The sequence below is a fragment of the Thiogranum longum genome, assembly GCF_004339085.1.
GTDB lineage: Bacteria > Pseudomonadota > Gammaproteobacteria > DSM-19610 > DSM-19610 > Thiogranum > Thiogranum longum.
This window is the reverse complement of sequence record NZ_SMFX01000001.1, coordinates 1,365,856-1,423,526: the sequence shown is the minus strand read 5'-3', so window position 1 is coordinate 1,423,526 and position 57,671 is coordinate 1,365,856. Positions and strand designations below refer to the sequence as shown.

Genomic DNA, 57,671 nt, shown 5'->3' with positions numbered 1-57,671 from the left:
GTATTCTATCATGTCGTTTACCAGCAAATATACAGTGCATTACTGTAAATTAACCCGACAGACTGCTGATTCCGAACTGAACCCGCATAGTCCCTTAACAGTCCTTTGACATTATAGTGTAGTTGCTTGAGACGAATCTGGTAGTAGCAGCGGCTTCTGCGCTTACCGGAATATAACGGGATAGAGAAAAGGAAGGTATGACGGATTAATCAGAGGTGCCTAGTAGCCATAATTCGAAAATTCGTTTTTTACCGAAGAACGATTCAATACAGCACCAACCACGTTCTTGTTTTCTAATAAACTAACCGTTTTGTTCAAATCATCTGTCGTCGTTTTCCCTTCCTGGGTCACGAGTAGTGTCGCATCAACAAGACCTGAAAACGCGAGCACATCATCCCCTACCAGCACCGGGGGCAAATCAAATATTATGATTCTTGATTGGTACCGGTTTTTTAGTTCGTCGACCATCCTCTCCATTCCCGTCGACGATAAAATTTCTGAGCTATTGTTCCGTGCTTCTTTCTCAGGCAGGAGCAACAACCGGTTAATGCCTGGATTGACAAACACCTCTTCAAGCTTGACCTTTCCCGCAAGATAATCACCGAGGCCATATTTCGCCTGAAAACCAAACCGCTCGGAAATGCTTGGCTTTCTGAAATCCAGGTCAACCAGCAACACAGTGTAATCCAGCTTCATGGCCATACTGATAGCAAGATTGATTGCGGTCAGGGTCTTCCCTTCATCCGGACCCGGACTGGTAATCCCCAGGGTTACCCATCCATTCTGCTGCATCAGCTGCAATATACGGGTTCGCAATAACTTATAGGCATTAACGACGACCTTATCGCTCTCCGGGGTAAGAATGTGGTTTTTTTGCAGGTGCTTGTTATCCAGTTTGACAACCTGGCTCTGTGTATAGGCAATTTCACCTGTCATCTCCGGCTTTGAGTCAACCAGTCCGTACGACGGGTGAGCACGATCCAGCATAGCAACGGCGTCTTTTATGTAATCCATACTCATCTTAACCTGCTATTTCCGGAATAATAGCGATGGGAGGCGCATTGAAGACCGCCGCAAGGTCTTTGGGTCCATAAATACGGTGGTCCAAATACTCTGCCAACCCGGCTACACCTACCCCAACGCCGATTGCAAAGGTGAAACCCAGCAATATTATGGCTGGTATATTTGGCTTACTGGGACTGGTAGGGTAACTGGCTGCTGCAACGAGCGTAAAGCGGCCCGCCTTCTGCGACCGCTCAAGTTCCTCGGCAAGCTGCGCACTCGCCAGTTTTTCCATGATTTCACGGTAGCTGCTTATATCATGGGTCAGGTTACGATTCAGTGCCAGGTATTCTCGCTCCACCTCCGGAGACCTGGCGAGACGTGACTGGTACTCTGCGATTTTTTGATTCAGATCGGCACGCTGCGAGCGAATTGCACTGATCTCGCCACCGACTTGCTGCAGTTCCGACTGCAGCGCAAGGTATGCCGGATCACTGCTCGCATAACCATAGTCGGAAGAACTGCCTCCCTGATTGACTTCGGCTTCCAGCGCTTCTACTGCTTGCTTCAAACGTATGACTTCGGGATATATCTCAGAATATTTTTCACGCGCTGCAGCCAGCTCATCACGTGCTTTCACAAGTTCTGCGGACGCCCCAAAACCGGTCAAGCGGGCTTTCAGGAATGCGTAACGAGACTCCAGTGGAGCCATTTTGGCGTCAAGCTGCTCAAGTTGCTGCTGCGCAGTTTGCAGAAATCTTGAAGTGGCTTCGAAAGACTCTGGCAAGGAACCCGCATTCTTCGCCTTGAAAGCTGCCGTCCTGGCCTCGAGATCTGAAATCTGATCCTGTAAACGTTGCGCCTCATCTTTTAAAAACGATGAGGCTTGCTGCGCACTCTGCGTTCGGCTGCTGCGATCCTCCGTGATATAGCGTTGAGCAAGTTCTGACGCAACCGCCTGGGCAAGTTCGGGGGATTCGTTACCGAAAGAAACGGTAAATGCAATCGTTGGGGTAATGGCTCTACCATTTTTTGGATCAACAGCCTCGGAAGTCACCATGTCCAGGCCGATATTCTCACGCATCTTTTTAATGACAGCCTGCTGGTTTTCGATCGTTCTCTCGCCAGGATATAAATCTATCTTTTCAGCAATCGCCCACAAGTTATCATTTGTCATAACCCGGTTGCGAATCATCTGGATACGCTCGGAGGCAAATCCGGTCACGGTTGAAGCCACCAGATTTTCGGGTATCTCCGGCTCCTCGATCAATATCGTCGCGGTGGAGACAAAAACGGGGGTCAGGCTGTATGCGAGAGCAATACTTGATAACAGAATAATTGCCGCAGGTATCCCAAAGTGCAATTTACGTCTGCGTAAAATCGCCCACAGGTCTTCAAATATCAATGGGTTTCCCGACATTCTTATATCACTCCAGGATAAACATTAAATACATATCTGATCTGCAAAACATAGTCTGGAACCGCTTCAAATCAGGATGCCTTAAAATAGTCTAAAGACACTACCCCATAACTTCAAGCTATATCACCCCACAGGAGCTATTATTGTAAATATCTACGACAGAGGCAAGAAGCCAGCGAGTTTTGACGTGATATTTTAAATCAGATGTCAGGATAATTGGTGTAAATTAATCCGACTATTTTGGCTTTATGCACCCGCCCTACCTACTTCGGGTTTTCAGGCCACATCTTCCTGTAAATATTTACGTAGAATCTTGCCGAGCGGGCTGCGCGGGATTTCTGCACGGAATTCAATGACGCGCGGAACCTTGAAGTCGGCAAGCTTACCGTTACACCATTCCCTGATCTGTTCAGCCGTGCACTCCTGGCCTTCGTTCCTGACAATGGCTGCCTTGATGATTTCCTGGCCATACTGACCCTGGAGGCCTACTACCACGACTTCATTGACAGCGGGATGCCGGGCGATCACCTCTTCCACCTGGCCGGGATCAACTTTATTGCCACCAGCGTTGATAAACAGCTTTTTGCGTCCTGTGATGTAAATATTGCCATTCTCATCCTTGTGGCCGACATCACCCGACCAGAAACAGCCATCCCGAAACGTTTCCTGGTTAACTTCGTCAAGATTGGCGTAGCCATGGGTCAACGCCTGGCTGCAAATAACCAGTTCACCACTTTCACCTGCACTAACCGGCTCGCCGTTCTCGCCAACAATCCTGACTTCGACATTGCGCATGGGGGTTCCAATCGAGGACCAGCATTCGCCATCAGTGGAGCCAGTATTTATCGCCACCGAGCCCGACTCGGTTGAACCGTAAAGCTGGCGAACAGGTACGGAGAATTTTCCCCTGAAGTTGTCAAAGGTCTCCCTGGCCAGTGGAGCACCGGCGGAGAAGGCCAACCGCAGCCTGGGCAAGGGCATTCCCTGGATGGAAGGTGAATCAGCCAGGATACTGAACATGAAAGGAACGCCCGGAAAAACAGTGATGCCTTTATCTGCAAGCGTGTTCAGGGCGGACTTTCGCTTGAACGCAGGCAATACCACCATGGTCGCGCCGGTACGTGCAGCGGCCAACAGACAGTTACCAAAACCATGCGCATGGAACAGGGGCACGACAGTGAGAATACGGTCCGATGAACTGATATTAACGGTAGCGGTGAAATTGTTGGCTTCGTGTACGAGCTGCTCCTGGGAACGGATCACGCGTTTTGGCGTACCCGTGGAACCGGACGAGTACTGGTATAAAACCGGACCCTTCAAAGGTTGACGTTGTTCGCCTGCAGTGGGTTCAGCGCTTACCGGGATCTCAGTGATGACCTGACAGTCACGGCTTTCATCGATCAGGTCATTGTGTGAATCCAGAATGTCAGTCGTCGTCACCAGGGTGCGGGCCCGACTGTCCTGCAGGTAAAATTGAAGCTCTTTATCCTGGAACGCCGTATTCAGCGGGACAGCAATCGCACCCAGTTTGGCGATAGCAAATACCCCTGTCGCAAACTCCGGGCCGTTCGGCAAAAGCAGAATGACGGCATCTCCGGACCTGACCCCCGATTCAGCAAGTGTTGCAGAAAACCTGTCAACAGCGTGCCGGAAATCCTGGAAGGAGAGCGTATTCTCGCCCCACTCCATAAACGTGTTGGAGGGCAAGCGTTGCACTGTGTCTGCGAGCATTTGGTAGAGCATGATTTCGTTCAGTCAGTTTGTTGAAAAGCGGCTTCGGGAAACTTTTCGGTTATCAGCATAATCGGTTGGCGATTTGCAAATACGCGGTAGGTTCGGGAAACCAGCATCGCATCATCCGGTATATCGAAATACTCACTGAGCTCGCGGGCTTCTTCAAGTTTGCAGGTAAGTATTTCCCTGAATGATTCCATACGATTTTGCATAATCAGCTGCCCGATCGGTTTCTGCGTTTCCATCAAACTCTCGCGTATGTTGTCGGGCAGACGTTCCGGCACCAGGATCGATTCTGCATAAATATAGTTCTTATGACTGTATTTACCCCGTAACAAAACCTTGCGCACCATGATCCGGGTGCCTGGACCAATATCCAGAAAAGGAATGGCGGTCTCCGCATCGGTTATATCCTGGAAAAGCTTGACGATATGGATGGCCTCCCAGAGCTGGGCCTCCAGTATCTCGGTGACAGTGCCATCGGTGGTTAGCAGGATACGCTGGAATGAGGAGAGTTTGCGTGGATCTACGGAACTTTGGCGTAGCGAATCCTGCAGGTCGATGCGCAGCATGCCAAGTTCGGTTTTTTCGGTAGGCTTGTTTTCGTCCATGTCCATTTTTTCGATACTTTAATAATTCAGGATTTTAGCTGTTTTAACGCAAATTTCGAGATGCTTGCAACACTTTTGAAGTGTTCCGGAGTATCCAGTTCTTCCTCATCGACAGCAACACCAAATTCTTTTTCCAACCCAACAATCAGCTCAAGTAAAGCCATTGAATCAAGGCGAAGATCGTCCTCGTAGTTTTCAGGATTTACAGAAATCTGAAGCTGTTGCTCCATGATATTCTTGACCCGTTCCTGGGCTTCTTCCAGGCTTGTCATGTTACCTCCAGATATTTGAGCCGGAAAAACTCAATGATTGTGCAGCACTCGGCTGCGTATAGATAGTAAGCATAAACGTCCCTTTTCATAAAAACCAGAGCTGGTTTCGGGTGGCCCGCAGTCGCCCTTTAAGGTAGGGTACGCCAGGATGAGCTCGAAAAAACAGGCTGGTCGACAGCGCCCCGCATTTTTGGTGAGACTTCTACGCGCATTAACAAGACGAACCCGGGCCGACAGGCTCTGGCAACGCATTGTCTCACGGGTACCCTATGGCGCAGGCTCACGCACCTTGGCCTGGTTCTGGAAGCTGCGTCCGATCCAGAAGCTTTTTTTCCAACAGCAACTGAAGGCGCTCGAACAGATCCTGCCACTGTCGGAAAAACCGGTCGATCCGCGCTCAACCGGCGCACGTTATCTCGCCTGCAGCTATGGCATTTACTGGCGACTCTTTGCACTGTCCAGATGTTCCGATCCGGAGTTCCACCGATGGGTCAGGTTCAGCGGAATGGAACAACTGCAGCCTTTGTGCGAGGCCGGCAAGGGACTGATTATTATCAGCAGTCATATCGGGCTGTCACGGAGTATTCCCTTACTGCTGCTTCGGCAGGGCTATGACCTGCACTCGGTCGAGGCCGCAAATGTTCTGGAAAAAATCGGCGCCAAAGGCGCTGACCGACTCAAGGTAATCGAAGTGGGCGGCGGCGCATCGTTTCTGCTGCGCCAGACATACCAGGCCAGACGGGTATTGATGGGCGGTGGAATATTGCACATGGTACCGGACGGCTTAAAAGGCAGCAGCGGCATAGAGGTGCCCTTCCATGGGCGGATACGGAATCTTGCTACCGGTTTCGCCGAACTTGCCGTCAGCACAGGTGCCGCTGTCGTACCGGTTATCGCCAATATGGATGTTAATGGACGAATACATGTCGCGTTTTCAGCGCCCCTCGATACAGGCTCCGAAGCGCTTGAACGCCAGGAACGGATTGAGGGACTTATCAGCCAATATGCGAGTTATCTCGAGGCGCGCTGGTCCGATGATCCGGGCAGCGTGAGAATGCATCATGTTGAGCACTATCTCGGGTTGCCGGTAGCCACCTCACAACCTTTAACTGACAGTGCCGACATATCTAACGCAGACGAAAGTTCAATAGAGCCTGCCAAAAATTAGCGGCTACCCGCACTCGTAAAGCGTGTAACTAGACTGCGTGCGAACAGTCGGAATGTGAACGGTAGATTATTAAAAAGATAGCGCTTCACGAGTCGTTCGGGTTCCTGCAGCATTCGGTGCACCCACTCCAGCCCCAGTCGCTGCACCCACCTGGGCGCCCGGGAGACATGCCCGGCTACAAAGCTCAAGCTAACCCCTACACCGATCCACCAGGTAGCTGGCAGGCTCGATCGCAACGCAGCAATCAAGCGCTCCTGCTTGGGTGAACCAATTGCAACATAAACAATATCGGGACTGGCGGCCTGGAGTGTTTTACGTATTGCTTCCACTTCATCCTCGGTCGGCTGCTCTGATACGGTCGGACTGCAAGTTGCTGCGATAACCAGATTCGGGAAACGTTCCAATAGCTGTTTCGCAGCACCTTCAGCTGCACCTGGCGCACCACCAAGCAAGCAGATACTACGTCCCTTTTCTGCTGCATGCTCAGCCAGCGTCCACACCAGATCGGAACCTGCAATGCGTTCTGGCAGGGGATCTCCTAACAGTCGGCTCGCCCAAACCAAAGGGGTACCATCTGCCACAATAACTTCTGCATGGCTGTAGAGATCAACAATATCCGGAGTCGATACGTAGCGCTGCAGATGGTCGATGTTGGCCGTTATGATCCAGCCTCCCTGGCCGCGACTTAAGCTTTCAAATACGTGATCAACCAGCTGAGTGGCTGAAATACAAGCCAGCGGTAACCCTTGCAGCGTAACTGTTTTAATTATACCCACTGGCGATAAGGTAGAATGCTCTGTACTCATGCAGGTTTACGCCCGAGCAACAGCGCTTTAAGACGGGCATGCTGCCAACGATGCAGTTCACGGCGAAAACGCATGTCTTCATAACGGCGTTCACCACGTAACGCAGCCATTAAATAACCGGCAATAATCAGCAGTCCGCCAAGGATGTATGGCTTCTCCCTCATCCGGAATACCCCGCTGGCTACCGTGTAGGACAGGCAAGAACCCATGAACCACTGACCGCTTCCCCAGCGCAAGCGCCCATGGTAGACACTACGGTGTGACGAGCCCATGAGGCGCAGGTGCATAATCTTCAGGTCTGGATCGTGGATACTGGCGGTATGGTAACCCTCCATACGGGCACGGTGAAAGTCGATTCCGTCCCACATCACATCACGGACAAAACCGTTAATACGTTCAAATGCCTCACGACGATAGAATTTAAACTGCCCGGCCACCATCTCATCGATCATGTATTCTTCCACCAGCTTCCCATTCTCGGGGCGGAACACCTTGCCACTGGCTGCAGCGAGATCAGGATCACGGTCAAAATACTCAAGTAACCGTTCAATGTAACGTGGGGGAAATTCTAGGTCCACGTCCATTTTTGCAACGAAGTCATAATCGATGTCTACCGCCGCCAGGCCATCGTAAAATGCATCGATAACACCACCACCCACTTTACGAGTACCGCGATCCTCTCGCCGAACAACCCGCAGCCAGGGAAGTCGTTGCGCGGCTTCCTGTAGAATCCCCGGCGTACGATCGCTCGAGCCATCGTCAACAACAACCCACAAATCCGGCAAACGAGTTTGTGCAGACAGGCTGGCAATGGTACGTTCCAGCGTCGTCTCCTCGTCACGGCAGGGGGAAATGATAACTATACGTTTATTATTCATGCGGGATCAGCATTCATACTGCATCTTTAGGTCCTAGACTCAGCTTTCTTGCGCCAGTGAGACAGGCAGTATTATGCTGATTTGGCTAGCGCCAAACAAGGAAAGCGAGTCATAGTGACATATTACGGGACAGGGGTATTGTCCAGACCGACCGGATTTCCATGCTTTGACCCGGTTAGCACAGCATATTCTTTGCAATCAAACTGGCATTAAAAACTGTTGCAAGGTCTAGTGCCAGACACTCCCGAGCTGACTACCGGAAGATTCTGCAGGGCGCGTTGTTGTAGTCCAGACTGTGGACAGATTCGGAGATATCATGTATGCGTTAGAGCCGAGGAATTTACCAGCCCACTTCACGAATACTCTCTTAGCACCAGACGGCATTGTACGATATCGTCCCGGTGTATCCCGGCCATATGGCAGATAGTGAGGGTAGAACCCGTCAAATTCATCTATAGACGAAAATGTCTGGTATGAAGCATTGGAGTGAAATTTTCTCCTCAGTGGCCCGAGATGCCAGGGTGCCAGAAAATAATTACCCTGCTCTTTATCCAGCCGCCCAAATGCTTTTGCATAGTGTTGGAGAAGACGGCTTGGAAGCCAGTGGGCAAAAGGCAGTCGCGTATCATGTGCAATCACCGGAAACAGCTTGTTAGGTGTGGTCAATAACACCATTTGACGTGCCACACGGGCTATATTTTCTATGCACGCGCAAACATTATGCCCTCCCACATGCTCCAGAGTCTCTATGCTGCAAAAAACATCAACACTGTTATCCAGCAGCCTGACATTCTCCAGTAGTGCGTTTTCGAAACAACAGCGGTCATAGAGCCCGAGAATTCCGGCAATTTCCTTTGCAGCAATGATACGTTGCCTGTCAGGTTCAATCAGAATTGCCTGTTTTCCTCCGTACAGAAGATACGCAAAACTGAGCCAACCAAGACCAGCCGCACAATCCGCCATGGTTGCTTCAGAAATATCGATGTTTTTTTCATGGGCTCGACATAGCGATAACGCATATAATCCAGTGTCCCGGCCAGATTCAGGTCAGCAAACCCTCCATCCCGTAGATATGGAATTCTGGCAATAGCTTCTGCCTGCTTTTCAGTCATATTCACAGCCGCCCTCCTTTCTTGTAATGATATACAGAGGCAGCCCTGCTCGCTTACAGGGCTGGAAATTACCCGGTGAAAAAACTTTCTGATTTAATGGTGAAATATAGTTACAAATGCAGCTATGGCAAGTCGATAAGCGGAAAGACATGGTAACTCCTTGTCGCGCTTAACCTTACAATGCGGCAAAGGTGCTGCGAGCTGGGTACAACTTACCGGTTGTATGCCGGAGATGACATTTTGGCAGGTTAAAAATAAACGAAATTACTGCTCAACGGCTAAACCCCTTGATGCGCCATGGAGCGCAGCTTGGCCAGTTGCGGGCGAAGGTATTTCCAGTAAGTGCCCTTCAGGTTATTTACCAGTCTAAACTCCAGCTGATTCCACCAGGATACGTTCACTTCGCCCCACTCTTCCGGGAATGCATAACCCCACTTCTTCATATAGGGCCCGAACACCCACTTGGCACGCGCTATGGTCTCGGGCGTATAGTATGACAAATAGTCGTTCGCCTTCCCCCCTGTGCGGTTTCGCTCGGGCAACGGTCGCCTGGGTTCAATGCCAATCAGAGTCAGTGCCTCAGAGAAGTCCTCCTGCAGACGTTCAAAGTGGATCAGGAAGTCGAAACTGGTATGTGATAACTCACTCCATCGACTGTAGGGAAACCGGTAAAACTTCAAAAAGAAATCTGCGAATTCTGCATTACCACGCTCAATGAATCGTACACGTCTTCGGTCACGTATACGCTCCAGCAGGTTACGGCTCTGAACCTTGAGTTTTTCAGGATCCCGATAGAGCTTGCGCGGATCCTGTGCATACTTGGCGTATACACTGACTACGTCGTCGAGTGGGTTTCGGATACCCGAAAATGAAAAATATTCACGCTGTTCAGGCGTCGCATCCCTGAGAAACTCTTCGTAGGTAGCATGCTTGTAAAGTATAGGGATCCCGTCATATTGCTCACGCAACTCGTTGGCAATTGCCGTGGAGCCGGTACGCGGTAGTTCGATAAATACGTATTTATGCTTATCGCTTATAATCATTTTGCTTCCTGAGACACATTATAATATGCCTGTAGCAATGATATCAGTTAGCCAGCCAGCCCGACAAATCCCTGTTGAGCAAGTCACCCAGTTGAGTGATATCTTCACGGTAGAAATCCTCAAGGCGGGCACGTGCACGGGCATCCATCTCTGGAACCGACTTGTCCGAGTACATGAGCGACTTCAGCTGTTGTTTTAATGCACCAGGGACAATTCGCTTTACAGCACTGATGGCGCCGGACTGCGTCAATATGTAATTGAGATATTTCAACCGTGGCACACCAGCGGCATTGTGTTTACGGGAAAGATCCATGGAAACCTGCTCATCGATGCCGAGGAACCGGCACAATGCAGACATCGTTTCACCGGGGTTAGCCCGGTAATCGTCATAGACAATTATGTGTACATGCTCGGCGGGGAAATGCTCCTGGTATCGCTTCACCTGCTCACTGTATAGCCCAAGGTCCAGATATAGCCGGCTTACGCCCCAACCCTTGTTTACCAGCTGGTAATCTGCCTCAACCTCGCGAATAAAATCAGTATCGAGCGTCTTACCCAGACGCAGATTCATAAGATAGTGTGAAAAGGCCCGCTCAACAGGATTGCGCAGAATCGCTACAACACGCGCTTCCGGGAACGCCTCTGATATTCGCGCGGCCGCTGAAGGGCAATACAGATAGGAAGTACTTGCCTCACCTATTGCCTTCTCGTCACGAACACCGTGGAATAGCCGGATATAGTCTTCCCGGTGCTCGACATTGGCAATATGTACATGCTTTTCCATAGTGCCCGAGAGATAGCGAGGCAGGTTTAGCCTGGTATCCTGTCGATACTCGTGGTTAAAGAGCTCGGGACGCATATCAGCCTGGGAGAAATAGTTGGTTTCCTTGATAGGTGACATGTACACCTGGGGGTGCTGTGAAATATATGCGTGTAGCGAGGTCGTACCCCCTTTTGCAGCGCCGACTATAAAAAAATTTGGGTGTGGATTCTCCGAATACATTTGCTGCTCATTATTAATTGTTAACCAGCTGTTGCCAGGTAATGAATGATCATTCCTGTATGGCTCCAGGCTCATATGGCGGGCGCACACCAGCCACAAGCTGTATATAGTATTGTTATCAGGCGCTGGCTGCCAGTGTAGCGTGGAAATACAGCAGAAATTGCGAGTTGAGCGCAGACCTGTTGTCAGGAGCCGGCCTTAATCCGGAAAAAGTCCTGGCGGCAGGCCTGCGCGGTGGTATGGGGCGCCTGCTTACATCCAGCTAGGCGGCTGTGGTGGCGCGGAAACAGTCTCTGTACTGCCTGGTGACACGAGATCAAAACCATTAGCAACATCCGAGGTACGAATATTGTCAAATAAAAGCGTGTATTTCACATCACGGGGCTGTGTACCCCAATATATGCCATTCTTGAACTTTATATTACCGCCGTCGCCATGCGCGACGTAATTAATTGCTGTAGATCCGACAAAATTCACAACCTTGACCCTGTTCTTCCAGATACTTAAAACGCCATCGTTTTTCCAGGAACGCTCACGATAAATAACCCAGTCAGTCCAGACACCCCTATCGTTCGGGAATTTGGCATGAGTCATTTCGTTTCTTTTATCGTCTTAATTCGCTGACCAGTCACGGCGTACCGCAAGTTGCTCTCCAGCAGTTATCTGAAATGACAATTTCGGACCATAGGAGCCACCTATCCACTGCGCCACGATATCCGAGTCCGAATTTTGTGCTTTGGTAGGGAAGTCCTTGGGTATGAACATGCTAAAACCGAACCAGTACGGTTTATTCAACTCTGAATAGCTGGTCTTGGCACCCCATTGAATCTCCGTGCGATGTTTCATTTCTCCATTAGGCTCGGCACACGGTTTCGTACCATCATTAAATACCTTCATTGATGTACCATCACGTGCAGGGGAAGCCGCCAGTGTGAATGCGTTAGCATTACAATCCCGCTCGGTTTTGACATCACCAAAACTTCCCAGGTCGAAATTGTTCGTATAAACGAGGCCTGCCGCCCAGGTTACCGAAATGCTCGACGCTACACTCGCGATCAGCGCCTACACACATAACACCTTTTTAATCAGTCCTCTAAACATACCAATCACCTTAACTACACCTAATTTCAGTAGCCGGCCAGCATTACCTGCTACCGCCAGTCAGCGACCTACACAGCCGATGTATATAGTACCGCCCCCCTGACAGAGGGGATATGACGGTTATCACAAGTTAACGCAAAGCCAATGAGATGTAGCATCTTTGCTCGTTAATGATCGCAGGCCACAGCCTGGATATGCCTCTTACACCGGGGATTACATCAAGAAACTGAAATATTCCATTAAAACCAGTGTGGTATGTCCTGTTACCCACAGAACCGATCCTATCGCGAGTATATATAACAGGTAAGCCAACCATAACAACCTCACCCAATCCAGCAACTATAGTGCCAAGCCTGATATATGCTTTTGTAAACCGGTTGTTCACGCCAATTTTCAGCGTATTGTGAAGTCCCGGCAAGCCCTCCACTGGGCAGATAGCATCGTCACTTGACGACAAAGAATACCAGGAGTATGCGTAAGTGATTGAATTATCCGCGTATGGATCTGTTTGATTTCAACGTTCAACGACAAAACCAGCCGCCATCACTGACACAACACGCTAGAGCAACACTATGCAAATTGGACCGTTTTACAAGCATCATATTCGGGATTTCAGCAAAGATTTCCCAGCGTAACGGCTGAATTCCGGTTCTATTAAGCTGGCTCACGACCCTGCCTTGCCTTGCTGAAGCCAGATACCACCAGAGTCACTATGCGCTCTCGCTGAAAGCCCTGATCAGCGGCTCCACAACAACCTCCCATCTGAAACGACGGGTGACGTCGCTGACAGCCTGATTTTCAAAGCGCAATTCTGCTTCTTGCTGAAATACCTGTATTCCCCGGGCAAAGTCTCCCGCGCTCTCCCCCGCAACCAGTACGCCGACGTCCTTATGGACATATTCACGCATTGCTCCGACGTCAAAAGCGACTACTGGCAAACCAAACCGGAATGCCAGGAACAACACGCCACTTTGATCAATGTGCCTGTATGGCATCATGAGTGCATCGGCTGCACGGAAATACGATGCGACTTCGGTGTTCGGGACAAACCCGAATCTGCATATGATACTGGTCCGCCGCGGGTGTGACTGTATCAACTCTTCAATCTTGCGGCGGTATCCCTGGCTGACCGGGGCACCTGCAATCACCAGAACAGAATTACCGTCAAGTTCTGCAAACGCATCCAGCAGGGTCCCCAGGCCTTTGTATGGGGCGATGCGACCGAAAAACAGCAATATGCAAACGTCGGATGGCAAGTCCAGCTGAGCCCTGCACTCGGCACGGGTTTCGTTGTTATCCGGAACAATATCATTCAGACCATGCTGCATAACCACTATACGCTCTGGCTTGATACCGAATGATGTCACCAGCTCGTCCTTCATTCGTTTAGTATGGACGATCAGCAGCTGTGGAATACGGTAGATCCTTCGGAATAACCACTTATTCATGACAGTATGCCTGTCATGAGGCAACAGGTTGTGCACCGTCAGCACATACTTGGCTGCGAATGTGCGAAACAGCAGCCCCTCGATGACGCCTGTTACCAAGGGGGTCCTTAGCAGACCGATAACATGCACCACACTCCCCCGACGTGCTGCGACAAAATTAACCAGTCGGGTATGATAGGCAAGGAAGCGCCATAGTTTCTTTACTGCACCAATCTTGGAATCGGTATTTCGACCAAGATTGAACCAACGAATATCACGGTGCAACAGCGTGCTATCCATATTATCTGCACGGATAAAATCGACAGCCACCCCATTGGTTGCCAGACCATTAACGAAGCCCAGAGCATAGTGCTCCTGAAAACCGTGCGGGATAACAACCACGTGCATCGACGAATTACCCATAAGCTATAACGACATTCTGCCCATATGATTCGTTGCACCATGTATCAGTCCGCGCGCGAGTGCCCACGCAGCTACGGGATCATGGTGCTTTAGGAGCAACGACAGGATGAAACGCATCGATATCATCCACCAGCGCAACCTGACCTGCGCCGGCCGGCCGAACTTGGCCAGGTAATACAGCATATTTCTGTGTTTGTAGTACAGTTTGACAGGGGAACGTATCCCTGATGAGCGGGAAACCTTGTGCCAGATAACGGCATCCGGAACATAGCCAATACGAAAACCACTCGCCTTGATGCGCATGGACAGGTCGACATCCTCGACATAACAGAAATAGTTCTCATCGAACCCGCCCAGATGCTGCAACAGGCTGGTACGAGCCAGGAATGAACATCCGGTGAAGAATTCTGTATCTGCCGGCAGTGGCCGTGTTTCCGCCACGGGTTTGAAGTAACCGTGATGTGCGGGCAAACCATCCTTGAAATATCCACCGGCAAACCAGTGCAGCTTGCGATCATCGTAGTAATTAATGGGGTGCGCAACAGCTCCAAGTCCGGCATCCTGATCAAGTGACTGCACGAGTTTCTCAAGGCAGTCGGGAGCCACCTCCGTATCGTTATTCAATATCCAGCAGTAATCAACTCCAAGTTCGGCAGCTTTGCTGATACCCGTATTATTTCCACCGCAGAACCCTAGGTTATCCTTGTTCCTGAGCAACACCACATCCGGGTAACGGTCCTCGATCGCGGATGGATCAATACGGGAATTATTATCAACCACGATAGCAACCCAGTCCTTGAATGACTGCTCGGATAAAGATGCGAGACAATCGAGTGTATCCTGAAGCCCGTTCCAGTTGACGAGTATGATGGCTACCCGGTTCATAGTGAAGACGCCTTGAAAACCGACGAACAATCCCGGTCCAGTATTATGTGCAACATCACCGTCATGGATTCCAAGGTGATATTTTCCGTTCTGCAGGTATTTCAGCTTCGGGTTCTGCCAGGGAGGTTTCCTCTGCCTTCGCAGCGCGTACAACGATCGCCATCGTCAGGCATAGCAGGACAATACCTGCAGGATGTGTCAGGTAGTTGATGGTTACCATCGAAATAAGAATGCAGGTAAAGTGATAAGCCGCGAACTGACCAATGTAGGCACGCTCCCCGTGACTACCACATAGCAACGCATACCTGTAGAAAACCAGCACCAGCGCCAACAGGAACACGATCCCCGGATAACCAAAAAACTTCAGCCACGTCCAGTAGCCAAGATCAGCGTTAAAAGCCACAGTCAGAAGATCCCCCCAACCCGCCCATCCGCCCTCCTGCTGGCGAATAACAAGGCCGCCACTGCCTGTCATAAAGTTATCCATAAATACGTTCCAGGAGGACTGTATCTGTTTCATGCGGGTACTCCAGGTTCCCTCACCCTGGGCAACATCCGAGTAAGCGGATTCGAACGTATTCAACAGAATACTCTCGCTGCCAACAAGCATTTGAATCCCGAGCCCGAGTACTAGAAGAACCGCCCCTCCTGCGAGTAACTTGAAACGCCGCTTGGCTATCAGCATTAATACCAGTGTCAATGTAACTGCGATAATACGACCTCGGGTCTGCCGGAATATGATAGCGCCATAGACAATCATAAAAGAGGCAAGATGAATAGAGAAACGGCGGTTATCCCTCAGGTAGGCCCAGAATTCCCACAGCGCGGCCATGACCATAATACTCATTGCCGGTATAAAAGCACGCACTATACCCGAGCGGACACCATGGCCTTCAGCACGCTGATGGTAGAACATAGTGAAACCTGAATAATTAACCAGTGAAATTACGATCAGGACTATAGCCAGCCCCGTAAATGCCTTCATGAAAGTCTCTACTTTCTGAAGATCGTTCAAACCCAGCAAAAAAACAGGGAAGGAAAGGTAATATAACTGGTGACGTGCTGCAATAAATCCGTCCAGGATGGATTGCGAATAATTGAGACTGGCAACAGCTACCTGAACTACAACGAGTAAAAGGTAAAAGAACACATACCATGAAAAAAAATTGGCAAGGGGTTGCGCTGTACTACGCCGAAGTTTCAACGCGTAATATACAAGACCAAGTAAAATTATGACCAGACCGGCATCCAGCGTGCGTGTCCCACCCGCACGCGTATTACCCGGAATAAGGTTAAACATGTTATGTACGAGTGCGATGATAGAAATAAGATACGCGATAACCACAACTCGGCCTTAATCAGTATTCAATGAATTCATCGCCCAGCATACTTGCCAGCCGTGCATTTGACTCTGAATAAGATGCGCAAAGATCCTGCAGGAACTGCCCGTCCTGCCGCGATGCATTCAGGGATGTTCCCCTAGTCAGTTTGACGGCCAGGCTCCGTAGCCGCCTGTAACCTCTATTCAGATTAAATACAGGGAACGGGTACAGCTCCGTTCTTCGAAAGTAGTTGAGTCTGCGCACCATCCCTATACTTGCATCGGGGAGACTCGGATTAACCCGGCTTTTCGCCTGTTGAAAATTAGGCTCCACGTGGTCGACCCCCATAAATGTACAAAGTCTGCCGAGGAAAGAGGCCAGATCTTTCCTCATCAGCTCGTATTGCAACAGGCATACACGGTCTTTTCCAAACAGTTCATGGTATTGCGAAATCAGTCGATCATACTCGAAATAGGCAAGATTGAAAGACGTTGTCTTCCAGCTACGTGAACTCACAAGTTGCTCAAGCGTACCAGGGAATCCTTCTGACACTAATTGCTTATAAACCGAAGAAATCATATCGCGTTGATTACGTACCACACAGATGATCTTCGCATCAACAAACGCGCCAGCAATCCGCCTTGCAATCCTTACGTTGTCGTACCCACCTGAAAATGGATGTCCCGACAGGCGTTCTGCAGAAACCAGCAGTGCCTTACGTTCAGAAGGTGAATCACCGGCCTCACTTACACATTCTACCAACAGTGCTTTTGCTATCCCAGGCTCAAAATCCGTATCCGGCGTAGCGATGAGATACGACAAAAAACTGTCCTCCCACGGCTGCTCGGGATTACCCAGAAGCACAATCCCGGGGTGCTGCCGGAAATAGCATTGCTGCAGCCAGCTTGTTCCCGTCTTGTGATACCCGATGTGAAACACCAGATTCATCTTTCCGGTCCTTGTCCTGCGGGTTGATCGACCACCCATCGGCGCAATTTCCTGGTAATCCTCGGTTTCCCCCAGATACGCCGTTCGATTGAACCGATGAGATCAAGGTCCGCCTTCACCAGTGTCCGAGTGACAAGCGGTGCACTCAGGGTCAGTGCGGTAACGCCGAGAAAGAGTAATAAATGGAGCAACGGGCTTTCAACATGCACATTGTGCAGGAGCCCCCCGGCCAGCGCCGTAACCACGGCTACAAACAACACAGGTTTAAGGAACGCAGCGGTCAGTGCATGAATACGAAACTTCCTGTACAACATGACAGACATCAACACATGCGACACGGACTTGGCTATCGCCGTGCCCAACGCAGCCCCCAACGCACCATACTGCGGAACCAGCAACAGGCATAGCAACACTGCCGACCCCGCAGCCAGCATGGCCAGCACGAACGGTGTACCTGTGTCTCCGAAGGCTACTATTGCCGACGCATTCGGACCCGTAAACGCATTGATTGCAAAACCGATCATCAGGATACGCAGTACGTTGGCTGAATCGTGATACGCAGCGCCAAACAGCAGCGTGACCATAAACTCCGCATCAACCACGAAATACATCAGCAAAGGCATCGTCACAATGAATGCCCACTTGGTGGTACTACGATAGAGTTCCAGAATCTCCTGCCTGGCATCGCGCGCCACGAGCTTGCTGACCACCGGAAGAAAAAGGAAGGTCATACCCGCAAGAGGTACCGGGAGGATAGCGGCAAGCCTGAGTGGTGCACTGAAGCGGCCCAACTCCTCGGCCGGTTGCAGGTAACCAAGTGTAAGTGTCGCCGCCCAGGTAACCACATTGGTCATGATGCTCACACCCAGTAACGGAAACGAAAACCATAGCAGATCCTTGGTCACTGCCCAACTCACTTGTGGATGCAGGACACCTCTCACATTGCGTATGGCATAGACCAGATAGATCGCCAGCGTTATCCAGGCGGTGGATACATACGCCCACAACACTCCCTGGAATCCGAGCCCTGCGATTGCTACAGGGAGCAGCAGGATAAGTCGCATCAGGTTCATCGTCAGATCCTGGAATATCACCTTGGCTCGTACATTTTCCATCCCCTGGAAAATGGCGGAAAATGTTTCGATCAGGACCATTGCGGGCAGCATTAATGCCAGCATCCTGAAGACCGGAGCCACGGCCGGCTTATCGAACATATGCGCAACCAGCGTTGCCTGCCCGTAGAGCATCAGTGCGAACAGGCTGGACAGAACCACTGCGCACATCAGCGCAGTGCCTGCGACCTCGCCGGCGATCACCTTGTTGCCCTGCGCCCGATGCCTGGCAAGGAAGCGAGGTACAGCAGTCCTGAAACCCAGCATGGATATTACTGTGAGAATTGTGACAGCCGTTGTGCCGAGAGAGATCAGACCATAGTCACTGCGTTCCAGCAAACGAATGACAATCAGCCCTGTCACGAACTGAATGGCTGTCGCACCGATCGATCCGCCAGTAAACACTGCGCCGCCCTTGGCGATTTTGCGGAAGTTGCCGTCCGTCTTCATGACTGCCGCCCGGGACTATCCGGCAAGTGGTTCCAGTGATCGAGATCGCGATCAAGAAACGCCGCGAGCCGGGCATTCTCTGATCGATACAACTCTACCAGCCGCTTGCGTGTTTCAGGATTCAGCGCCAGATCGCCGGGGTTCGTCTGGTTGATGCGCAACAGCCACGCGCGCAGCGACTGGCGTAGCGATGAAAATGGTATCAGTAAACGCAACAGTTGCTTCCCGCTACCAGGTTCCTTGATCCAGCGCAGCAGCGAAAGACTGCGCGGAACGGTGGCCCGGTGAAAGCGCTCACCGAGACTGGATGGAACAAAATCACTGGCTACGCCGAGAAAAGTGTATACCTGTTGCAGACACGCTGATGGATCGGCTTCCAGGTCATCTGCCAGCAAAAATAACATCTGTGACCGATCTACATACCCAAGAAACCGCTCCACCTGTCGCAGGTAGTAGCCGCGGGAGACGTAGCTGTAGCGCAAGTTCTCCATGTGGCCTTCGGCAATACGCACCGACTCCGTCTCGATTGCTTCTTCGAAGGTATGTGGTTCCTGCCCCCGACGGTAGCTCATGAGATAATGTGAAAAAGCCCGCTCGACCGGGTTTCGAAAAATAAAGATCAGCTTCAGGGATGCCAGATCGAGATCATGCGCGATGCGTGGCAGCGCCCCTTCATAATACAGGTAGTCCGGATCTACCTCGCCAACTGCAGTTTCGTTGTTGCGTGAGTAAAAATACTCGTTTTCGTAAAAGCCTGTACCCTTGCAATAGTACTTCTCGTGAACAAAGAACTTGGTTTCTTTTTGTGCAGGAAGATAGATATCCGGATGCGCCTGCAGATAATGATGAAGTGACGTCGTTCCTGACTTTTGTGCCCCGACAACAAGAAAATTTGGTAGCATTCAGGAATCTGACTCGTGTTTAAATAGCATTAAAGTAGATACCGAACTTTGCTTATACCCATGAGGATAACTTGAGACCGAGCAAAGTTTCGACAACACCCCGCTGCAACAAGTAAACATTATTTATTTGCTCAATGCCATCGACTATTGGAATTTCACCCAATAACTCACCATCATCTGTCTTAAAAACCTCTATTAGGTTTCGGTCGTTATAATCAGGGCGGTCACGATAACGCTTTCGCTCTGCCGATATTCCTACATAATACAAGCCATGGTGTTTTGAAAAATCAGCACCTCGCCCCCAACCATGAGTAGGCAATCTGTTCTTTAACCGCCAAGTCGCGTCATAAACGTTAAGCATCCTTGACCCACTATCGCATACCCAATAATCACCGTTCACACAGCGCACGCTATGCGGCCCCTTCAATGAAAGCGAGACCGCTTGCCCCGTATCGAGATCAACAACCCCTCCATCACCTTGCGACTTAATCACCTTTCTTGCAATTCTCTTAAGGAGTTGCTTTCCGCTCGTATGATGCACTAAGGCACATAACTTGCCATTGATATCCTGGAAGACCTGATTGCAATGGTAACGATCTACTGCTTGGATATCATTACCAGTAAAAGAGGGTAAAGATGCACGTATTTTGCCTCGAAATTTCCCCAGTACTATCCTTTTGACAACACACTTCTCATCAAGATCAATTGCCACTGCCTCATCATAACCCGTGTTCGCAAGCCAGAGCACGCCGTCGAGCAAAGACATTTCATGTACATCTTTCAGTGCTGGGATTTCAATCCGCCTAACTTGGGCAGATCCATCATTTTCGATAGATAATTCGATCAAATCCGCACCTGTCGTAATATAGGTGACTAGCGGGTCTTTCTGCACAACTACCAGCGCACTAACACCTAACTCACCCAAAGAATCAAAGCATGAGCAGTTTATTACGTCTCCATCCAGAACTATCTGAACCGGATGAATTAGCGACCGGTCATCGTGACCACGGTCATCTTCCATGGCATTGAGTGATCCAGTAACCAGCAACGCTTGGTCGTGTGGTATCAACTGTTTTACCGTAGACATAGCAATAAACCTTATCAAGAATTACCGAATTAATTATCCAAAAATAGCCAAGAGTTGCTATATGCATATTACAACAGATAGGATTATACCGTAAGCCGCCATAAAGAAGACAACTAGACGTGCGCCTCTCATTCACCGATAAAAAACAGAAAGTAAGACCTTAACCATGGAATTCGAATCGAGAGGCGAGCCGACAGGCATCATGTTCCATTCAGATCAAGGATGTTAGTATACGAGTCTGTCCTTCCGGCAGAAGCTGCAGCGTTATCAGATGTCCCAGAGCATGAGACGACGCGGCAATTATTGCGACAACAGCCCGATGGAGCGCTCCTCCTGCGGCCTGAAAACTGAGTGGGCCCCTGAAGGGGGTAAGCCACGTTGGTAGAGGCATAGCACGGCATTGAAGCCTGCAACTGTCGATGCAAGGAACTTAATATTGGGGTAGAACCCATTCCACCGAAGTTTACTTAGTGCAAGCAAGGGCTAAAACTCTAAGCCGAGTGAGGCATCAGGTTAGTATCCTCGGATAATCCTACTGATCTTGCTTGGCAATCTACGAATTTTCTTGCCTTTTTCGATCACACCCTTTATTCCAGGATATTTGTTAAAGGGCACATTAAGTAGCTCAGGCCACTCTTTACGTATAATATCCACTGGAAGGCAGTTACCAGCCTTATACTCTGGCGGCAATGAAAGGATATCTTTAAAAATAGCTCTATGTAGCATTGGGTATATGTGATCAGTAAACTTCACTTGCCCATAGGTTTGCGGCCCACCCCAAGCACCAAGTCTATGCTCGATATATGCAAGATCAAGCAACTGAAACGTATCAAGCAATTCAGACACCTCAGCCAACCAACCTCTAAGCGCACGACGCAAAACTGGGTGCGGTGGAAGATGAAAACGGCGTAAGAGTTCTTCGGGGGTAATCTCCGTAGACCGAGTATCCTTTGCTGACCAATAATAAGCTCGACCTACTTCACCACCAAACCCAGGCATGATGATCCGCTTATGATCTAACTTTCTTAATGTTGGATATATTTCGGAAATTCGTCCGCCGACGCAATGACCAACCTCGTAGTACCATTGGTCACGTTCTTCGAGGGATGCGTAAGCGATTGGTAAATAATCAACATCTAATCCAAAAATAGATTCCAACTTTCTGACTATATATTGATCGACATTCTCTTTGATATCGACAAATATGACGAGTTTGGTTCTATCCAATTCGGCCTTTGCGCACGCGAGAAGCATTCTTGAATCTCTTCCTGCAGTAACTGGAAGATAAGCTTTGCGCGCATTCGTAACAGCTCGAATACTGGCTTTAATATTATCCGCAATTTTACTCGCTGTCCACTCGGCCGATGTAGTCATCTCAATCTTTGATTCTGGCCAATGCCTAACCTGTCGCCAGCTACGCAGATCGAGATAGTGATTTGGCAACAATCTTGAAATCGACTTATGCGGGGTGACGCCACCTGGAAACCATCCATGAAAGGAAACATCCAGTTTCGCTACCAAATCATGGTCCATATCGGAGTAATAGCTTTTCTCATTGAGTATAAGCTCTGGGGTGGAAGCCATAATACCGTGTTGATTGGAATAGACGCATGAAAGCGACCCAGCGGCATCCAGATAAAGCCTCTGAAGATCACCATCAGCAATAATGCACACAAATCGACCGCCAACGCGATCGAGAAACTGGTGAATGGCCATTTCCTTCGCAGCACAGCTATCACTACTCAAAATCGGTATGATAACGGGACCCTTAAATAAAACGCTGACCTGAGTGTCAATTATTAGTCCTAAAATGCAACCCAATGGCTTCCCATCAAGCGTTTGAAGCAATAATAATGGGAGATCTCCGTTCTTATATAGGATCCAACCGCCATGTTTGGTCGCTTCAAACCCAGGTGCTACCTCTCTTTCCGTCGCTGAAATCAGAAACTGATTATAATGATGACCATGCATAATTAAGATACGCTCTCTGTAGCGTGGAAATAACCACTCCCGCTTCAATTAAACGACTGCATACTGCACATGAGCGCAAATACAGGCATTGTCTAGGGAGTTCCTACGAATAAAGTTGACGCCACGTGGTTATACACACGTTAAAAAATTAGCAGGGCAAAAATAGAAATACTAAGATCTACTTGAACGGTTTCGCCCCGTTTATACATCATTGAAAGCATAAATTGTACAGTAGCTGTGTATAGTATCGCGATACCGCAGCGGTAAGGCAGGATACAACCGAAGTAACTGGCTGCCAAACAGTCCCAGTATCTTCATTCGCCGACTGGCCCGGTACAGGCTCAACGGCGTACCCGCCGTGGTCACCATCTTCGCGATACTGTGTGCGCCCGCTGATCCATTGCTGAGCTAATGCGCCGCATTGATCTGTTCCCGAGGCTGCAGCTCCTCTGCAGGTACTTTCCCCTTGGCCGATCCCGCCATGCCCGGTAACTGCTGCGGTGAACGCCAAACAGTTCACACAGGGCTTCCCCGGATAACACCCTTGAGGTCAATGAACTATCGTGAACTGTTCAGCGTGTCCTACATCAAGAGCGCGGTAGCCTTTTTTAGGGTGTCTCTCTCCATCTCAATGCGCGGCACATGCTTCTCCAGCTTCTAGATATAGATACGGCGCTCCTTCCGCAGCTGCTAGACCTTGTTCTCCATCTCCAGCATCGACTTGCTGACGCCCATTGAATCACATGCCACTCGAACCGTGCAGCCCTGATCGACGATCAGTTGTGCACATTCCAACCGAAACTCCGAGCTGAAGGATCTTTGTTATCTGCTTCATTTTGTCACCTGTCTCCTTGTAAGAGTGATTACATTACCCAGAAGCAGGTGGCCAAATTCACTATGCCACTACAAACAGCACCAAAAGTGCTAGTGAAATTGGGCCGATTCATATCAATTGCTAGCCCATACTGGTGCAAGCGGTGCTGCTAGCCCTATTGCTGGGTTCACCAAATCATAACCATCAGCCCCCGATTGGACGCGAACATTATCGAAGTACAAAGTATAGTTATCCGAACGATCCCTCGTACCCCAATAGATCCCTGTTCGCATGTAGGGATCATTCTTGTAGTTAGTTGCATTTTTACCTATAGCATTCACAACAAGCTTTCCATCCATCCACACCTTCAGCACACCGTCATTCTCCCAAGAGCGCTCCGTGTATATCACGAAGTCCGTCCACTTCCCTTTCTGCACAGGAGCCTCGTACTCCTTGACTTCATTCAATCCCGTAGCATCCGACCATCGTCTGAGCAACGTAAATTTCGACCCCCTAATAAAGAACGCAGTTTCTCCAGGCGTATTGCCACTCATCAGCCCATAGATAAGTGAGGCATCATCTCGCCCTGTGGGGAAGTCATTGGGTACAAATATACGCCAACCGATCCAATACGGCGTACGAGGCGCAAAACGTAGCCCAACCCCATGCCTCATCATGGCACGATGTTTGATCTCCCCGTTTGCTTCTTCGCATCCTTCCATCCCTTTCATGATAACTCGTAGAGCGTAGTTACCGCCCCCATCAGGAGAGGCAGAAGTCAATGAGTAAGGGTAGCAGGCTCCCGCCTTAACATAATCAGAACCAAGACCGGCATCGAAGTTATTTGAGTACAGCAATGACGACGCACTCGCATTCATTAAAAAATTGGAGTGGAACTGAGCCACCAAGAATACTACCTGCAGCACATACTGCAACATTGACTTTCTACTCATGTAAACCACCTCTACTAAATATAAAATGACCGGTATGTCGTCGATCAAAACTCTCAGAGTCTAAATTCTATCATCGCGGCCATCACAACTGACTCCGGAAACTACTAACACGGCCATCGGCCTCTGCGGACCAGCATCCCACTACTTGGTCAGGCTACTACAGGTGTGCAAATGGGAATATGACTGCCGTCACAAATACCCGCAGAGCTAAGGCGTAACGCCGTTTTTCCCGATATTCCAGACGGCTACCCAATTGTATTTTAATATTCCTATTGTAATTCACACAACTGCACCATTATCCATTACTGAGTGCTCAATCCGAGAAAAATGATCGTGTGTTACGGGCTGTGCTTGTAAACCAGCACCACAAATGTCTTGGAGCAAAAACCACTACAAGGCCATTTATCTACTCAATATATATCCTTGCTGCAGCACGGCGTAAAAAACGAACATTCTCACCAAAATATAACAAGGCAATTATGATGCCAACATGGTTAAAGTGGCTTTTGAACTGTAATCAATCGGTTTTTAGAACTAGCATGAGCACGATGAATAACCATACCTACTCAAATATGTCGCCATCAAACGACGGTGAGTATTAAGTGCTGACGTAAGAGATTGTATTACATGTCTATATGGCTGTCTGATTTACAAGACAGAATCGGATATTTAAGCTAAAAATTGCCAATAAATGTTACTATGCACTCTGATCGAAATTCATAATGGGTCAATAAAAAATTGAGCGCCATCCAAAGATATTTACCCGCTTTAACAATATGTTATATGAATAATGGCTATTGATAAAACCTTGCGAATTGTCAGTTTAGCCCAGTAATATTATAAAAAATGATAATGCAAGATCAGCTCCGTGGAGGAAATCAAAAATGTCGGTGCACACGACGGATGCCGGAACAAATACAAATATTCTGACATTAGGACTCACCATTCTCGCATTCCTGACAAGGTTTTATGCTCTTCCAGATGGGGGATTTACCGGTGACGAGGTGTATACCGTTGACTTCGCTGCCGAGCGCGTACGGTCAATTATCAACCCGGCTTATTACGCCCTGACACTGCTGTCGTTCAAGCTGTTCGGCGTCTCGGAGCTATCGGCCCGCTTGCCGGCAATGCTTATCGGCGCGCTCAGCGTACCCGTGTTCTTTGTGACCTGGCGCAATCTCGTCGGTCGCAATGCCGCGTTGATCGGCGCCCTGCTGATCATCTTCAGTGCCTGGCACCTGTGGTACTCACAGTTCAGTCGCTTCTACACCGGCGCCTTTCTCTTCGGTTCACTGTCCTATTACCTGTTCTACCAGGCATTACTACGCGATGACCTCGGGCGGCTTACCTGGGCACTGGTGGCCGCTGCAGTCGGTTTCCTGTTCCATGCGACGGTGGTAATGGTTCCCGTGTCTTTCGGGGCATACGCACTACTGGTGGTCCTCGGCCGTGGTTCCGCACAGGCAGGCCTGTCGCAGCGTGTCGCCAGGATCTATCTCGCCCTCTGCGCACTCGGCGCACTGGGGGCCGTGGCGTTCATATGGGATATCTGGCAGGGGCGCCAGGCACGCGGTGTATCATGGGGTGATGGACCCGGCGAGATGCTGCTGCAAATCATACGCAACGTGCAACTTCCCGTCGCTGTTTCGGCATTCTTCGGCCTGCTCGTACTCCTGCGCCGAAATGCCTGGCTGGGTATGTACTTTCTGGTCGGTATCGCACTACCCGCTGCATTTGTCCTTGTAGCTTCCTCATTCCTGAACTCGCGTTCTGTCTATTTGTTCTATGCCTTACCACTGATCATCGTGCTTGCGGGGGTGTTGTGCGAGGAGGCGCGCCGCGCACTCGCCAGTCAGGGCCGCCTGGTATCCTGGTCCCTCACAGCAATTCTGCTCGCCACAATGACGCCGGAATTTCTGTCGCACTACACCGGAAGGCACAGCCTTGATGTACGCGCCGCAGTTGCCTATATCGATGCTGCGCGTCGTCCTGGTGATATTGTGATCTCGTTCCCGGTCGAGTTCGATTACTATGCGCGCGGAAAATATCCCGTGATACACGGCCTTGGAAACCCAAGAGCTGTCAGGCGTGACCGGTCTGAAAAAATAAGCTCTGTCGTCACTGGCTATGAGCGCGCATGGGTTGTAGTGAATACTGGACGCAAACCGCTTGCACGGGACCTGGAGACCTGGTTTGGCGAGCATGGCTCACTTGTGTGGCGACGGTCCGAAAAGCGCCTTGACTACATCGTCAGGGGTTATGAGATCTTTCTCATTGACCTCGCGCCCGGCCCCGACGCCAAATAATCCGGTTATGGCTCAAAATCGCTAGCCAGTAAGTAACCCTCTTACGCCAAGCACCAGACCGGCCACCATCGATGCAGCGCTCAACCAGCTCCACTTCCCGCGATTTTCGGTAATCAGCAGTTCACAGCTATAGAGTATGACAACCATCTGAACCACAAACGCTACGCTACTTACGTCCCACAACCCGGCCCTGGACGTTATCAATACGGCCAGCACGCTAAATGCCACCAGATAATCGGTAGCGGTAAGTTCGAACTCAATTTTACGTCGGCGTGGCGAATACTTGACAGCCACAATAAAGGCGACGGACATTAGCGCAAAAACAATTACTTCTGCCAGCGCTGCATAGTTTGACCAGACAGGTCGCTGATTGATCCAGAGAAACCCCACCTGGGCGGCAATGATGTATATCAGCACCCGCCTCATGATCGTGCGCTGTCCGTAACCGGTAAATAAATCGACAGCAATCAGGAATGCCACCAGTAACGACATTTTGGCAAAATCATCCGGCACATGAACAATGAACAGACTGGCAGATATCAGGAATACAGAGATACCGATGGTAAGGAAACGGCGCGGGAGCACGACGAGAATATTCCAGCCAAACTCGTCAGGTGTAAGCCTGGCTTGATGAGGTTGTTCAGACTTGTGTATTTTCCACCCGGCCCGCTCGGCCACACCGAGAACAGTAAAGACCAACAGGCAATATATCAGATAGGTGGCAGTAATAATGACGTTATCTGCATGACGCATCAAAACGCCGGTCGTGACAAATATCATCTGCAGTGAGTAAATGATAATGACCGATTCTCTATGCAGAAAACCAAGATCGAGTAGCCGGTGATGAATATGATTGCGTGTCGCACGAAAAATATTCTTGCCACGACTGGCGCGCTTGGCAAGTACAACCAGGATATCCGCTATCGGCAGACCCAACAGCAACAGGACCACAGCCGGACTAAGGGAAGTGTCGATTTTTTGCGTAAGAAGAATGGCGAGAAACGCCAGTGTATAGCCGATAAACTGGCTGCCGGAATCGCCCATAAAAACACGCGCCGGGTGCGTGTTGTAACGAAGGAAGCCCAAAATACCACCTATGCTGGCAACGGCGATCGTAAAAGCCTGCATACCGTCTGCCGAAATAAATGACAGCAGGGCGATGGCACCCAGAGTGAATAATGATTCGCCGCCTGCCAGTCCATCCAGACCATCAGAATGGTTCATGGCATTTACCATGCCTACAATCGCAATCAGGGTAAACGGTATACCGAATTCCGGGGAAATTTCACCCCCAGGTAAAAACGGAAACCGGGTGACATAGAGATCGCCATACAAAACTACAACCAATGCTGCGATAACCTGCCCGACAAATTTGGGGTAGTGCCCGATTTCGAATGCGTCATCCCAAAGCCCGAAAACAAAAAGCACCGAAGCACCGAACACATAGGATTGAATGAGATTGTCCGGCACCAGAAGCAACATGACCGGTACCAGGGTTCCGATAACAATACCGACACCACCAACTCGCGGAACAGGGGTGGTGTGTACCTTTCTTTCCGAGGGAAGATCAACCAGGCCAAAACGGGTAGCCACTCGCGACATAAGTGGTATCAGAACCATACTAATAACTATCGCCGCAACGAAAGCCAGAAGATTACTCATGACATTCCATTTTGTTTGTCACCACCCAAACGTCCAAACTAACACCTTCCCTAGTTATTTCGAATTTTTCACGCTTTCATAGCCAACCTGGCACGGACAACCCTCCGCGCCGGTTAACTCTCGCCCTTATACAAAGTATAAACCTTGCGTTATGCAGATTCACGTCTTCTGATTTCCAGATAACGACGCGCTTACCTGGCTGACAAGCACGGTATACGGGAAGATAATGTTAAGTCTGGTCTAGTGAGTACGTCGTGAAACCGGGATCAGCACGATGAGTGCAATCAACGCCAAAAGCACAGAATGCGGCACTTGCCGAAATTCATGCTGCGCTGTAACCACAGTAAAATCGCTCTCAGTATGGCGACTTGTCCCCTGCGATGATTCGTCAATGATTTTGTGTTGTCCAGATTTTAAATCGGATGGTGAGAACCCGGCTGAAATGATTGGATTATTCCAGGAAATCTCATCCTGCATTATCACCGCATCTTCTTCGCCCAGCGGAACAACCACTAGCGGAGACTGGACCGTCTCATCGATCTCTGGCGTTGCACCAGCCGTGTTACCCGCCGACGGGGAGTTTTCAGCAAATGCCGCAGGGGTTATAAAGTTACAAACAATCAAAATGCCAGAAAACAGGGTGTGTCTCAAACCGGTCAAATGCGAGCTGTTATTCATCAGCCTTCCTTTAAAGATCGGGTAAACCATCTATCGGATAATTCCCACATGGATCTTTGAAGCACAGTAGACATGGTAGTCCAGTTTCAGCGGCTTACCAGCCAATATACCGTACAAAAAATCACTGATTTATTTCAGCAGAAATTAAGGCAATATTTGTGCCGTTTACTAACTTACTGGATTTATTACTATTTAAATTTAAGAATAAAATTTATGTAAAGTTTTTCGACAAGCTTATGTACATCAAGCAGTTACCAGAATGGGGCTTTAACCGCATTTTATATATTTTTAATAGATATATCTTAATGTTATATCGCCCGGGGTGGCGCGCACCACCTAAGCCAGCCAAAGATTATTTTTGTAAATATTTCCGAATCCGTATCAACCCTCACTAACCGGAAGATATATTTTACTAATCATTACAGTAGGTTAACGACCTTCGACAGAACTGGAAATGTCGAAGTCATTAATAATGATTTGATGAATTCAGGAAGAAGACAGGAAGAGGAATGGTGCCCGGGGCCGGAATCGAACCGGCACGGTGTTGCCACCGAGGGATTTTAAGTCCCTTGCGTCTACCAGTTTCGCCACCCGGGCAGACTCGCAAGGATTGTACAGAACAGAAGTTGGAAGACCAACGAAAGGATTTGGAGGCTGAGCCCGGAGTCGAACCGAGGTCCACGGCTTTGCAGGCCGCTGCATAACCACTCTGCCACTCAGCCTATGATCATGGGCAAGCCCGCGTTTAAAAAACCCCGATCGAGAGACTGCCGAGGTTCGATTTAACGGACAAACAAAATTTGGAGCGGGAAACGAGATTCGAACTCGCGACCCCAACCTTGGCAAGGTTGTGCTCTACCAGCTGAGCTATTCCCGCGTCGAGTGAGGCGCATATTGTAGGGATGTACCGGCTGGTGTCAACTCCCGGCCAGAATTCAGGATTTTTGCTGCCCGGACAGTGTCGGCCAGGCCGCTTTCAGGTAAATCATCATCGACCAGAGCGTTAATATCGCTGCCAGGTACAGAAGGGTGATGCCCAGTTCCCGCGTGGGCAACGGTCCGAGGGGATCATGAAAAAGCAGTAATAACAAGGCAATCATCTGCACTGTCGTCTTGATCTTGCCGATAACGGAAACGGCCACCTGGGCGCGTTCGCCGATTTCGGCCATCCACTCACGCAATGCGGATACTGCAATTTCACGGCCGATAATAATGGCGGCCGGCACCACGAACCACCAGGCCGGATTGCTTTGCACAAGCAGCACCAGCACCACGGCAACGATCAGCTTGTCGGCCACCGGGTCGAGGAATGCGCCGAACGGTGATACGAGTCCGAGCTTGCGGGCAAAGTAGCCGTCGAACCAGTCAGTAATGGCAGCCAGGCCGAACAGGGCTGTCACGGCCACATTCACCCAGGCAAAAGGCAGGTAATACACCAGCACCAGCACCGGGATCAGCGCAATACGAAAAACGGTCAGTATGTTCGGCAAGGTCCAGAGCATGTATTTATTGTGTCCTATCCGTGAAAAGTATCATAGATTTTTTGTGCGAGATCACGACTGATGCCAGTGACCTTGCCAAGGTCCTCCACGCCGGCGCGGGCCACTTCCTGCATGCCGCCAAAGTGTTTCAGCAATTGCTGCCGACGACGCGGGCCCACACCGGGAATACCCTCCAGTGGTGAAACATTGCGCGCTTTTGCACGCCGTTGCCGGTGCCCGGTAATGGCAAAACGATGAGCCTCGTCGCGAATTTGTTGCACCAGGTGCAGGGCCGGGGAATCCGGCGCCAGGTCCAGTTCGCGCTGCTGGCCAGGTATATGCAGGATCTCCATGCCTGCACGCCGCTCGGGTCCCTTGGAGACACCGACCAGAAGGATCTCGGTGATTTGCAGTTCCTCCATGACCTTCCGGGCAGAACTGACCTGACCCTTGCCGCCGTCGATCAGCAACAGTTCCGGCAGTAGTGCATCCTCTTTTTTCAGCCGTGTGTAGCGACGCAACAGCGCCTGCTCCATCGCGGCATAATCATCACCCGGCGTGATATCGCTGATATTAAAGCGACGGTAATCGGATTTACGCGGACCTTCCTGGTCAAACACTACACAGGAGGCCACAGTGCCCTCCCCCTGACTGTGACTGATATCGAAACACTCGATACGACGCGGCACCTCGTCGAGATCGAGCATCTGCTGTAACAGGTGAAGACGCTGCTGCATGCCCGCCTGACTACCAAGACGGGCGGTAAGCGCCTGCGCTGCATTTTCCTTTCCCATTTTCAGCCAGCGCGCACGCTCACCCCGTATCCGCGAGGAAAGCTCAACCCTGTGTTTTGCATGCTCACTCAAGGCTTCTGTCAGCAGTGCCACATCATCAAGTTCGGCACTGAGCAGGATACGCCCGGGTACCGGGTGCTCAAGGTAGTACTGGGCGACAAATGCCGATAACACTTCCTGCTCACTGCTGTCCTGTGGCGTGCGCGGGAAGAACACCTTGTTACCCAGGTTCACCCCGTGACGTACGAAAAACACCTGCACACAGGCCTGTCCGGCGGATACCGCCGCCGCAACGATGTCCATATCACCGGATTCACCACTGACATACTGACGTTCCTGCACACGACTGAGACTCGCAATCTGGTCGCGGAACACCGCCGCCTGCTCGTAGTCGAGGCGGGACGCTGCCGCCTCCATTTTCTTCGCCAGTTCGGTATTCAACACGGTGCTCTTCCCCTCCAGAAACAGGATGGTGTGACGAACGTCCTCCGCATAATCTTCGGCTGAAACAAGTCCAACGCAGGGTGCCGTACAACGCTTGATCTGGTACTGCAGGCAGGGGCGGCTGCGATTACTGAAAAAACTGTCTTCACACTGCCGGACACGAAACATTTTCTGCAGCAGGTGCAGGCTTTCGCGCACGGCGCCGGAACCGGGGTAAGGACCGAAGTAGCGCCCCTTCCCCTTGCGTGCACCACGGTGAAAGGTGAGCCCTGGATATTCATCATCGGTGCTTATATAGATGTAAGGGTAACTCTTGTCATCCCTGAGCAGAATGTTGTAACGCGGCTTGTGTAATTTGATCAGGTTGTTTTCGAGCAGCAGGGCTTCGGCTTCAGTCGAGGTTACTGTCACCTCTACACGCGCCATCTGCTTCATAAGCGCACGTGTTTTTGGCGCCAGTCCGCTGGAGCGAAAGTAGCTGGAAACGCGCTTTTTGAGATTGCGCGCCTTACCCACATACAGCACCTGACCCTGTGTATCAAACATACGGTAGATACCGGGACGGGACGTCAGTGTTTTGAGAAAATCGCCTGCATCAAAGGCCGTTTCAACATCCGTGTGTTCCATTCAGATGATACCCTGACGTGAGGTTCAGTTTTCCAGCAATGTCTTCACCCGCTGGAAAACCGCACGAAACATGTCATCGGTGAGTCGCCGTGTCTGGGTGTTGTAACGGCTGCAATGGTAGGAGTCCAGTAATACAAAAGGATCAAGGTCGTGTTCGGCCGCATGTGCGAAACGATGCTTTGACAAGGTCAGCCCGAGACTGCGCAGAACAGCATCGTGGGCAATCTTGCCCAGTGCCAGCACAACGCTGCCGGGGGGCATCGCGGTCAATTCCGTATGAAGGAAATCATTGCACTGCCTGATTTCCTGCGTTGTCGGCTTGTTCTGTGGCGGAAGACATTTCACCGCGTTGGTGATGCGACAGTTTTTCAGTTCCAGCGCGTCATCTGCAGAGACTGATTCCGGCTGGTTGCTGAAACCACACTCATACAATGTTCGATACAGGAGTATCCCGGCGTGATCGCCGGTAAATGGCCGACCGGTTCGATTGGCACCGTGCATACCGGGGGCCAGCCCTACGATCAGCAATTGAGCATGGGGATCACCAAACGGTGGCACCGGGCGTGCAAAATAGTCCGGGTACTGCTCCGAGACTTCCTGCAAAAAACCACTCAGCCGATCACAGCGCCGGCAATCCTGGTCAAATGCGGCGTCAGTCACTTTCACGCACATTCACCACCTCGGCCATGCGTGTACTCAGGTCCAGCATGACAATCTGGTGGGCATTGGTATTGGCGATAAACAACTTGTCCCGGAACAGGCTCATGCCACCGGGCTCATCCAGCGGAACACCGAATTTGAACTTGCTGACTTCATTGGTCTGCAGATCGATACGCTTGATTTTGGAATTAAAGGTGTCTGCCACCCATAACGCATTGCGCTCGGGGTCAACGGTTATACCGACAGGGTGCTGCAAACGCGCTTCCCGACCCACGCCATCACGATCACCAAAATCGAACAAGCCCTTCCCGACCAGTGTACTGACTGTACCCTGATCGATATGCAGGACACGTATTGCAGAGGTTTCGGAGTCAGCAATATAAAGTGTGTTCTCCAGTGCGGTTATGCCGGATGGCTGTGCAAAACAGGCTGATTCAACCGGGCCATCGACAATATCCTCTCGACCGGAACCGGCAAAGCGTTCGATCGCCAGGTGATTCAGGTTCATGCGCCAGATCTGGTGCTGCCCGGCCATGGCGATATACAGGGTACTCTCGTAATAAGTCAGGTCCCAGGGAGAATTGAGTTGTGCATCGAGTGGCTCACGGAAACTGTCAGCGACATAGCGCCCCTGCTTGCCGTCCCCGGCCAGCGTCATGACATCACCGGATTTCAGGTGAATGCGCCGAATCGCATGGTTATCGGTATCGGCTATGTAAAGGAAGTCACCCACCAGCGTCATGCCCTGCGGGTTGCTGAACATGGCCGCGGTTTCCTTACCGTCCAGCATGCCGGGCGTTCCGCTACCGAAAATGCGCCGCACCTTGCCGTCATGATAGGTTTCAAGAATACGATTCCGCCCGCTGTCGGCAATATAAAGGTTGTTACGCGTTGCCAGCACCTTGCCCGGGAACTGGAGCATGGTGTCCGGCTCGGGCTGCACCGCGGATGGCATGGGTGAAGTAGCCAGTATGCCCTTCTCTTCTGCCGCATCCAGGTGCTTGCGGATCAACTCATCGAGTTGCTGACGACGTCCCTCACCCCGGAGAATGCCCACCACGTAACCTTCCGGATCGATAAAAATAATCGACGGCCAGGCCTTTATGCCATAGGCACGCCACATCTGGAAACGCGGGTCGTTGGCCACAGGATGTCGTATGTGATGACGGTTGATGGCTTTCTGTACCTGCTCACCAACATGCTCGTTCTCGAACTTCGGTGAATGCATGCCGATGACGGTCAGGCTGTCCGGGTATTTGTTTTCCAGGTAGAGCAGGTCAGGCAGCACGTGCATGCAGTTGATGCAACAGTAGGTCCAGAAATCGAGCAACACCACCTTGCCCCGCTGACTGGCAAGCGTCAGTGGTTCGTCGGTATTGAACCAGTCCAGATTGTCGGGCAATTCCGGTGCACGGATACGTGTCGGCTCGCTCATAGTTTTCCCCGTCCTGAAGATTGTTTAGCTTCATCCATGCAAGGATAGTACCACCGAAAAACGGCAAATCACGGAACTGTTTCAGGTTTTTGGAAATTCTAACCGATTTGAGTGACGCGAATCAGCCCTTCCCGTATCGCCAGGTGCGTCAATGCCACTTCCGTGTCAGCACCCAGTTTTCCCAGCAGACGGTGACGGTAACCATTTACGGTCTTCTGGGTCAGGCAAAGTGCCCGTGCGATGCTGCGTGTATTCTTGCCCTCGACAACCAGTAGCAGAATCTGCATTTCGCGGTGCGTCAGTGAATCAAACGGTGACCCCGACTGATCGGGTAAACGACGTTCCGCCAGCTTTTGCGCAAGCGCATCACTCAGGTATCGCTCACCGGCCAATATAGTATCAATGGCCGAGATCAGCTCTTCCAGTGAACAACTGCTGCTGATACAACCTGCCACTCCGGCCTGTAGCAGGCGCTCCTGGATAATGATATCCGTCTCCTCGGCCAGTACCAGCACACGGATCTCGGGGAACTGGCGGCCCAGCTTGCGCGCGCCATCCAGCACATCAACACTCGCGCCCTGCAGGTTCAGAATAACAATATGTGGTTGGCAGGTACGTGCCAGTCGAATGGCCTCGTCACAACTGGAGGCTTCGCCCGTTACAGCAAGGAAGTCGGAGTCCGACAACAGGCGCTGGATACTCTGTCGCACGAGCCGACGCGAGTCGACCAGCAACACATCCACCGGATTGTCTTCTGCCCTTGTAAAAGGGCGCAACACTGCCATCGCACCACAACCTTTTTATGAACCTGTTGTGGTTTAACGACTGGCAGGGTCGCTCCTTAAGAAAAATACGCCATTTTCTTACAAATCAGGCGATGCTTTCCTTCAGGTCGGCGCCGCGCAGGTCACAATACCGTGACGGATGGCCATATGCGTCAGCTCGACATCATTATCGACACCCAGCTTGTCGTACAGGCGGTAGCGGTAGGTACTGACGGTTTTCGGGCTCAGGCACAACAGGTCTGATATGTGGTGCACGCTCTGCCCTTGCGCCACCATCAGCATGACCTGCATCTCCCGTTGTGACAGCCGGTCAAACGGTGATTGTTCCTTGCCGGGTAACATGGACAAGGCCATTTCGCGGGCAATGTCTGCGCTGATATAGCGCTCTCCGCGCGCGACCGCGCGAATCGCATCGGTGATTTCATCGACATCGCAGTGTTTGGTCAGGTAGCCTGACGCTCCCGCTTCAAGCAGCTGTGCAGGGAAAGGGTCACTGACATCGACGGTAACCACCACCACACCGGTGTCGGGGCAGACGCGGCAAATCCGACGTGTGGCTTCCATTCCGCCAATGCCAGGAATCTGTACATCCATTAAAACAACATCCGGTTTTACACTACGCGCAAGTTCTACCGCCTCCTCCCCCGTGGAGGCCTCACCAACAACGCTAAACTGTGGATCATCCTCGAGCAGTCGCTGTATACCGCTGCGAACCAGTGACTGGTGATCGACCAGTAAAATTCGAATTTCAGATACCATAAACCTCGTTCCTTGTGGTTGTGCTGCATTGTTATACGGAAGATACCGTCCATTCCTTGAACGGCAAATTGCTGATGCCCGATAATTATTACGGACTGGCTGGATTATGCCGATACCGCATTTGAGCGTCCAGCCATCGGCATCGAACCGGGAACAGGGAAGACTGGTTGCTTACAAGCGCATATAACCCTGTTATTTACAGGGCTTAAGGGGAAGGTCGAGCCGGCGAAAATGGCGGAGAGGGAGGGATTCGAACCCTCGGAGGGCGTAAACCCTCGCCGGTTTTCAAGACCGGTACTTTCAACCGCTCAGTCACCTCTCCGTGCAGCGGGCGCAAGGATATACGATTTACCGGGGTTTCGGGAAGTCCTGTCTTGAAAATCGGGAACTTAGCCCCCATGTGTCCCTCAAAGCCTGCAAGTGAGGTATAATGAATCTCAATATTTCGTTAAAAGAGGAAAAGACGGGAAATGAATCGACTCGATAGCACAGTAATCCGGTCGCAAGGCTCTGCCCTTTCGACCAACAAGGTACTGAAAAATACCTACATATTACTCTCCATGACGCTGCTGTTCAGTGCGTTGATGGCTGGCCTGTCTATGACCATGACAGTCTCACCCGGCATGTCGATGTTTGCTTCGCTGGGCGCCCTGGCGCTGATCTGGCTGGTATTGCCTCGTACTGAAAATTCCACGGCAGGTATCTTTGTCGTTTTCGCCATTACCGGCTTGCTCGGTTTCGGGCTTGGGCCATTACTCAGTTACCAGTTCGCCATTCCCGGCGGTGCACGCATTGTCGGCACGGCACTGGGCGGAACCGGTCTTGTATTTCTGGGTCTATCTGGTTACGCGCTAACCAGCAAGCGGGATTTCAGCTTCATGGGCGGCTTCCTGTTTGCCGGTCTGATCGTGGTGCTGATCGCCGCTGTCGCCAATATCTTCCTGGCCATACCGGTACTGCAGCTGACCATCTCTGCGGCCATTGTAATGTTGATGAGTGGCCTGATCCTGTTTGATACCAGCCGTATCGTCAATGGTGGCGAAACCAACTACATCCGTGCGACCGTAGGACTGTACCTGAACCTGTACAACCTGTTCGTCGCCCTGTTGCACCTGTTGTCAGCATTTTCGGGTCGCGACTGATCTGCTGCTGTAAGCCGGACTAATTTGTAGAACCATCATGTCGCAGGCCATACCCCAGGGTATGGCCTGTTTTTGTCGGGAGCCTGAAAATGCCGATGTGGTCAAAAATTCTGCTGGCGATTTTCCTGGTCATCATGATCGTGAAACTGTGGCCTGCGGCAAAGCACATGATGAAGCACGGCCCGAAAGGATCGGCGGATGACTGGAAAGCGGCACTGCTGCCGATCGCGGCAGTCGTGGGTTTTGTGATTTTCCTGATTTTAATGGTTCGTGGATAAGCTGGATTTTACTGCCGGTACTTCCTGAAAGATTGTTTCAGGGGTATCCTCTCTTTTATATCAAGTTGTTTTCCTTAAATTTTCTATGTGATTTTAGTGGCGGGACAAAACCATGGTTGAGATGACATCCTACGAAGAGCACCCCTTTGCCGAATACATTCGCATTATCGGCAAGGGCAAAAACGGTGCGCGCCCACTCACCGAGGAAGAAGCCTGGAAGGCCATGTGCATGATCCTTCGGGATGAGGTCGAACCCGTACAGATGGGCGCCTTCCTTATGCTCATGCGGATGAAAGAGGAAACACCCGAAGAAGTTTCAGGCTTCGTTCGGGCAACCCGCGATTGCATCGAGATCCCCGAAGATGCGCCACAGGTTGACCTTGACTGGTCATCGTATGCCGGCAAGCGCCGTCACCTGCCCTGGTTCATTCTGTCCACCCTGCTGCTGGCGCAAAACGGCACCACTGTCTTTATGCACGGCGCCAGCGGACACACCAATGGCCGAATCTATACCCGCGACGTGCTTGCCGCACTGGGTATAACGCCCTGCACGTCCATCGCCGAAGCCTGCAGCCGGATGAAGCAGGAAAACTTTGCCTACCTGGACATTGAATTCCTGTGTCCGAAAATGCACGAGATTATCGAACTGCGCCCGCTGATGGGCCTGCGTTCACCGGTACACACCATTGCACGCAGCATTAATCCCTTCCATGCACCAAATGTCATGCAGGGTATTTTTCACCCGGGTTACCGACCGGTGCACCAGGAAGCTGCCCAGCTTCTGGGTGAAGCCAACGTAGCGGTCATCAAGGGTGAAGGTGGTGAGATTGAACGTAACCCCGACATCCCCTGCCTTGTCCAGCGCGTTCAACACGGCCGGTTAGTTGAAGAGGAATGGCCGGCGTTGTTTAAACAACGCCACGTCAAGGCAGATAACCTCGACGTACAACAGCTGGCGGGGCTGTGGCGCGGTGAAATTGAGGATGAGTACGGTGAGGCCGCCGTCATCAGTACTGCAGCCATTGCTCTCCAGCTGATGGGCAAGGCCGAAACTGCCGACGAAGCGCTGGAACTTGCGCATGCCTTGTGGGAAAACCGCGCCCGGGACAAAACCCTGGCAGCCTGATTCTTCAGTCGCTAAACGTATCCAGCAAACCACTGGCGGATGACGGGCAGACAAATACGCTGCCCTGGGCTTCCTTGAAGCCCATACTGTCCAGTGCGCCAAGTTGCTCGTCGGCCTCCACACCAACGGCAGCAACCTCTATACCGGCACCCCGGGCGAACGCCAGTGAGCCCGACATAATTGCCTGGGCAACCGCGTCATCCATCACACCACCGACCAGCGACTGGTCCATTTTGATCAGTGACACCGGCAAGCGTACCAGGTCTGCCAGCGACAACGCCGTTACGCCGAAATGGTCAATGGCAATACTGACGCCTGCATTCCGGAGTTCCGGCAACAGACGTGAAAGCGAACTGACGTGTTCTTTTAAAACCTGTTCGGAAAATTCAAGCTGCAACAGGACCGGGGGCAGATCCGCATCATAGACAGCATCCAGAACGGACAGCACAAAGCCTCCATCTTCCAGTTGTCGTCCTGATACATTGACGCAGACACGCACACCGTGATGGCCTGCTTTCATCAGCCTGGTACCAAACTTACAGGTATCATGCAACAGGCTTTCGCCAATTGGCACGATAAGTCCACTGTCTTCGAGCAGATCGAGAAACTCTGCCGGATACAGCACATGTTGCTCATCCCGCTCCCAGCGCAACAAGGCTTCCATGCCCACCAGTGTTCGGCTCTCCATGTTAAACACAGGCTGATACACAACGACAAATTCGCCATTCCTGTAGGCCTGATGCAACTCCCTGATTAATTTGTAGTACTCCATTTCGCTGGCACCGGCAACAATGCCGGGTGCCGTTACCGCATCCATGCCATTATCAAAAGCCTGCCTGGCGCGTAACTCCGCCAGTCGCCACAATTGCGTGGCATCTCCCCGGTCCTGCGGGTGTACTGCGATCCCCACACACAAGGTCAACTCGAAACGGGATTGGGCGATGCACAGTGACGGCGAAAGTGCCGCCTGGAATTTTTCCACCATGAGCGCGGCAAGGCCGGGTTCAGTCACATCCTCGGAAAGAATTGCGAGCCTGCCGTCATCAAGTCTGCACACCGAATCGCAGGCCCTCAGACAACTGCAGACGCGCTGACAGGCCAACTCCAGAATGCTGTCATGATGTTGCCCGGCCTGGTTATCCTTGTGTCTGAACCGGATTACAAACAGCATCACCCCCGCACCGGAACGTTGTGCCCGCCTCAGACCCTGTTCACAGCGATCCATAAGAATGCGGTAGTCACAGTACCTTGTCCCGACAAGGTGTTCCGAGAACAGGGGTTCAATGTCCTTCCAGAATGATGCTTCGCGTATATTCAAATAACCCTGCCCGCTTTATTTTGCACGCTTTACCGGTGCCTGATATTCGAACACGAAGCTATCATCCTCCGGTACGTCAAACCGTGAACTGGCGCACGGCTCCCGCAGGGAAGCCTGCCTGCAGCAGTGCATCTGCAAACGGCCGTCCGCCAGCCATTCAACACCACATGACTGGCGTAATGCAGTTGTTCTGCCAGGAATAAAAAATCCCGCTGTGCGCAGAGACTGGATCAAATCCGTTTCGTCCCCGTCAAATGACCTTGCATTGACCAGTAGCCAGTCATCCTCGGCCAGCATGTAAACAGGATCCCTATCGTCGAATTCATCATATTCAAGCTGGTAACGTGTTTGTACGTCCCAGCCTAAACGTCGATAAAGCACTTCATGCCGGAATGCGAACATATCCAGCAGCACACTCTGACCAAAATGTGGGGTATCGCCACCACCGAGCAGAATTTTGCACATGAGCCATCCTCCCTGTGTAATACGGGAGTCAGTTAATCGTTTTGAGAGGTGGGTAGTAACTGTCAGATTTAACAGGTTACGGTTACTGCCGTGCAGGCAGCGCGGGTAAAGCTATGGCATTGGCAGGTTTGCCGCGTATTAGCCGAACTGGGGTTCGATAATACCCAGCGCAACAGCACGGGCAACCGCCTGCTGACGGTTATTGACACCCAGCTTGTGCTGAACATTCTGCAGGTGAAAGGTTACTGTGCGTTCTGAAATACTGAGAATCTGTGACGTTTCCCAGGCTGTTTTTCCCTCTGTTACCCACAGCATGCACTCCTTTTGCAGGCGTGGCTCAGGCAAAGCCTGCAGGCTTTCGCTCGCGAAACTCAGCATGGCGAAATCGCCCTGCGCGGTATGCAGTGGAAAACTGACACCGCTGTTAATACCAAAGTCACGGGCTTCACTCATAAAACGCCTGACTTCGGCCTTGTCACTGCGCAACAGACTTTCACCATCCCAGCGGTAGGGTGTGACATTGTGCGCACAATATCGGTTATTGTTACTTTATCGCGCTTCCTGCGCGCGAGGTAGACGAAAGTATATACGAACAGTATATTACTTACAGTTCAGGCTATGGAACCTGAATGCAGCGCGTATTTTTTCAATATACTCTTGAAAGATCATAGTGATACTACATAATAAGAGAATTGTGGTTATTATATGGCAGGAATCAGTGACAAGCGCGAACGCCTGATCAGTGCAGCCGACAAACTTATTCTTCAGCAAGGCTTCAAGCAGAACACCCTCGCGGATATTGCCAACGATGCGCGCGTACCCCTCGGGAATGTCTACTACTATTTCAAAATCAAGTTAGCCAGCTAACATGGAGAGATGACGAATGAGCCAGCAAAGTCTGTCTGATCAAACCCGTGAGGCCCTGGAGGCCTTTGTTGCAAATCTGCCGGCCGCCCAACAGGAAACCGTCGGTAAGGCATTTGAATCGCTGATGGCGTCAGATACCGCTGACAACGCTGTCAACGTGGGCGGCAAAGCGCCGGATTTCACACTGCCTTCTGTAACAAATGAAGATCTGACACTGAGCGACGCACTCAGTGACGGGCCTGTGGTTCTGAGCTTTTACCGTGGCTCCTGGTGTCCATTCTGCAACCTGGAGCTGAATGCATTACAACGACGCGTAGAAGACATAAAGGCCTGTGGCGCACGCCTGATCGCTGTCTCACCGGAAAAACCGGACAGTTCGCTGACACACGCACAAAAACTCGACCTGACATTCGACGTGCTATCCGACATGCATAACAGGATCGCGGCTGAGTATGGTCTGATCATGGACGTACACGAAACCCTGCGCCCGCTGTATCTGGAATGGGGTCTGGACCTTCCAGCCGCCAACCTGGATGAAAGCTGGCAGTTGCCGGTACCGGCAACTTATGTCATCGATCGTGACCGTACCGTGCGCGCTGCCCATATTGACAAAAACTACACCTCGCGCATGGAGCCTGACGAGATTATCAAGGCGCTCCGGTCCCTGTAACGCGCTGCACACGCACGTGTAGAAGTCGACTGTAGCGGTAACCCGCCTCTGTCACTACAATGGCGCACTCTTCTGACAGCATTCCTGGATAACAGCATGGCCGAACTCGCCAAAGACGGTACTCCTGCAACACCCCGCGCCATTCGCCTGACGGACTACCGACCACCGGCCTACCAGGTCGAAACGGTTGAACTGCGCTTTGAACTGGACCCGGCGAATACCCGCGTGCATTGCCGCATGACCGTGAGCCGCAACCCGGCCTGTAAAGTGCAGGGGCATGAACTGAACCTGTACGGAAAAGATGTTGAACTGGTCAGACTCAGTGTCGATGGTATCGAGCGTGATAAAAACACCTGGGTCATCGACGATGAGACGCTGACACTGTCCGGCATGCCTGAACGTGCCGTCGTCGAAATCGAAACCCTCATCCACCCGGACAGCAATACAGCACTGGAAGGCCTGTACGTCTCCAGCGGAATGTTCTGCACACAGTGTGAGGCAGAAGGCTTCCGTCGTATTACCTGGTTCCCTGACCGGCCGGATGTCATGGCACGCTATACCACCACCCTGGTCGCCGAAAAGACAAACTACCCCGTACTGTTATCCAACGGCAACCCGATAAAGCGGGGCGAACTCGACGATGGCCGTCACTGGGCAACCTGGGAAGACCCGTTTCCCAAGCCCAGTTACCTGTTTGCCCTGGTAGCCGGCGACCTCGCCTGCATTGAGGGAGATTTCACCACCCGCTCTGGCCGCAAGGTAGACATCCGCATTTATGTCGAGCACGAAAACCGTCACAAATGCGAGCACGCCATGGACTCGATCAAACAGGCCATGCGCTGGGACGAAGAGACATTCGGCCGTGAATATGATCTGGATATTTTCATGATCGTCGCGGTCAACGACTTCAACATGGGTGCAATGGAGAACAAGGGCCTGAATATCTTCAACTCATCCTGCGTACTGGCCAGCCCGGAAACTGCCACCGATGCCGACTACTACAATATCCAGAGTATTATCGGCCATGAATACTTCCACAACTGGTCGGGTAACCGGGTCACCTGTCGTGACTGGTTCCAGTTGAGTCTCAAGGAAGGCTTTACCGTCTACCGTGACCAGGAGTTCAGTGCCGACCTGAACTCGCACCCGGTCAAGCGTATCAATGACGTCAATATTTTGCGTGCACACCAGTTCGCCCAGGACGCCAGTCCGATGGCGCATCCGGTACGGCCCGACAGCTATATCGAGATCAGCAACTTCTACACCGTCACAGTCTATAACAAGGGCGCAGAAGTGGTGCGTATGATACGTACGCTACTCGGCGCAGAAACATTCCGCCAGGGCTGTGACCTGTATTTTGAACGCCATGATGGCCAGGCTGTAACAACCGATGATTTTGTCGCTGCGATGGAGGATGCCAGCGGCATCGACCTGACCCGTTTCAAACGCTGGTACAGCCAGGCTGGCACCCCGGTTATAGATGTGGAAGACCACTATGATCCGCAACAGCAACGCTATCAGCTGACACTGCGCCAGCACTGTCCTGCTACACCCGGGCAAGCGGATAAAAAACCGTTCCATATCCCACTGCTGACCGCGCTGCTGTCTGGCGATGGCAGCCCCCTGCCCCTGCAGCTTGAAGGCACCTCCGACAGCATGGCTCCACAGCACGAAATGCTGCTCGAATTGTTCGATCAGGAACAGCGCTTCACCTTCACGGGTGTCGCTGAACGGCCCACGCCATCCCTGCTGCGCGGATTCACCGCACCGGTACGACTGGCCATTCACCGTGATGAGCAGACCCTCGCCTTCCTGCTTGCCAATGACAGCGATCCCTTCAACCGCTGGGATGCCGGACAGACGCTTGCTGTCAATGTCCTGCTGAAACTGGTTGATGCTTCACAAAAACAACAAACGCTGGACATCGACGCAACTGTGATCGAAGCGTTCCGGGCGACACTCAACGACCCGCGACTGGACATGGCCCTGATCGTCCAGGCGCTGAGCCTGCCATCGGAAGCTTACCTTGCCGATCAATCCGAATCGGTCGATGTCGATGCCATCCATGCTGCACGCATGTACTTCAGAAAAACGCTTGCCGAACAACTCTATGACGATTTCGCCAGGCGTTACCAGGCATTGCAAAGCGATGCGCCCTACCGCTTTGATGCAAACGATATGGCGCAACGCTCACTGAAAAACCTGTGCCTGTCATGGATGATGGAAACAGAAAAACAACAGGCCCGTGAGCTGTGTGTACAGCAATTTGAACAATCCAGTAATATGACTGACACACTGGCTGCTCTCAGCACACTGGCACAACACGATTTTCCCGAGCGCGAGAAAGCACTCGAAGACTTCTATACGCAATGGAAAGATGATCCGCAGGTGGTGGAAAAATGGTTTGCCATCCAGGCCGGATCACGCCTGCCCGAGACACTGCAGCGAGTTACTGCATTACTGGAACACCCGGCCTTTACTCTGAAGAACCCCAACAAGGTACGCGCCCTGATCGGACGCTTCTGCCAGGGTAACCCGGTACGGTTCCACGCGGCCGACGGACGCGGTTACCGGTTCCTCGCCGATCGCGTACTTGAGCTGGACAGCATGAACCCGCAAATCGCGGCCCGCCTGGTCAGCGCACTGAGTCGCTGGAAACGCTATGACCCCACCCGCCAGCATCACATGACACAGCAGCTGGAACGTATCCTGTCACACGAACCGCTCTCGAGGGATGTATTCGAAATCGTCTCGAAAAGCCTGGACGCTAGCCCTAAAATTACCTGATGACCTTGAATCCACGACATTTGTCCCCATCTGTGTAACAACCGTATTCAGACAGGGAGCGACTGCCCGTGACACAACCTATTCACCTGGTCTGTCCACACTGCGATGCCATCAACCGCATTCCCGCAGACCGGATCGATCACAAACCGACTTGTGGCAAGTGCAAAAAACCGTTGTTTACCGGACATCCGGTTGAACTGAATGATGGTAATTTTGCCCGTCATATCAGCAACAACGACCTGCCCGTGGTGGTGGATTTCTGGGCACCCTGGTGTGGCCCGTGCAAGATGATGGCGCCACATTTCGAGTCGGCAGCCAGACAGCTTGAACCGCGCGTACGGCTTGCCAAACTCAATACCGAACAGGCACAAGGTACGGCGGCAAAATACGGTATACGCAGCATCCCGACACTCGCCGTATTTAAAAACGGACGAGAAGTCACGCGCCAGGCCGGCGCCATGGATGCTCGCTCGCTCAACCAGTGGATTCAGTCACAACTCCGCTAGTCACCCGGCGCATTCATCCTCGGGAGGCAGGCAGTTCAGCGCCTGCCCGATGATCTCGATACCGGCGTCTGGCTGATGCACCTGTTCACTCAGGGTGCGTCGCCAGGCGCGTGCGCCAGGGCAACCCTGGAACAGCCCCAGGATATGGCGGGTGATGGCGTGCAAACGAACGCCTTCTGCCAGCTGTTGTTCTATATAGGGCAGCAACCGGTACACTACGGCGTGTCGTGTTGGCATTTGTGAAACTCCCGACAACCTCATCTCGAGCCGGGCCAGAAACCACGGGTTGTGGTAGGCCTCCCGGCCGATCATCACACCGTCAACGTTTTGCAGGTGAGTGACAACCTCTTCCAGGGTTTTCACACCGCCGTTGATATGAATCTCGAGTCCGGGGAAGTCCTGCTTGAGGCGGTACACGCGTGAATAATCAAGCGGCGGGACTTCACGATTCTGTTTGGGGCTCAGACCTTTCAGCCACGCCTTGCGTGCGTGAACGTACAGGCGCGACACACCTGCTTCAGCCAGTCTGGCGGTAAAATCATGCAGGATGGCATAACTGTCCTGCTCATCCACGCCCAGCCGGCACTTGACCGTGACCGGGATATCCACGGTCTCGCGCATGGCCGCAACCGAAGCTGCCACGGTAGCCGGTTCCAGCATCAGGCAGGCGCCAAAACGTCCGGACTGAACCCGGTCACTCGGACACCCTGCATTCAGATTCACTTCATTAAAGCCCGCCCGCTCTGACCATTCCGCGCACAGTGCCAATGCCTGCGGGTCGCTGCCTCCAAGCTGAACAGCAACGGGCTGCTCCGCCGGATGGTGTCGCAGAAAGCGCTCACGATCACCGTGCGTCAGCGCGCCAGTGGTGATCATCTCGGTAAACAGACGCGCCGACGGCGCCAGCAGGCGTAAAAAATAGCGGCAATGCTGGTCTGTCCAGTCCAGCATGGGTGCAACCGAGACTGAACGTGGGTCTGGTTTCATGGCGCCTATTGTAGTGAAAATGTCCAGATTTCCGAAGTGCTTAGACTACACTGTTGCAGTAACTTGCCGTTAAAGAGACGGGCACCGACCCAGGTACTATCAAAACAGGGAGAATACAGGTAATGACCATACCAGACACAGGGTTTATGTTCCGCTCACTGGAGTTCCTGGCATCATTTTTCGTCATCCTGGTGGGGCTGGTAGTCATCACGATTGTCATCGTCTTCATCATAGACATCACCCAGACCAAGCAGGCGATCCGGCGCAACTACCCTGTCATTGCGCACTTCCGCTATTTCTTCGAGGAACTGGGCAAATTTTTCCGCCAGTATTTCTTTGCCATGGATCGCGAGGAGATGCCCTTCAATCGTGCCGACCGCTCCTGGGTCTATCGCGCGGCAAAGGATCTCGACAACACCACGGCATTTGGCTCCACGCGCACCCTGTCACCGCCGGGTACCGTTCTGTTCGTCAACTGTCCGTTTCCGACGCTCGGCACCGATGCCGCCAAACCCCGTGACATCACGATCGGACCTGAATGTGAAAACCCTTATGTCACCGATTCCTTGTTCAATATTTCCGGCATGAGCTACGGCGCGCTTTCAAAACCTGCCGTGCAGGCATTGTCTGCCGGTGCTGCAAAAAGTGATTGCTGGATGAATACCGGCGAAGGCGGTCTGTCGCCATACCACCTGGAAGGTGGTGCCGATATCGTGTTCCAGATCGGCACGGCGAAATATGGCGTACGCGATGAACACGGCAATCTCAGCGATGACAAGTTACGCGAAGTTGCAGCCCACGAACAGGTAAAAATGTTCGAGATAAAACTCAGCCAGGGCGCCAAACCCGGCAAAGGCGGCATACTGCCCGGCGCCAAGGTGACAGAAGAAATTGCAAAGATACGTGGCATACCTGTTGGCGAGGATTCGATCAGCCCCAACCGGCACCCGGATATCAACTCTGTTGCCGACCTGCTGAATATGATTGAACACATCCGCACAGTGACCGGCAAACCGGTTGGCTTCAAGGCGGTGATCGGCGCCTATGGCTGGCTGGATGAACTGTTTCTTGAGGTCAACAAGCGCGGCCAGCAGGCCGCACCTGACTTCATTACCGTCGACAGTTCCGATGGTGGCACTGGCGCCGCCCCCATGAGCCTGATGGATTACATGGGTCTGCCCATCCAGGAAAGCCTGCCTCTGGTCACCGACAAGCTTACCGAACACGGCCTGAAAGACCGCGTCAAGGTCATCGCCTCCGGCAAGCTGGTAACACCGGCAGAAGTCGCCTGGGCACTGTGTGTCGGTGCCGATTTCGTGGTTTCGGCCCGCGGTTTCATGTTTGCCCTGGGTTGTATCCAGGCGCTGCATTGCAACAAGAATACCTGTCCGACCGGTATCACCACCCATGACCGGCGGCTGCAAAAGGGCCTGGTGCCGAAAATAAAGGCAACGCGTGTCACCAATTATGTGAAAAATATGGTGTATGAAATCGGTGTCATTTCACACTCATGCGGGGTACGCGAGCCACGCGAACTCAAACGTTTCCATGCACGTATTGTGACCGAAAGTGGCCAGTCCCTGTCGCTGGACGACATGTATTCCGACCACGCCATGCGCGCCATGCTCAAACGCCAGGGCGGCACCCCATGAATCCGGTACAAAATAACGCTATGATGTGCGGCACCGGAACATAAACAGAAAGGATCGAAGCCGTGTCGGAAAGTAAAATTCTTGTAACAGGGGGGGCTGGCTATATTGGCAGCCATGTTGTGCGTATGTTGACCGGGGCCGGGCGGCCCGTTGTCGTACTGGATAATCTTTCTACCGGTTTTCGCGATGCGGTGATCGGTGCGGAACTGGTTGAGGGCGATACAGGGGACAAGGCACTGGTCAGCAAGGTGCTCGCGGATCACAACGTCGATACTGTCCTGCACTTTGCAGCACATACCATCGTTCCTGAATCTGTCGAAAAGCCGCTCAAGTACTATGGCAACAATACCTGCTGTACCCGCAACCTGCTGGAATGCTGCTCTGAAGCCGGTGTAAAACATTTTATCTTTTCGTCGACGGCTGCGGTCTATGGTATTCCCGAGGACTCGATGTGTACCGAGGACAGCCCTCTGTCGCCCATCAACCCGTACGGCACGTCAAAGCTGATGAGCGAGATGATGTTGCGCGACCTCGGCAAAGCCACTGACATGCGCCATGTGATTTTGCGTTACTTCAATGTGGCCGGCTCCGACCCGGAAGGCCGTATCGGTCAGTCCACCGAGAAAGCGACGCTGCTCATCAAGGTGGCAGCAGAAGTTGCTGTCGGCAAGCGTGAACAGCTGTATGTGTTCGGCACGGATTACCCGACACCGGATGGTACCGGGGTGCGGGATTACATTCATGTTGATGACCTTGCCGATGCACACATCAAGGCGGTGGACTACCTGGCCGGTGGTGGAGCGTCCGTTACGCTCAACTGCGGCTACGGTCACGGCTACAGTGTCAAGGAAGTGATCGATTCGGTGAACCGTGTCAACGGAACCTCGATCAAGGTCATCGAAGAAGCACGACGTGCCGGAGACCCGCCTGCGCTGATCGCAAAGGCCGATCGGGCGCGTGAAGTGCTGGGCTGGACGCCACGTCATGACGATCTCGATTTTATCGTCAAAACGTCACTGGAGTGGGAACGCAAGCTGGCGGGGTAAAACCTTCTCATCACACCGGCACAGAGCCTGCCGGACTCGATCCGGTACCGGTGCCCATATTAGGGAACCTCTGATTAATTAATTTCCGTCATTCTGGCGTATGCCAGAATCCAGTGGTTTCAATGAGATGGATACCGGCCTGCGCCGGTATGACGGATTATTCAGAGGTTCCTTAGAAGATATCAGGCCGAGGCCAGCACCTTCTGTTCACGTCGGTGGCGCACGGCATCGGCCAGTTTTTCCAGCAACGGCACCGTATCTTCCCAGCTGATACAGGCATCGGTAATGCTCTTGCCGTATTCCAGTTCACCACCCGGCTCACTGTTCTGGCGGCCTTCCTTGAGGTGACTTTCGATCATGGCACCGACGATACGGCTATCACCGGAAGCAATCTGCCCTGCCACGTCATCACCTACGGTCAACTGGCGCTTAAACTGTTTACAGCTGTTTCCATGGCTGAAATCAACCATCAGTCGCGTGGGCAACCCGGCTTTTTCAAGCTGCTCCGACGCAGCAGCAACAGCCGCAGCGTCATAGTTTGGCTCAAGACCACCACGTAAAATAATATGGCAGTCTTCATTTCCGGAGGTCGAGAAAATCGCCGAGCGACCCTGTTTTGTCAACGCCAGGAAGTTGTGCGGTTGTGAAGCAGAACGAATCGCATCAATCGCAATGCTCATCGAACCATCGGTTCCGTTCTTGAAACCCACGGCACAGGACAATCCCGATGCCAGTTCGCGATGTACCTGACTTTCCGTGGTACGCGCACCGATCGCGCCCCAGCTGATCAGGTCAGAAACATATTGCGGCGACATGAGGTCAAGGTATTCCGTTGCAGCAGGAATCCCGTTGTCGTTGAGTTCCAGCAAAAGCTTACGCGCCAGCCTCAGACCCTTGTTGATATTGAAACTTCCATCAAGATCCGGATCATTGATCAAACCCTTCCAGCCAACCGTGGTACGCGGCTTTTCGAAGTACACGCGCATGACAATCAGCAAGTCATCGGAAAGCCTTTCACGCACGGCCTTCAGACGGTCGCCGTATTCCAGCGCTGCAGCAGGATCATGAATGGAACAGGGGCCAACGATAACCAGCACCCTGTCGTCCTCACCGTGAAGAATGCGGTGAATGGCCTGGCGGGTCTCGTGGGTGGTATGTGAAGCCGCTTCCGTCACCGGGAATTCGGCATGCAGCTCCGCATAGGGAACCACTTCGCGCATTTCAACAATTCTCAGATCGTCGGTCTGGTAAGGCATGATCAAAATATCAGTATTCAGTCTATGGGTCTGGATTCCGGCCTGCGCCGCAATGACGAATCAATCAGGGCTTCCCTAACGCCCTGAACTGCATGGGGTTTGGCCCATGACAGCAATAAAGCGCAGCATTATACACTACCCACCCGGGTTTGTTTCTGTCGTCCGGGGGACCGTGCGGACAAACAGGTAATTTCGGTGATCCGTCGTCACCTTGCGGCAGGGGTAGCGGTTGAACTCCCGACACGCTATTCGACGTCCGTCGTGCAGGAAAAAGCCTTCATAGCCCAGGCCGGACAGAAAATCGAACAACTTGCCCTGTCCAGCCTCGCGGTGATGACATTCCACCTGTAAAACCGGAGAAGTGCTTTTCAGCAACTGTTCGGCCCCCTGCATCACGGCCAGCTCATGCCCTTCCACATCGCACTTGATGTATGCCACCTTTCCCAGGCCGGATTCAGCGGCAAAAACATCCAGTGTTGTGCAAGGCACGCTGATAGCTTCAGTATCCGGCATGGCCTCGAACGAGGCATCCCCCGCACCAGCACTGCGACGATACAGCGGGGTATCGCCCGGCTGCGCAGACAGGGCACGAGTGACCAGTTCGACATTGGACAGGGAAAAACCGGCCATGACATCCTGCAGATGCTTTTCAAGTTCAGGCTGGGGCTCGAAGGCGATAACCCGTCCTTCCGGACCCACTGCGCGCGACATCCAGTAACTGTACACGCCCTTGTTGGCGCCGATGTCGATGACGGTCTGTCCGCTGAGGGGAAGTGACTGCATGAAGCGGATTTCTTCGGCTTCCTTGCGCCGGCGATAACGGCGAAACCGGAGTTGCATATGCAGCTTGTCAAACAGGTTCATGAACAGGACCAGGTGCCGGGTGAGTTAATTCACCCGGCGCATCATAGTCGACTGCTCTGAACAGCTCCACCGGAGAAAGCACTCACTGTCATTGCGAGCGCAGCGCGGCAATCTCCCAAAATCTGGCACCAGGCCAGAAAGATTGCCGCGCTGCGCTCGCAATGACGGAGTTTCAGACGCTTGCTAGTGTTTTCCCGGTTCCAGGGCCGCTCCTCTGCGCTCCTCGGCAATATACGCCTGCAGGGCGATCATACGCGGGTCATCCGCGGCCAGTGGTTCACTTTCCAGCGGGTTCTGGATACACCAGTTAATCATCTCCCACAGTTCCGCCACGCGACCCAGCTGTTGCTGAAATTTCGGGTAGGTCTCCGGGTGAGTGTTGCTGGCATTGGGATGACACTGGTCACAGGACACGGTGTTCACACTGGGCAGACCGCCGTGAAACAGTTTCTCGCCCTTGTTCACTACCGTCATATACTCCTGCTGCCAGCGTGCAAGGTCTTCTTTGGTAAATTCATCCGCCTGTGCGGGTGAAGCCAGTGCCAGTACCAACAGGGACGTAATCGCCGCCAGGGCACGATTGATTTTTCTGTTCATCATCACCTGCTCCTTCAAAAGTGTTTCTGCGGGGGAATACGCTTGTCCGGTTCCTGGTACTTCGTGTCTACCGGGTGCCCGGCCTTCTCGTCAAATACGACCTTGCGGTTGGTATTGTCCGGCAGAATATAATTCACATCCGCCCGCCCGCTGTGGACATCGATAAACTGCCAGCCGGTTGCATCGCGCTCAAAGAACGGGTCGGCCCGGTTCATATCGACCGTCAGCCTGGGCATGTAGCTGGCCTTCTGCCGGTAGGTGGCCGGATAGGGCCAGGGCCATGCTGTTGCCATGGCTGAATGGAAGCTGATATTGCCGATCTGGTTGGTCTGTATCTGGTGAACGTGTCCATACAGCACGGTCACCTTGTCGAACGGCTTGAGCAGTGCCTGCACCTGTTCGGCATCGTCGGTCCAGAAGTTCCAGCCCTTGTAGATCTTCTGAAGCGGCGAGTGCGAGAACACCACTACCGGCGTGTCCTTGCTGACCTTGTCCAGGTCTTTTTTCAGCCAGTCGCGCTGCGCATCACCGACCATGAAAGGCTGGCCGTTCGGGTTATCCAGTCTTGCCATCTGCTTCATACGATCCATACCGGAATCCCATTTCTGATGCATCCAGCTTTCATGGGTAAGAATACTGTTCAGCACCACAAAATGGACGCCCTTGTGGTCGAAGCTGTAATGGTCCGGCCCCAGTTGTTTGCGCCAGTAGTCACCGAGGTCAACGTAGTAATCGTGCTCACCCATAACGTAGTGTGTTTTCCCACGCAGGGCACCGAGAATTTCCAGACCATGATCGATTTCTTCCGGCTTGCCCAGCTGGGCAATGTCACCACCGTAAAACACGAAGTCAGGGCGCGGGTCCAGCAGGTTCGCTTCCGCGACCGCACGAGTCAGGCCACGGTCCCAGTTGCGCACAAATTTGTTGCCCTTGATCTGGGTAATGTGTGAATCAGAAATATAGGCGAACGTGAACGTGTCCTCGCTGCCCTTGCCGAACGCCAGTTCCACCATGGTGAGTGGAAGCGTACTGGCGGCCAGCAGTGCGCCACTCTGCTTTAAAAACTTACGACGACTGTTGTTGCTCATGACGTTCTCCTCAACGTTTGGTGAAGCGGTCCAGGTCAGGACTGGTCAGCGCTTTCATAAATTCGACGAGATCACTTTTTTCGTCGTCACTCAGGTCGAGCGGGCGGATACCGCCACTCAGAAAAGCGGATACCGGGTCAGTTTCCTTGACCCGTCCACCGTTGTTATAGAAATCCACCACATCGGCCAGTGTTTCCAGACTGCCGTCGTGCATGTAGGGGCCGGTCTTGTCAATGTTGCGCAGGGTCGGCGTCTTGAAAGCACCAACCTCGGTGATATTCTCCGTCACTGCAAAGCGACCCAGCTCAGACATGTTCTGCCTTGTCAGCACAGTCACATCGACATCCGCACCCTTGCGCTTGTCATGCAGGAACTGCTCGGCCGTCAGCGCTTCCTTGCCACGAATCTTCTTGAACCCGACACCGATGTTATGAAAACGGTTATCCATAAACAGCGCCTGCGTCTGTTCGATTCTGTGGCAGGACACACAACGTCCCTTGCCGGTAAAAACAGCCAGCCCACGGGTCTGCTCCGGGGTCATGGCTTTCTCGTCACCGGCAAAATAATAACGATCAAAAGGTGAATCGCCGGCCACAACCGTGCGCTCAAAACTGGCAATGGCCTTTGCGACATGATCCATGTTGATGGTGGAGGCATCGACACCGAAGACGTCTTTAAACGCCTCTACATAATCACTGTCCTTGCGGATCACAGCCAGGATCGGCCCATGATCCGGAAGACCACCCTCGACCGGGTTGATCGGTGGCTGTTTTGACTGGCCTTCCAGGTCCGGTTCGCGACCGTCCCAGAACAGTGTCTTCATGTAGGCCGAGTTGATGACGGTTGGCGCATTACGGGTACCGGTCATTCCATTGAATCCTTTCGATACCGGCAAGTTGTCGGTAAAAGCCTTCGCCTGTGAATGACAGGTGGCGCAACTGACTTTTCCATCGGCACTGAAACGGGCGTCGTGGAACAACTTGTCGCCCAGTGCGATTTTTTCCGGTGTCTGTGGATTACTCTCAGGGACGGGTACAGGCGGCAGACCCAGTGGTGCAGCTAACGCGCCGCCCACCACACTGCCGAATACCAGCACAATGGCAAGTTTCTTTATCATCTCAAGCCCTCCTTTGACTTGAAGGCAAGTCTAGACCCGGTCTAAAGAGGTTGCCAATTGGATTTAGCAAGTGGTGTAATAGCCAACGCCTATCAATGGAACCGAGATATGAACCTTTCCGAACTGCGTTATGTGATCGCACTTGCCCGGGAGCGGCATTTCGGGCGCGCGGCAGCTTCGTGCTTTGTCAGCCAGCCAACGCTCAGCATAGCGGTAAAGAAGCTTGAAAAAGAGCTTGGCATCGCGCTATTCGAGCGAGCCAGTCATGAGGTCCGGATTACGCCTGCGGGTGAACGCGTCGTTGAAAAGGCGCAACAGGCACTGGAAGCTGTTGAGTCAGTCCGCCAGGTGGCCCGCAGTGAAGGTGACCAGTTGGCAGGCCCGCTACGGATTGGTGCTATTTTCACCATTGGACCCTACCTGTTTCCTGACCTTATCCCGAACCTGTCCGAGCGTGCACCTGAAATGCCGCTTATCGTGGAGGAAAACTACACGGCGGTGCTGGCGGAAAAACTCAAGCAGGGTGACCTGGACGTCATCGTCATCTCGTTACCTTTCGATGAACCGAACATTCTCACCCTGCCACTGTACGAAGAGCCCTTTGTTATTCTTCTGCCTGCCTCACACCCGTTGACAGCACGGAACACCCTGCGCTCCGGGAACCTGGAAGGTGAAACGATTCTGATGCTCGGCGCCGGCCACTGTTTTCGGGACCAGGTCATTGAAGCCTGCCCCGCCTGTGCACCCCGGGCCATCGGCGAGGGCAATCCCGTATACACGGCAGAAGGCAGCTCGCTGGAAACCATCCGCCATATGGTCGCTTCTGGCATGGGTCTGACGGTACTGCCGTGCACTGCGGCTGGCGCAGATCGCTACTCACAACGCTTGCTGGCGATCCGCCGCTTTACCAAGCCGGCGCCCAGCCGCGTTGTGGCGCTGGCCTGGCGGGCAACATTCCCTCGCCCCCGGGTAATTGACGTCGTAAAAGAGGCCATTGCAGCTTCACAGCTGAGCTGCATACGCCCCCGATTGCGCAAGACACGGAAAACGAGCGCCGCCGGCTGACAAAAGGCACAAGAGGTATCACATGAACTGGTTAGGTGAAAAACTGGGCGGACTACTGGCACGATACCTTAAGCAACCGTCAAAAAACTATGAGCCATTTTCCGCCATTCACCCGGAAGCGTTGCAGAACTGCCTGCAAAAAGGCGACATTCTGCTGGTAGAAGGCAATCTGAGAATCAGTGCCGCCATCAAGTACGTCACCCAGTCCACCTGGTCACATGCCGCACTCTATGTAGGTGATGCACTGCCTACACCTCAAGATGGCTCCGAGCCGGCCACCCTGGTCGAAGCTGACCTGACCAGTGGAGTCGTTGCCGTACCCCTGTCCAGGTATGCCGGGTTCAATACCCGCATTTGTCGCCCGGTGAACCTGGACCCGAAAGACCTCGAAAAAGTGGTGCACTTTGCAATCAACAGCATTGGCGCAAAGTACGACCTGAAAAACGTGATAGATCTGGTGCGTTACCTGCTACCCAATCCCCCCGTACCGGTCCGTTGGCGCAGGCGTTTACTGGCTCTCGGCAGTGGTGATCCTACCCGCGCTATCTGTTCCACGCTGATTGCACAGGCTTACCAACTGATTGGCTACCCGATTTTGCCAAAAATAAAAGTCAGGAAAGTAGCGGGCCTGAGAGGAAGCTATTACACAAGGGAATACCTTCACATCAGGCACCACAGCTTGTATACACCCAGGGATTTCGATGTCTCCCCTTATTTTGAAATCGTCAAACCGACTATCGTAAAAAGCTTTGATTATAAAACCCTGCTGTGGGCAGAAGAGAGGCCGGTCCATAAACCGCTTAATCCTGAGACTGATCACTCGTAGTTTAAAAACATTACTGAGCCGCGTACGGCCATTTTTTTCGCAACGCCCGAAAGCCACCCGGAAACAGAATATTGCGCCGCCTCAACGGCTTAGCAGCAGTGCCCGCGCTGATTTCAGGCCCGGCGTCGCAAGGCATTAGCCCGCAAAGCCTGTTTGCAGTATCCTCACCGTACAAAGAGGCTGAAAGGCCCGGAAGCTTATGATTGAACCTGTTCTTTTTATGACATGCGGTGCTGCACTCTATGGAGGTATGCACCACCTTTACCAGGGCGCTAAAAACCCTGGCGGGTATCCTCACGTTCTGCACGCCGTATTGTTTCTGCTACTGGCCGGATTCGCACTGTCGGATACCAGCCGCAGCCTCGTTCATTCCGCCGAAGAGTTGTCTTTATACAGTAAACTCTCCGTGTCCCTGGGTCTGTTACTGTTTGCTACCCTGCCGTGGTTCATCATTTTAATTCTTAAACAACGGGCAAGCGTACTTCCGGCACTGGTCAGCTTTGCGTGGGGCGCATTACTGTTGATTAACATCGCGTCCCCCTACAGCCTGTTGTTCAGGCAGGTTACAGAAACACGTGCTGTACTTGCTTCCGGGCAACCATCGATTGCATTCACAACTGCTGCCAACCCGATCTGGCATTTGGTCGAAATCGCTATGCTGGGCACACTGGTATATGCAATGTACCTGTGTGCAAGGCAGTTCAGGACTCACGGCAAGTCTGTTCCTGCCATACCCCTGGCCGGACTGCTGTTGCTATTCGGTACCACGGCATATGACTCTCTGGTCTATGCCGGACTGGTGCATACCGCTTACCTGGCGCCTTTGGGTTTTCTGCTGTTTCTCGCCAGCGCCGGATTATGCTGGCGACCCGCAACGGAACCAGGAACCAGACAGACCTCGAGTGATACCAATCATTACCAGCTCACGATGAACTTTAACGACTCGCCGGCGGAACGACGGGAAGTGCCTGTCGACATTCCCGCTGAAGCTGAAGTTTCTGCTACACAACTTACCCGGCAACCTATCGTACAACCTGCTATCGATGAACCCCCGGCTACACCTCCACTTCACATCAACAACCCCATGGTCGATCGTGTCTCGGATGGCCTTGTCGATATCGCCGTTGATGCCAGCCTGATGCTCAAGCGCCTCGATGAAGGTGAAATAGATACAATGGAGCTGAAGGAACTTGGCCGCAAGCTTCGCAAGCAGGCCATTGAAACCCGCCGCGTCACCCACCGGATGTTGCGCACTGAACGATTTGGTCAAAAAGACTGATCCCCGCGCAATGTGTCTCCCAGACTAATAGCCATTGGCTATCATTTAAATATTTATAATTAATTCGACTTATCTATAAGCCTCTCCTAATATTCCAGTCAAGCCGGGCCAGTCGTTGGCCGGCAGGACGAACACTCTGAAGGAGAGACAACCATGACTGAAGCAACTGAAATGCATATGCCGCGCCTCAACGAACCGGCACCGGATTTTAATGCCCTCACCACCCATGGACAGAAAACGCTGTCCGACTACAAGGGCAAGTGGCTGGTGCTGTTTTCACACCCGGCGGACTTTACTCCTGTGTGCACCACCGAGTTCATGGCCTTCGCGAAGCGTCATGGCGAGTTCCGGAAGATCAACACCGAATTGCTGGGCCTGTCTATCGACAGCCACTACTCGCATCTTGCCTGGGTACGCAATATCAAGGAGAAATTCGATGTAGACATTCCGTTCCCGATCATCGCCGACCTCGATATGAAAGTGGCAAAGACCTACGGAATGATCCATCCCGGCGCGGCCGACACTTCTGCCGTGCGTGCCACCTTTATTATCGATGACAAGGGTGTGTTACGTGCAATGGTCTACTATCCCATGACCAACGGTCGTTCCATTGACGAATTCATTCGCCTGGTCACAGCACTGCAGACATCGGACGCCAAC

At 52.2% G+C, this 57,671-nt stretch carries 54 protein-coding genes, 4 tRNA genes and 2 pseudogenes (1 of these 60 running past the window's edge); 16 read left to right on the top strand and 44 right to left on the bottom strand.

The features are described from left to right. Window positions 1-219 precede the first annotated feature (219 nt). From DFR30_RS07155 to DFR30_RS07135, 5 genes are all read right to left on the bottom strand, one after another. Window positions 220-1,014 (bottom strand): CpsD/CapB family tyrosine-protein kinase, encoded by a 795-nt coding sequence (locus tag DFR30_RS07155; protein ID WP_207891838.1) that lies wholly within the window; start codon window positions 1,012-1,014, stop codon window positions 220-222. Between the two features lie 7 nt (window positions 1,015-1,021). Next, window positions 1,022-2,422 (bottom strand): GumC family protein, encoded by a 1,401-nt coding sequence (locus DFR30_RS07150; protein WP_132972002.1) that lies wholly within the window; start codon window positions 2,420-2,422, stop codon window positions 1,022-1,024. 276 nt (window positions 2,423-2,698) lie between these two features. Continuing rightward, window positions 2,699-4,153: a class I adenylate-forming enzyme family protein gene (locus DFR30_RS07145; protein WP_207891837.1), complete on the bottom strand. Its 1,455-nt coding sequence runs from the start codon at window positions 4,151-4,153 to the stop codon at window positions 2,699-2,701. A 20-nt stretch (window positions 4,154-4,173) separates the two neighbouring features. Next, entirely contained in the window at window positions 4,174-4,773 is a 600-nt protein-coding gene (locus DFR30_RS07140) for a chorismate--pyruvate lyase family protein (protein ID WP_207891836.1), read from the bottom strand. A 20-nt stretch (window positions 4,774-4,793) separates the two neighbouring features. Then, the gene (locus tag DFR30_RS07135) at window positions 4,794-5,039 is read right to left on the bottom strand and encodes an acyl carrier protein (RefSeq protein WP_132972000.1); all 246 of its coding nucleotides are present in this window, start codon (window positions 5,037-5,039) and stop codon (window positions 4,794-4,796) included. Between the two features lie 148 nt (window positions 5,040-5,187). Here DFR30_RS07135 and DFR30_RS07130 point away from each other — a divergent pair, with 148 nt between their 5' ends. Next, window positions 5,188-6,207 (top strand): LpxL/LpxP family acyltransferase, encoded by a 1,020-nt coding sequence (locus DFR30_RS07130; protein ID WP_132971999.1) that lies wholly within the window; start codon window positions 5,188-5,190, stop codon window positions 6,205-6,207. On the opposite strand, the gene DFR30_RS07125 is transcribed toward DFR30_RS07130, so the two are convergent. From DFR30_RS07125 to DFR30_RS07060, 15 genes are all read right to left on the bottom strand, one after another. Further along, the gene (locus DFR30_RS07125; protein ID WP_132971998.1) at window positions 6,204-7,013 is read right to left on the bottom strand and encodes a WecB/TagA/CpsF family glycosyltransferase; all 810 of its coding nucleotides are present in this window, start codon (window positions 7,011-7,013) and stop codon (window positions 6,204-6,206) included. The two genes, DFR30_RS07130 and DFR30_RS07125, sit on opposite strands and share 4 nt — an antisense overlap. Further along, window positions 7,010-7,891 carry a glycosyltransferase family 2 protein gene (locus DFR30_RS07120; RefSeq protein WP_132971997.1) on the bottom strand — a complete coding sequence of 294 codons (882 nt, stop codon included), beginning with the start codon at window positions 7,889-7,891 and terminating at the stop codon, window positions 7,010-7,012. Before DFR30_RS07120 ends, DFR30_RS07125 begins: the two co-directional genes overlap by 4 nt. A gap of 228 nt (window positions 7,892-8,119) precedes the next feature. Continuing rightward, the gene (locus DFR30_RS14760) at window positions 8,120-8,854 is read right to left on the bottom strand and encodes a class I SAM-dependent methyltransferase (protein ID WP_132971996.1); all 735 of its coding nucleotides are present in this window, start codon (window positions 8,852-8,854) and stop codon (window positions 8,120-8,122) included. Further along, a complete protein-coding gene (locus DFR30_RS14285) occupies window positions 8,779-9,009 on the bottom strand; it encodes a hypothetical protein (RefSeq protein ID WP_165869038.1) in 231 nt (76 codons plus the stop codon). The genes DFR30_RS14760 and DFR30_RS14285 overlap by 76 nt, the downstream gene beginning before the upstream one ends. 272 nt (window positions 9,010-9,281) lie before the next feature. Then, entirely contained in the window at window positions 9,282-10,046 is a 765-nt protein-coding gene (locus DFR30_RS07110; RefSeq protein WP_132971995.1) for a sulfotransferase family 2 domain-containing protein, read from the bottom strand. Window positions 10,047-10,089: 43 nt separating this feature from the next. Continuing rightward, the gene (locus tag DFR30_RS07105; RefSeq protein WP_243640758.1) at window positions 10,090-11,049 is read right to left on the bottom strand and encodes a sulfotransferase family protein; all 960 of its coding nucleotides are present in this window, start codon (window positions 11,047-11,049) and stop codon (window positions 10,090-10,092) included. Between the two features lie 252 nt (window positions 11,050-11,301). Beyond that, window positions 11,302-11,643, bottom strand: a complete 342-nt coding sequence (locus DFR30_RS07100; RefSeq protein WP_132971993.1) for a polysaccharide lyase family protein — start codon at window positions 11,641-11,643, stop codon at window positions 11,302-11,304. 18 nt (window positions 11,644-11,661) lie between these two features. Continuing rightward, window positions 11,662-12,036, bottom strand: a complete 375-nt coding sequence (locus DFR30_RS14565; RefSeq protein ID WP_279386918.1) for a heparin lyase I family protein — start codon at window positions 12,034-12,036, stop codon at window positions 11,662-11,664. 824 nt (window positions 12,037-12,860) lie between these two features. Then, on the bottom strand, window positions 12,861-14,000 hold the full coding sequence (locus tag DFR30_RS07090; RefSeq protein WP_132971991.1) for a glycosyltransferase family 4 protein: 1,140 nt from the start codon (window positions 13,998-14,000) through the stop codon (window positions 12,861-12,863). A 3-nt stretch (window positions 14,001-14,003) separates the two neighbouring features. Beyond that, a complete protein-coding gene (locus DFR30_RS07085) occupies window positions 14,004-14,885 on the bottom strand; it encodes a glycosyltransferase family 2 protein (protein WP_132971990.1) in 882 nt (293 codons plus the stop codon). Window positions 14,886-14,946: 61 nt separating this feature from the next. Further along, window positions 14,947-16,185: an O-antigen ligase family protein gene (locus tag DFR30_RS07080; protein WP_132971989.1), complete on the bottom strand. Its 1,239-nt coding sequence runs from the start codon at window positions 16,183-16,185 to the stop codon at window positions 14,947-14,949. 58 nt (window positions 16,186-16,243) lie between these two features. Further along, entirely contained in the window at window positions 16,244-17,155 is a 912-nt protein-coding gene (locus tag DFR30_RS07075) for a sulfotransferase domain-containing protein (protein WP_165869122.1), read from the bottom strand. Beyond that, window positions 17,152-18,717, bottom strand: coding sequence for a flippase (locus DFR30_RS07070; protein WP_132971987.1), 1,566 nt, complete (start codon window positions 18,715-18,717; stop codon window positions 17,152-17,154). Before DFR30_RS07070 ends, DFR30_RS07075 begins: the two co-directional genes overlap by 4 nt. Next, window positions 18,714-19,619, bottom strand: coding sequence for a sulfotransferase family protein (locus DFR30_RS07065; protein ID WP_132971986.1), 906 nt, complete (start codon window positions 19,617-19,619; stop codon window positions 18,714-18,716). The genes DFR30_RS07070 and DFR30_RS07065 overlap by 4 nt, the downstream gene beginning before the upstream one ends. A gap of 52 nt (window positions 19,620-19,671) precedes the next feature. Next, on the bottom strand, window positions 19,672-20,706 hold the full coding sequence (locus DFR30_RS07060; protein ID WP_132971985.1) for a DUF4915 domain-containing protein: 1,035 nt from the start codon (window positions 20,704-20,706) through the stop codon (window positions 19,672-19,674). A 154-nt stretch (window positions 20,707-20,860) separates the two neighbouring features. Between DFR30_RS07060 and DFR30_RS14560 the strand changes: the two are divergent. Continuing rightward, a pseudogene (locus DFR30_RS14560) lies at window positions 20,861-21,076 on the top strand (IS3 family transposase); the annotation flags it as partial. Between the two features lie 143 nt (window positions 21,077-21,219). On the opposite strand, the gene DFR30_RS07055 reads toward DFR30_RS14560, so the two are convergent. Together DFR30_RS07055 and DFR30_RS07050 are read right to left on the bottom strand one after the other, a co-directional pair. Further along, entirely contained in the window at window positions 21,220-22,725 is a 1,506-nt protein-coding gene (locus DFR30_RS07055) for a hypothetical protein (protein ID WP_132971984.1), read from the bottom strand. A 900-nt stretch (window positions 22,726-23,625) separates the two neighbouring features. After that, the gene (locus DFR30_RS07050; protein ID WP_132971983.1) at window positions 23,626-24,444 is read right to left on the bottom strand and encodes a heparin lyase I family protein; all 819 of its coding nucleotides are present in this window, start codon (window positions 24,442-24,444) and stop codon (window positions 23,626-23,628) included. Window positions 24,445-25,328: 884 nt separating this feature from the next. Here DFR30_RS07050 and DFR30_RS07045 point away from each other — a divergent pair. Next, window positions 25,329-26,750 carry a glycosyltransferase family 39 protein gene (locus DFR30_RS07045; protein WP_132971982.1) on the top strand — a complete coding sequence of 474 codons (1,422 nt, stop codon included), beginning with the start codon at window positions 25,329-25,331 and terminating at the stop codon, window positions 26,748-26,750. 21 nt (window positions 26,751-26,771) lie between these two features. Here the strand turns inward: DFR30_RS07045 and DFR30_RS07040 are convergent, their stop codons facing one another. The 12 genes from DFR30_RS07040 to DFR30_RS06985 form a co-directional block, all read right to left on the bottom strand. Then, window positions 26,772-28,412 carry a glycosyltransferase family 4 protein gene (locus DFR30_RS07040; RefSeq protein WP_132971981.1) on the bottom strand — a complete coding sequence of 547 codons (1,641 nt, stop codon included), beginning with the start codon at window positions 28,410-28,412 and terminating at the stop codon, window positions 26,772-26,774. 240 nt (window positions 28,413-28,652) lie between these two features. Continuing rightward, complete coding sequence (locus tag DFR30_RS07035; protein WP_132971980.1) at window positions 28,653-29,090, bottom strand: hypothetical protein; 438 nt, start codon at window positions 29,088-29,090, stop codon at window positions 28,653-28,655. 510 nt (window positions 29,091-29,600) lie between these two features. Continuing rightward, window positions 29,601-29,687 (bottom strand) — tRNA-Leu (locus DFR30_RS07030). Between the two features lie 51 nt (window positions 29,688-29,738). Beyond that, window positions 29,739-29,812, bottom strand: a tRNA-Cys gene (locus DFR30_RS07025). A 79-nt stretch (window positions 29,813-29,891) separates the two neighbouring features. Then, a tRNA-Gly gene (locus tag DFR30_RS07020) sits at window positions 29,892-29,967 on the bottom strand. Window positions 29,968-30,025: 58 nt separating this feature from the next. Continuing rightward, complete coding sequence (gene pgsA / locus DFR30_RS07015) at window positions 30,026-30,592, bottom strand: CDP-diacylglycerol--glycerol-3-phosphate 3-phosphatidyltransferase (protein ID WP_132971979.1); 567 nt, start codon at window positions 30,590-30,592, stop codon at window positions 30,026-30,028. A 14-nt stretch (window positions 30,593-30,606) separates the two neighbouring features. Next, the gene (gene uvrC / locus DFR30_RS07010; protein WP_132971978.1) at window positions 30,607-32,436 is read right to left on the bottom strand and encodes an excinuclease ABC subunit UvrC; all 1,830 of its coding nucleotides are present in this window, start codon (window positions 32,434-32,436) and stop codon (window positions 30,607-30,609) included. A 24-nt stretch (window positions 32,437-32,460) separates the two neighbouring features. Then, window positions 32,461-33,102, bottom strand: coding sequence for a uracil-DNA glycosylase (locus DFR30_RS07005; protein WP_243640694.1), 642 nt, complete (start codon window positions 33,100-33,102; stop codon window positions 32,461-32,463). Further along, complete coding sequence (locus tag DFR30_RS07000; RefSeq protein ID WP_132971976.1) at window positions 33,089-34,531, bottom strand: thioredoxin-like domain-containing protein; 1,443 nt, start codon at window positions 34,529-34,531, stop codon at window positions 33,089-33,091. The genes DFR30_RS07005 and DFR30_RS07000 overlap by 14 nt, the downstream gene beginning before the upstream one ends. A 98-nt stretch (window positions 34,532-34,629) precedes the next feature. Beyond that, a complete protein-coding gene (locus tag DFR30_RS06995; protein ID WP_132971975.1) occupies window positions 34,630-35,316 on the bottom strand; it encodes a LuxR C-terminal-related transcriptional regulator in 687 nt (228 codons plus the stop codon). A 102-nt stretch (window positions 35,317-35,418) separates the two neighbouring features. Then, on the bottom strand, window positions 35,419-36,075 hold the full coding sequence (gene uvrY / locus DFR30_RS06990; RefSeq protein WP_132971974.1) for a UvrY/SirA/GacA family response regulator transcription factor: 657 nt from the start codon (window positions 36,073-36,075) through the stop codon (window positions 35,419-35,421). 232 nt (window positions 36,076-36,307) lie between these two features. Beyond that, window positions 36,308-36,397 (bottom strand) — tRNA-Ser (locus DFR30_RS06985). 148 nt (window positions 36,398-36,545) lie between these two features. Between DFR30_RS06985 and DFR30_RS06980 the strand changes: the two genes are divergently transcribed. The 3 genes from DFR30_RS06980 to DFR30_RS06970 all read left to right on the top strand — a co-directional run bounded on the left by DFR30_RS06980 (window position 36,546) and on the right by DFR30_RS06970 (window position 38,621). Next, window positions 36,546-37,217 carry a Bax inhibitor-1/YccA family protein gene (locus DFR30_RS06980; protein WP_132971973.1) on the top strand — a complete coding sequence of 224 codons (672 nt, stop codon included), beginning with the start codon at window positions 36,546-36,548 and terminating at the stop codon, window positions 37,215-37,217. Window positions 37,218-37,306: 89 nt separating this feature from the next. Next, entirely contained in the window at window positions 37,307-37,495 is a 189-nt protein-coding gene (locus DFR30_RS06975) for a hypothetical protein (RefSeq protein WP_207891835.1), read from the top strand. Window positions 37,496-37,607: 112 nt separating this feature from the next. Continuing rightward, entirely contained in the window at window positions 37,608-38,621 is a 1,014-nt protein-coding gene (locus DFR30_RS06970; RefSeq protein WP_132971972.1) for a glycosyl transferase family protein, read from the top strand. A 4-nt stretch (window positions 38,622-38,625) separates the two neighbouring features. Here DFR30_RS06970 and DFR30_RS06965 read toward each other — a convergent pair whose 3' ends face one another. The 4 genes and pseudogenes from DFR30_RS06965 to DFR30_RS14660 all read right to left on the bottom strand — a co-directional run. After that, window positions 38,626-39,939 carry a GGDEF domain-containing phosphodiesterase gene (locus tag DFR30_RS06965; protein ID WP_132971971.1) on the bottom strand — a complete coding sequence of 438 codons (1,314 nt, stop codon included), beginning with the start codon at window positions 39,937-39,939 and terminating at the stop codon, window positions 38,626-38,628. 15 nt (window positions 39,940-39,954) lie between these two features. Further along, entirely contained in the window at window positions 39,955-40,404 is a 450-nt protein-coding gene (locus DFR30_RS06960) for an acyl-homoserine-lactone synthase (RefSeq protein WP_132971970.1), read from the bottom strand. A 138-nt stretch (window positions 40,405-40,542) separates the two neighbouring features. Next, a complete protein-coding gene (locus DFR30_RS14665; RefSeq protein WP_279386916.1) occupies window positions 40,543-40,719 on the bottom strand; it encodes a LuxR C-terminal-related transcriptional regulator in 177 nt (58 codons plus the stop codon). Window positions 40,720-40,725: 6 nt separating this feature from the next. Beyond that, window positions 40,726-40,929, bottom strand: a pseudogene (locus DFR30_RS14660) (autoinducer binding domain-containing protein); the annotation flags it as partial. Between the two features lie 180 nt (window positions 40,930-41,109). On the opposite strand from DFR30_RS14660, the gene DFR30_RS06950 reads away from it, so the two are divergent. The 4 genes from DFR30_RS06950 (at window position 41,110) to trxC (ending at window position 45,234) form a co-directional block, all read left to right on the top strand. Then, on the top strand, window positions 41,110-41,271 hold the full coding sequence (locus DFR30_RS06950; RefSeq protein WP_132971968.1) for a TetR/AcrR family transcriptional regulator: 162 nt from the start codon (window positions 41,110-41,112) through the stop codon (window positions 41,269-41,271). A gap of 16 nt (window positions 41,272-41,287) precedes the next feature. Then, window positions 41,288-41,941 carry a peroxiredoxin-like family protein gene (locus DFR30_RS06945; protein WP_132971967.1) on the top strand — a complete coding sequence of 218 codons (654 nt, stop codon included), beginning with the start codon at window positions 41,288-41,290 and terminating at the stop codon, window positions 41,939-41,941. Between the two features lie 96 nt (window positions 41,942-42,037). Continuing rightward, on the top strand, window positions 42,038-44,728 hold the full coding sequence (gene pepN / locus DFR30_RS06940; protein WP_132971966.1) for an aminopeptidase N: 2,691 nt from the start codon (window positions 42,038-42,040) through the stop codon (window positions 44,726-44,728). Window positions 44,729-44,796: 68 nt separating this feature from the next. After that, window positions 44,797-45,234 (top strand): thioredoxin TrxC, encoded by a 438-nt coding sequence (trxC, locus tag DFR30_RS06935; RefSeq protein ID WP_132971965.1) that lies wholly within the window; start codon window positions 44,797-44,799, stop codon window positions 45,232-45,234. Here trxC and dusA read toward each other — a convergent pair whose 3' ends face one another. Next, window positions 45,235-46,221 carry a tRNA dihydrouridine(20/20a) synthase DusA gene (gene dusA, locus DFR30_RS06930; RefSeq protein WP_132971964.1) on the bottom strand — a complete coding sequence of 329 codons (987 nt, stop codon included), beginning with the start codon at window positions 46,219-46,221 and terminating at the stop codon, window positions 45,235-45,237. It lies immediately after the preceding gene. Between the two features lie 122 nt (window positions 46,222-46,343). Here dusA and DFR30_RS06925 point away from each other — a divergent pair, with 122 nt between their 5' ends. Then, on the top strand, window positions 46,344-47,873 hold the full coding sequence (locus DFR30_RS06925; protein ID WP_243640693.1) for an FMN-binding glutamate synthase family protein: 1,530 nt from the start codon (window positions 46,344-46,346) through the stop codon (window positions 47,871-47,873). A gap of 62 nt (window positions 47,874-47,935) precedes the next feature. Then, window positions 47,936-48,919 (top strand): UDP-glucose 4-epimerase GalE, encoded by a 984-nt coding sequence (gene galE / locus DFR30_RS06920; RefSeq protein WP_132971963.1) that lies wholly within the window; start codon window positions 47,936-47,938, stop codon window positions 48,917-48,919. Between the two features lie 182 nt (window positions 48,920-49,101). Here the strand turns inward: galE and aroG are convergent, their stop codons facing one another. The 5 genes from aroG to DFR30_RS06895 all read right to left on the bottom strand — a co-directional run bounded on the left by aroG (window position 49,102) and on the right by DFR30_RS06895 (window position 53,841). Continuing rightward, window positions 49,102-50,175 (bottom strand): 3-deoxy-7-phosphoheptulonate synthase AroG, encoded by a 1,074-nt coding sequence (gene aroG / locus DFR30_RS06915; RefSeq protein ID WP_132971962.1) that lies wholly within the window; start codon window positions 50,173-50,175, stop codon window positions 49,102-49,104. A 135-nt stretch (window positions 50,176-50,310) separates the two neighbouring features. Then, window positions 50,311-51,039, bottom strand: coding sequence for an FkbM family methyltransferase (locus tag DFR30_RS06910; protein ID WP_132971961.1), 729 nt, complete (start codon window positions 51,037-51,039; stop codon window positions 50,311-50,313). Between the two features lie 183 nt (window positions 51,040-51,222). After that, window positions 51,223-51,639, bottom strand: a complete 417-nt coding sequence (locus DFR30_RS06905; protein WP_207891834.1) for a hypothetical protein — start codon at window positions 51,637-51,639, stop codon at window positions 51,223-51,225. A gap of 11 nt (window positions 51,640-51,650) precedes the next feature. Further along, window positions 51,651-52,724, bottom strand: coding sequence for a metallophosphoesterase family protein (locus DFR30_RS06900; protein ID WP_132971960.1), 1,074 nt, complete (start codon window positions 52,722-52,724; stop codon window positions 51,651-51,653). A 10-nt stretch (window positions 52,725-52,734) separates the two neighbouring features. Then, window positions 52,735-53,841 (bottom strand): cytochrome-c peroxidase, encoded by a 1,107-nt coding sequence (locus DFR30_RS06895; protein WP_132971959.1) that lies wholly within the window; start codon window positions 53,839-53,841, stop codon window positions 52,735-52,737. 108 nt (window positions 53,842-53,949) lie between these two features. Here DFR30_RS06895 and DFR30_RS06890 point away from each other — a divergent pair, with 108 nt between their 5' ends. The 4 genes from DFR30_RS06890 to DFR30_RS06875 form a co-directional block, all read left to right on the top strand. After that, window positions 53,950-54,906, top strand: a complete 957-nt coding sequence (locus DFR30_RS06890) for a hydrogen peroxide-inducible genes activator (protein WP_132971958.1) — start codon at window positions 53,950-53,952, stop codon at window positions 54,904-54,906. 22 nt (window positions 54,907-54,928) lie between these two features. Continuing rightward, window positions 54,929-55,732, top strand: coding sequence for a YiiX/YebB-like N1pC/P60 family cysteine hydrolase (locus tag DFR30_RS06885; RefSeq protein WP_132971957.1), 804 nt, complete (start codon window positions 54,929-54,931; stop codon window positions 55,730-55,732). Window positions 55,733-55,931: 199 nt separating this feature from the next. Next, window positions 55,932-57,011: a hypothetical protein gene (locus tag DFR30_RS06880; RefSeq protein ID WP_132971956.1), complete on the top strand. Its 1,080-nt coding sequence runs from the start codon at window positions 55,932-55,934 to the stop codon at window positions 57,009-57,011. A gap of 153 nt (window positions 57,012-57,164) precedes the next feature. Next, window positions 57,165-57,671: the 5' portion of a peroxiredoxin gene (locus tag DFR30_RS06875; protein WP_132971955.1), read on the top strand. The gene runs 138 nt beyond the window's last position; the window shows 507 of its 645 coding nt (coding positions 1-507); its start codon is at window positions 57,165-57,167; its stop codon lies beyond the right edge, outside the window.

Bases quoted from the DNA above. Each gene is read 5' to 3' on its own strand.
- uvrY (WP_132971974.1), bottom strand. From the start codon at position 36,075: ATGGTATCTGAAATTCGAATTTTACTGGTCGATCACCAGTCACTGGTT.
- uvrC (WP_132971978.1), bottom strand. From the start codon at position 32,436: ATGGAACACACGGATGTTGAAACGGCCTTTGATGCAGGCGATTTTCTC.
- DFR30_RS14760 (WP_132971996.1), bottom strand. From the start codon at position 8,854: ATGGCGGATTGTGCGGCTGGTCTTGGTTGGCTCAGTTTTGCGTATCTT.
- DFR30_RS07050 (WP_132971983.1), bottom strand. From the start codon at position 24,444: ATGAGTAGAAAGTCAATGTTGCAGTATGTGCTGCAGGTAGTATTCTTG.
- DFR30_RS06910 (WP_132971961.1), bottom strand. From the start codon at position 51,039: ATGAACCTGTTTGACAAGCTGCATATGCAACTCCGGTTTCGCCGTTAT.
- DFR30_RS06980 (WP_132971973.1), top strand. From the start codon at position 36,546: ATGAATCGACTCGATAGCACAGTAATCCGGTCGCAAGGCTCTGCCCTT.
- DFR30_RS14665 (WP_279386916.1), bottom strand. From the start codon at position 40,719: ATGCTGTGGGTAACAGAGGGAAAAACAGCCTGGGAAACGTCACAGATT.
- DFR30_RS06880 (WP_132971956.1), top strand. From the start codon at position 55,932: ATGATTGAACCTGTTCTTTTTATGACATGCGGTGCTGCACTCTATGGA.
- dusA (WP_132971964.1), bottom strand. From the start codon at position 46,221: ATGAAACCAGACCCACGTTCAGTCTCGGTTGCACCCATGCTGGACTGG.
- DFR30_RS07075 (WP_165869122.1), bottom strand. From the start codon at position 17,155: ATGAATCTGGTGTTTCACATCGGGTATCACAAGACGGGAACAAGCTGG.
- DFR30_RS07065 (WP_132971986.1), bottom strand. From the start codon at position 19,619: ATGCTACCAAATTTTCTTGTTGTCGGGGCACAAAAGTCAGGAACGACG.
- DFR30_RS06960 (WP_132971970.1), bottom strand. From the start codon at position 40,404: ATGTGCAAAATTCTGCTCGGTGGTGGCGATACCCCACATTTTGGTCAG.
- DFR30_RS07120 (WP_132971997.1), bottom strand. From the start codon at position 7,891: ATGAATAATAAACGTATAGTTATCATTTCCCCCTGCCGTGACGAGGAG.
- aroG (WP_132971962.1), bottom strand. From the start codon at position 50,175: ATGCCTTACCAGACCGACGATCTGAGAATTGTTGAAATGCGCGAAGTG.
- DFR30_RS07040 (WP_132971981.1), bottom strand. From the start codon at position 28,412: ATGAGTAATCTTCTGGCTTTCGTTGCGGCGATAGTTATTAGTATGGTT.
- DFR30_RS07130 (WP_132971999.1), top strand. From the start codon at position 5,188: ATGAGCTCGAAAAAACAGGCTGGTCGACAGCGCCCCGCATTTTTGGTG.
- DFR30_RS07090 (WP_132971991.1), bottom strand. From the start codon at position 14,000: ATGGGTAATTCGTCGATGCACGTGGTTGTTATCCCGCACGGTTTTCAG.
- DFR30_RS06925 (WP_243640693.1), top strand. From the start codon at position 46,344: ATGACCATACCAGACACAGGGTTTATGTTCCGCTCACTGGAGTTCCTG.
- DFR30_RS06895 (WP_132971959.1), bottom strand. From the start codon at position 53,841: ATGATAAAGAAACTTGCCATTGTGCTGGTATTCGGCAGTGTGGTGGGC.
- DFR30_RS07085 (WP_132971990.1), bottom strand. From the start codon at position 14,885: ATGAACCGGGTAGCCATCATACTCGTCAACTGGAACGGGCTTCAGGAT.
- DFR30_RS06975 (WP_207891835.1), top strand. From the start codon at position 37,307: ATGCCGATGTGGTCAAAAATTCTGCTGGCGATTTTCCTGGTCATCATG.
- DFR30_RS07070 (WP_132971987.1), bottom strand. From the start codon at position 18,717: ATGAAGACGGACGGCAACTTCCGCAAAATCGCCAAGGGCGGCGCAGTG.
- DFR30_RS07150 (WP_132972002.1), bottom strand. From the start codon at position 2,422: ATGTCGGGAAACCCATTGATATTTGAAGACCTGTGGGCGATTTTACGC.
- DFR30_RS07045 (WP_132971982.1), top strand. From the start codon at position 25,329: ATGTCGGTGCACACGACGGATGCCGGAACAAATACAAATATTCTGACA.
- DFR30_RS06950 (WP_132971968.1), top strand. From the start codon at position 41,110: ATGGCAGGAATCAGTGACAAGCGCGAACGCCTGATCAGTGCAGCCGAC.
- pgsA (WP_132971979.1), bottom strand. From the start codon at position 30,592: ATGCTCTGGACCTTGCCGAACATACTGACCGTTTTTCGTATTGCGCTG.
- DFR30_RS06900 (WP_132971960.1), bottom strand. From the start codon at position 52,724: ATGAGCAACAACAGTCGTCGTAAGTTTTTAAAGCAGAGTGGCGCACTG.
- DFR30_RS06970 (WP_132971972.1), top strand. From the start codon at position 37,608: ATGGTTGAGATGACATCCTACGAAGAGCACCCCTTTGCCGAATACATT.
- DFR30_RS07080 (WP_132971989.1), bottom strand. From the start codon at position 16,185: ATGTTTAACCTTATTCCGGGTAATACGCGTGCGGGTGGGACACGCACG.
- DFR30_RS07125 (WP_132971998.1), bottom strand. From the start codon at position 7,013: ATGAGTACAGAGCATTCTACCTTATCGCCAGTGGGTATAATTAAAACA.
- DFR30_RS07135 (WP_132972000.1), bottom strand. From the start codon at position 5,039: ATGACAAGCCTGGAAGAAGCCCAGGAACGGGTCAAGAATATCATGGAG.
- DFR30_RS07145 (WP_207891837.1), bottom strand. From the start codon at position 4,153: ATGCTCGCAGACACAGTGCAACGCTTGCCCTCCAACACGTTTATGGAG.
- DFR30_RS07105 (WP_243640758.1), bottom strand. From the start codon at position 11,049: ATGTATTCGGAGAATCCACACCCAAATTTTTTTATAGTCGGCGCTGCA.
- pepN (WP_132971966.1), top strand. From the start codon at position 42,038: ATGGCCGAACTCGCCAAAGACGGTACTCCTGCAACACCCCGCGCCATT.
- DFR30_RS06905 (WP_207891834.1), bottom strand. From the start codon at position 51,639: ATGATGAACAGAAAAATCAATCGTGCCCTGGCGGCGATTACGTCCCTG.
- DFR30_RS06945 (WP_132971967.1), top strand. From the start codon at position 41,288: ATGAGCCAGCAAAGTCTGTCTGATCAAACCCGTGAGGCCCTGGAGGCC.
- DFR30_RS07035 (WP_132971980.1), bottom strand. From the start codon at position 29,090: ATGAATAACAGCTCGCATTTGACCGGTTTGAGACACACCCTGTTTTCT.
- DFR30_RS06995 (WP_132971975.1), bottom strand. From the start codon at position 35,316: ATGGCAGTGTTGCGCCCTTTTACAAGGGCAGAAGACAATCCGGTGGAT.
- DFR30_RS06885 (WP_132971957.1), top strand. From the start codon at position 54,929: ATGAACTGGTTAGGTGAAAAACTGGGCGGACTACTGGCACGATACCTT.
- DFR30_RS07140 (WP_207891836.1), bottom strand. From the start codon at position 4,773: ATGGACATGGACGAAAACAAGCCTACCGAAAAAACCGAACTTGGCATG.
- DFR30_RS07000 (WP_132971976.1), bottom strand. From the start codon at position 34,531: ATGAGCGAGCCGACACGTATCCGTGCACCGGAATTGCCCGACAATCTG.
- DFR30_RS07060 (WP_132971985.1), bottom strand. From the start codon at position 20,706: ATGTCTACGGTAAAACAGTTGATACCACACGACCAAGCGTTGCTGGTT.
- DFR30_RS06890 (WP_132971958.1), top strand. From the start codon at position 53,950: ATGAACCTTTCCGAACTGCGTTATGTGATCGCACTTGCCCGGGAGCGG.
- DFR30_RS07110 (WP_132971995.1), bottom strand. From the start codon at position 10,046: ATGATTATAAGCGATAAGCATAAATACGTATTTATCGAACTACCGCGT.
- DFR30_RS07155 (WP_207891838.1), bottom strand. From the start codon at position 1,014: ATGGATTACATAAAAGACGCCGTTGCTATGCTGGATCGTGCTCACCCG.
- DFR30_RS07100 (WP_132971993.1), bottom strand. From the start codon at position 11,643: ATGACTCATGCCAAATTCCCGAACGATAGGGGTGTCTGGACTGACTGG.